The 56,104-nt window shown below is 71.4% G+C and carries 52 protein-coding genes and 2 pseudogenes; 35 read left to right on the top strand and 19 right to left on the bottom strand.

Annotated features, from left to right (window positions below; genetic code table 11):
• Window positions 1–135 precede the first annotated feature (135 nt).
• Window positions 136–876: a sulfotransferase family 2 domain-containing protein gene (locus tag GE300_RS16045; RefSeq protein WP_325063276.1), complete on the top strand. Its 741-nt coding sequence runs from the start codon at window positions 136–138 to the stop codon at window positions 874–876.
• Between the two features lie 67 nt (window positions 877–943).
• Window positions 944–1,108, top strand: coding sequence for a hypothetical protein (locus GE300_RS16040; protein WP_154447883.1), 165 nt, complete (start codon window positions 944–946; stop codon window positions 1,106–1,108).
• On the opposite strand, the gene GE300_RS16035 is transcribed toward GE300_RS16040, so the two are convergent.
• The 3 genes from GE300_RS16035 to GE300_RS16025 are packed head-to-tail and all read right to left on the bottom strand — an operon-like array spanning window position 1,105 to window position 3,387.
• Complete coding sequence (locus tag GE300_RS16035; RefSeq protein WP_154447880.1) at window positions 1,105–2,439, bottom strand: MATE family efflux transporter; 1,335 nt, start codon at window positions 2,437–2,439, stop codon at window positions 1,105–1,107. The genes GE300_RS16040 and GE300_RS16035 overlap by 4 nt on opposite strands.
• Window positions 2,429–2,941 carry a PaaI family thioesterase gene (locus tag GE300_RS16030; RefSeq protein WP_154447878.1) on the bottom strand — a complete coding sequence of 171 codons (513 nt, stop codon included), beginning with the start codon at window positions 2,939–2,941 and terminating at the stop codon, window positions 2,429–2,431. The genes GE300_RS16035 and GE300_RS16030 overlap by 11 nt, the downstream gene beginning before the upstream one ends.
• Window positions 2,941–3,387 (bottom strand): PaaI family thioesterase, encoded by a 447-nt coding sequence (locus tag GE300_RS16025; RefSeq protein ID WP_154447876.1) that lies wholly within the window; start codon window positions 3,385–3,387, stop codon window positions 2,941–2,943. The genes GE300_RS16030 and GE300_RS16025 overlap by 1 nt, the downstream gene beginning before the upstream one ends.
• A gap of 163 nt (window positions 3,388–3,550) precedes the next feature.
• Between GE300_RS16025 and GE300_RS16020 the strand changes: the two genes are divergently transcribed.
• The 7 genes from GE300_RS16020 (at window position 3,551) to GE300_RS15990 (ending at window position 10,784) form a co-directional block, all read left to right on the top strand.
• Window positions 3,551–3,949, top strand: a complete 399-nt coding sequence (locus tag GE300_RS16020; protein ID WP_154447874.1) for a MerR family transcriptional regulator — start codon at window positions 3,551–3,553, stop codon at window positions 3,947–3,949.
• A 95-nt stretch (window positions 3,950–4,044) separates the two neighbouring features.
• On the top strand, window positions 4,045–5,823 hold the full coding sequence (locus tag GE300_RS16015; protein WP_154447872.1) for an acyl-CoA dehydrogenase C-terminal domain-containing protein: 1,779 nt from the start codon (window positions 4,045–4,047) through the stop codon (window positions 5,821–5,823).
• 52 nt (window positions 5,824–5,875) lie between these two features.
• Window positions 5,876–6,508 (top strand): glutathione S-transferase family protein, encoded by a 633-nt coding sequence (locus GE300_RS16010; RefSeq protein WP_154447870.1) that lies wholly within the window; start codon window positions 5,876–5,878, stop codon window positions 6,506–6,508.
• A complete protein-coding gene (locus GE300_RS16005; protein WP_154447868.1) occupies window positions 6,505–6,900 on the top strand; it encodes a hypothetical protein in 396 nt (131 codons plus the stop codon). Before GE300_RS16010 ends, GE300_RS16005 begins: the two co-directional genes overlap by 4 nt.
• Window positions 6,893–8,104 (top strand): acetyl-CoA C-acetyltransferase, encoded by a 1,212-nt coding sequence (locus GE300_RS16000; RefSeq protein ID WP_154447866.1) that lies wholly within the window; start codon window positions 6,893–6,895, stop codon window positions 8,102–8,104. Before GE300_RS16005 ends, GE300_RS16000 begins: the two co-directional genes overlap by 8 nt.
• Window positions 8,104–8,586 (top strand): cupin domain-containing protein, encoded by a 483-nt coding sequence (locus GE300_RS15995; RefSeq protein WP_154447864.1) that lies wholly within the window; start codon window positions 8,104–8,106, stop codon window positions 8,584–8,586. The genes GE300_RS16000 and GE300_RS15995 overlap by 1 nt, the downstream gene beginning before the upstream one ends.
• The gene (locus GE300_RS15990; RefSeq protein WP_154447862.1) at window positions 8,583–10,784 is read left to right on the top strand and encodes a 3-hydroxyacyl-CoA dehydrogenase NAD-binding domain-containing protein; all 2,202 of its coding nucleotides are present in this window, start codon (window positions 8,583–8,585) and stop codon (window positions 10,782–10,784) included. Before GE300_RS15995 ends, GE300_RS15990 begins: the two co-directional genes overlap by 4 nt.
• Before the next feature lie 62 nt (window positions 10,785–10,846).
• Here the strand turns inward: GE300_RS15990 and GE300_RS15985 are convergent, their stop codons facing one another.
• The 4 genes from GE300_RS15985 to GE300_RS15970 form a co-directional block, all read right to left on the bottom strand.
• The gene (locus GE300_RS15985; RefSeq protein WP_233417089.1) at window positions 10,847–11,767 is read right to left on the bottom strand and encodes a LysM peptidoglycan-binding domain-containing protein; all 921 of its coding nucleotides are present in this window, start codon (window positions 11,765–11,767) and stop codon (window positions 10,847–10,849) included.
• Window positions 11,768–11,856: 89 nt separating this feature from the next.
• Window positions 11,857–12,927, bottom strand: a complete 1,071-nt coding sequence (locus GE300_RS15980) for a quinone-dependent dihydroorotate dehydrogenase (protein WP_325063275.1) — start codon at window positions 12,925–12,927, stop codon at window positions 11,857–11,859.
• Window positions 12,924–13,256 (bottom strand): DUF952 domain-containing protein, encoded by a 333-nt coding sequence (locus GE300_RS15975; protein WP_154447855.1) that lies wholly within the window; start codon window positions 13,254–13,256, stop codon window positions 12,924–12,926. Before GE300_RS15975 ends, GE300_RS15980 begins: the two co-directional genes overlap by 4 nt.
• 43 nt (window positions 13,257–13,299) lie before the next feature.
• Complete coding sequence (locus GE300_RS15970; RefSeq protein WP_154447853.1) at window positions 13,300–14,226, bottom strand: DMT family transporter; 927 nt, start codon at window positions 14,224–14,226, stop codon at window positions 13,300–13,302.
• 203 nt (window positions 14,227–14,429) lie between these two features.
• Between GE300_RS15970 and GE300_RS15965 the strand changes: the two genes are divergently transcribed.
• Both GE300_RS15965 and GE300_RS15960 read left to right on the top strand, forming a co-directional pair.
• A complete protein-coding gene (locus GE300_RS15965; protein WP_154447851.1) occupies window positions 14,430–15,170 on the top strand; it encodes a YebC/PmpR family DNA-binding transcriptional regulator in 741 nt (246 codons plus the stop codon).
• A 727-nt stretch (window positions 15,171–15,897) separates the two neighbouring features.
• Window positions 15,898–17,037 (top strand): carboxylate-amine ligase, encoded by a 1,140-nt coding sequence (locus tag GE300_RS15960; RefSeq protein WP_154447849.1) that lies wholly within the window; start codon window positions 15,898–15,900, stop codon window positions 17,035–17,037.
• Window positions 17,038–17,080: 43 nt separating this feature from the next.
• Here GE300_RS15960 and GE300_RS15955 read toward each other — a convergent pair whose 3' ends face one another.
• Together GE300_RS15955 and GE300_RS15950 are read right to left on the bottom strand one after the other, a co-directional pair.
• Window positions 17,081–18,472, bottom strand: a complete 1,392-nt coding sequence (locus GE300_RS15955) for a helix-turn-helix domain-containing protein (protein WP_154447847.1) — start codon at window positions 18,470–18,472, stop codon at window positions 17,081–17,083.
• An 88-nt stretch (window positions 18,473–18,560) separates the two neighbouring features.
• A complete protein-coding gene (locus tag GE300_RS15950; RefSeq protein ID WP_154447845.1) occupies window positions 18,561–19,820 on the bottom strand; it encodes a M10 family metallopeptidase in 1,260 nt (419 codons plus the stop codon).
• A gap of 199 nt (window positions 19,821–20,019) precedes the next feature.
• On the opposite strand from GE300_RS15950, the gene GE300_RS15945 reads away from it, so the two are divergent.
• The 6 genes from GE300_RS15945 (at window position 20,020) to GE300_RS15920 (ending at window position 25,781) form a co-directional block, all read left to right on the top strand.
• The gene (locus GE300_RS15945; RefSeq protein ID WP_325063274.1) at window positions 20,020–21,552 is read left to right on the top strand and encodes an acyl-CoA carboxylase subunit beta; all 1,533 of its coding nucleotides are present in this window, start codon (window positions 20,020–20,022) and stop codon (window positions 21,550–21,552) included.
• Between the two features lie 160 nt (window positions 21,553–21,712).
• Entirely contained in the window at window positions 21,713–21,850 is a 138-nt protein-coding gene (locus tag GE300_RS15940; RefSeq protein WP_154447842.1) for a hypothetical protein, read from the top strand.
• Between the two features lie 129 nt (window positions 21,851–21,979).
• Window positions 21,980–22,324 (top strand): hypothetical protein, encoded by a 345-nt coding sequence (locus GE300_RS15935; protein WP_154447840.1) that lies wholly within the window; start codon window positions 21,980–21,982, stop codon window positions 22,322–22,324.
• A 148-nt stretch (window positions 22,325–22,472) separates the two neighbouring features.
• Window positions 22,473–22,679: a hypothetical protein gene (locus GE300_RS15930; protein ID WP_154447838.1), complete on the top strand. Its 207-nt coding sequence runs from the start codon at window positions 22,473–22,475 to the stop codon at window positions 22,677–22,679.
• 201 nt (window positions 22,680–22,880) lie between these two features.
• Complete coding sequence (locus GE300_RS15925) at window positions 22,881–24,863, top strand: acetyl-CoA carboxylase biotin carboxylase subunit (protein WP_154447836.1); 1,983 nt, start codon at window positions 22,881–22,883, stop codon at window positions 24,861–24,863.
• 3 nt (window positions 24,864–24,866) lie between these two features.
• Window positions 24,867–25,781 (top strand): hypothetical protein, encoded by a 915-nt coding sequence (locus GE300_RS15920; protein ID WP_154447834.1) that lies wholly within the window; start codon window positions 24,867–24,869, stop codon window positions 25,779–25,781.
• 9 nt (window positions 25,782–25,790) lie between these two features.
• Here the strand turns inward: GE300_RS15920 and GE300_RS15915 are convergent, their stop codons facing one another.
• Window positions 25,791–26,219 (bottom strand): DUF4174 domain-containing protein, encoded by a 429-nt coding sequence (locus GE300_RS15915; protein ID WP_154447832.1) that lies wholly within the window; start codon window positions 26,217–26,219, stop codon window positions 25,791–25,793.
• A gap of 108 nt (window positions 26,220–26,327) precedes the next feature.
• Here GE300_RS15915 and GE300_RS15910 point away from each other — a divergent pair, with 108 nt between their 5' ends.
• Genes GE300_RS15910 through GE300_RS15900 form a run of 3 tightly spaced genes read left to right on the top strand, consistent with a single transcriptional unit; the run spans window position 26,328 to window position 31,003 of the window.
• Window positions 26,328–27,926, top strand: coding sequence for a hypothetical protein (locus tag GE300_RS15910; protein ID WP_154447830.1), 1,599 nt, complete (start codon window positions 26,328–26,330; stop codon window positions 27,924–27,926).
• Between the two features lies 1 nt (window position 27,927).
• Window positions 27,928–30,072, top strand: a complete 2,145-nt coding sequence (gene scpA, locus GE300_RS15905; RefSeq protein ID WP_154447828.1) for a methylmalonyl-CoA mutase — start codon at window positions 27,928–27,930, stop codon at window positions 30,070–30,072.
• A gap of 4 nt (window positions 30,073–30,076) precedes the next feature.
• A complete protein-coding gene (locus GE300_RS15900; RefSeq protein WP_154447826.1) occupies window positions 30,077–31,003 on the top strand; it encodes a ketopantoate reductase family protein in 927 nt (308 codons plus the stop codon).
• 20 nt (window positions 31,004–31,023) lie between these two features.
• Here GE300_RS15900 and nhaA read toward each other — a convergent pair whose 3' ends face one another.
• Entirely contained in the window at window positions 31,024–32,259 is a 1,236-nt protein-coding gene (nhaA, locus tag GE300_RS15895) for a Na+/H+ antiporter NhaA (protein ID WP_154447824.1), read from the bottom strand.
• A gap of 134 nt (window positions 32,260–32,393) precedes the next feature.
• On the opposite strand from nhaA, the gene GE300_RS15890 reads away from it, so the two are divergent.
• From GE300_RS15890 to upp, 14 genes are all read left to right on the top strand, one after another.
• On the top strand, window positions 32,394–34,673 hold the full coding sequence (locus tag GE300_RS15890; protein WP_325063273.1) for an NADP-dependent malic enzyme: 2,280 nt from the start codon (window positions 32,394–32,396) through the stop codon (window positions 34,671–34,673).
• Window positions 34,674–34,983: 310 nt separating this feature from the next.
• Window positions 34,984–35,379 (top strand): GFA family protein, encoded by a 396-nt coding sequence (locus tag GE300_RS15885; protein ID WP_233417088.1) that lies wholly within the window; start codon window positions 34,984–34,986, stop codon window positions 35,377–35,379.
• Window positions 35,380–35,404: 25 nt separating this feature from the next.
• The gene (locus GE300_RS15880) at window positions 35,405–37,309 is read left to right on the top strand and encodes a propionyl-CoA synthetase (RefSeq protein ID WP_154447820.1); all 1,905 of its coding nucleotides are present in this window, start codon (window positions 35,405–35,407) and stop codon (window positions 37,307–37,309) included.
• A gap of 209 nt (window positions 37,310–37,518) precedes the next feature.
• Window positions 37,519–38,310 carry a SpoIIAA family protein gene (locus GE300_RS15875; RefSeq protein ID WP_154447818.1) on the top strand — a complete coding sequence of 264 codons (792 nt, stop codon included), beginning with the start codon at window positions 37,519–37,521 and terminating at the stop codon, window positions 38,308–38,310.
• Between the two features lie 152 nt (window positions 38,311–38,462).
• A complete protein-coding gene (locus GE300_RS15870) occupies window positions 38,463–38,927 on the top strand; it encodes a hypothetical protein (RefSeq protein ID WP_154447816.1) in 465 nt (154 codons plus the stop codon).
• 11 nt (window positions 38,928–38,938) lie between these two features.
• Window positions 38,939–39,505 carry a hypothetical protein gene (locus tag GE300_RS15865; protein ID WP_154447814.1) on the top strand — a complete coding sequence of 189 codons (567 nt, stop codon included), beginning with the start codon at window positions 38,939–38,941 and terminating at the stop codon, window positions 39,503–39,505.
• Window positions 39,502–40,113, top strand: a complete 612-nt coding sequence (locus GE300_RS15860; protein WP_325063272.1) for an SCO family protein — start codon at window positions 39,502–39,504, stop codon at window positions 40,111–40,113. The genes GE300_RS15865 and GE300_RS15860 overlap by 4 nt, the downstream gene beginning before the upstream one ends.
• Window positions 40,114–40,209: 96 nt before the next feature.
• Complete coding sequence (locus tag GE300_RS15855; RefSeq protein WP_154447812.1) at window positions 40,210–40,596, top strand: cytidine deaminase; 387 nt, start codon at window positions 40,210–40,212, stop codon at window positions 40,594–40,596.
• Window positions 40,597–40,613: 17 nt separating this feature from the next.
• Complete coding sequence (gene deoC / locus GE300_RS15850; RefSeq protein WP_154447810.1) at window positions 40,614–41,384, top strand: deoxyribose-phosphate aldolase; 771 nt, start codon at window positions 40,614–40,616, stop codon at window positions 41,382–41,384.
• Window positions 41,384–41,791, top strand: coding sequence for a hypothetical protein (locus GE300_RS15845; RefSeq protein ID WP_154447808.1), 408 nt, complete (start codon window positions 41,384–41,386; stop codon window positions 41,789–41,791). The genes deoC and GE300_RS15845 overlap by 1 nt, the downstream gene beginning before the upstream one ends.
• Complete coding sequence (gene deoA / locus GE300_RS15840; RefSeq protein ID WP_154447806.1) at window positions 41,791–43,098, top strand: thymidine phosphorylase; 1,308 nt, start codon at window positions 41,791–41,793, stop codon at window positions 43,096–43,098. Before GE300_RS15845 ends, deoA begins: the two co-directional genes overlap by 1 nt.
• On the top strand, window positions 43,095–44,294 hold the full coding sequence (locus tag GE300_RS15835; RefSeq protein WP_154447804.1) for a phosphopentomutase: 1,200 nt from the start codon (window positions 43,095–43,097) through the stop codon (window positions 44,292–44,294). Before deoA ends, GE300_RS15835 begins: the two co-directional genes overlap by 4 nt.
• Complete coding sequence (locus GE300_RS15830) at window positions 44,291–45,280, top strand: adenosine deaminase (RefSeq protein ID WP_325063271.1); 990 nt, start codon at window positions 44,291–44,293, stop codon at window positions 45,278–45,280. Before GE300_RS15835 ends, GE300_RS15830 begins: the two co-directional genes overlap by 4 nt.
• Window positions 45,281–45,928 carry a uracil phosphoribosyltransferase gene (upp, locus tag GE300_RS15825; RefSeq protein WP_154447802.1) on the top strand — a complete coding sequence of 216 codons (648 nt, stop codon included), beginning with the start codon at window positions 45,281–45,283 and terminating at the stop codon, window positions 45,926–45,928.
• Window positions 45,929–46,475: 547 nt separating this feature from the next.
• On the opposite strand, the gene GE300_RS23170 is transcribed toward upp, so the two are convergent.
• The 7 genes and pseudogenes from GE300_RS23170 to mgtE form a co-directional block, all read right to left on the bottom strand.
• A complete protein-coding gene (locus GE300_RS23170; protein ID WP_325063281.1) occupies window positions 46,476–47,060 on the bottom strand; it encodes a nucleotidyltransferase family protein in 585 nt (194 codons plus the stop codon).
• A 42-nt stretch (window positions 47,061–47,102) separates the two neighbouring features.
• Window positions 47,103–48,092 (bottom strand): annotated as a pseudogene (locus tag GE300_RS23165) (molybdopterin-binding protein); the annotation flags it as partial.
• The gene (locus GE300_RS15815; RefSeq protein ID WP_154447798.1) at window positions 48,089–49,114 is read right to left on the bottom strand and encodes an XdhC family protein; all 1,026 of its coding nucleotides are present in this window, start codon (window positions 49,112–49,114) and stop codon (window positions 48,089–48,091) included. The gene GE300_RS15815 and the pseudogene GE300_RS23165, both read right to left, overlap by 4 nt.
• Window positions 49,115–49,224: 110 nt before the next feature.
• Window positions 49,225–50,484, bottom strand: a complete 1,260-nt coding sequence (locus GE300_RS15810) for a vWA domain-containing protein (protein ID WP_154447796.1) — start codon at window positions 50,482–50,484, stop codon at window positions 49,225–49,227.
• A gap of 120 nt (window positions 50,485–50,604) precedes the next feature.
• A complete protein-coding gene (locus GE300_RS15805) occupies window positions 50,605–51,516 on the bottom strand; it encodes an AAA family ATPase (protein ID WP_325063270.1) in 912 nt (303 codons plus the stop codon).
• Window positions 51,517–51,584: 68 nt separating this feature from the next.
• Window positions 51,585–52,025 (bottom strand): GNAT family N-acetyltransferase, encoded by a 441-nt coding sequence (locus GE300_RS23740; protein WP_325063269.1) that lies wholly within the window; start codon window positions 52,023–52,025, stop codon window positions 51,585–51,587.
• Window positions 52,022–53,422 carry a magnesium transporter gene (gene mgtE / locus GE300_RS15795; RefSeq protein ID WP_154447794.1) on the bottom strand — a complete coding sequence of 467 codons (1,401 nt, stop codon included), beginning with the start codon at window positions 53,420–53,422 and terminating at the stop codon, window positions 52,022–52,024. The genes GE300_RS23740 and mgtE overlap by 4 nt, the downstream gene beginning before the upstream one ends.
• Before the next feature lie 86 nt (window positions 53,423–53,508).
• Between mgtE and guaD the strand changes: the two genes are divergently transcribed.
• The gene (guaD, locus tag GE300_RS15790; protein WP_154447792.1) at window positions 53,509–54,810 is read left to right on the top strand and encodes a guanine deaminase; all 1,302 of its coding nucleotides are present in this window, start codon (window positions 53,509–53,511) and stop codon (window positions 54,808–54,810) included.
• A 192-nt stretch (window positions 54,811–55,002) separates the two neighbouring features.
• Here guaD and GE300_RS23155 read toward each other — a convergent pair.
• Window positions 55,003–56,104: pseudogene (locus GE300_RS23155) on the bottom strand (hypothetical protein); the annotation flags it as partial.

Here is a 56,104-nt window from a genome sequence, read left to right as displayed (position 1 = left end):
CCTCAAGCCTTCGCGGGTGCTTTCCGGCGCCGCTTGCCGGGCCGCCGCGCGCGGCTTCTTGACCGGTCGCGGGGCGGCTGCTATCGGCGGTTCATGCACGATGCCGCACCAGCGAAAGGCCCGATCGGGGCCCTTGTGGACCTTCACGGCGGCCGGCCGGCGCTGAGCCGGCACGTGCACGTCTCGGCCGAGCACGGCTTCGTCTACTTCTCGAACCCCAAGGTCGCCTGTTCCTCGACCAAGGCCAGCCTGAACCTGGCGGTGGCGGCGCGCAGCGGCCAGCCGCTGGAGCTGCGCTCGATGGAGCAGATCCACGACCGCGGGCACAACCCGCTGGCAAGCCCGCGCGAGCTGGGCTGGAAGCGTTTCGGCGCGATGCTGCGCGACCCGCAGGTGCTGCGCTTCAGCTTCGTGCGCGACCCGCTGAAGCGGTTCGTCTCGGCCTATCTGAGCAAGCTGGACGAGGCCAAGCGCGGCTCGGGGCAGAGCCGGCGGCTGTTCGCGCACCTGGGCTGGGAGCAGGGCCACCCGCTGAGCCTGCAGGATTTTGCCGCGCTGGTGCGCGCCGACGAGACGGTGCGCGAGCTGGACCCGCACTGGCGGCTGCAGCGGCGGCAGATCGGTTTCGACGTGGTCGACTTCGGCTTCATCGGCGACCACGCCGCCTTCGCCCGCGACTTCGAGCTGATCGCGCGCCGGATCTTCGGCGCGCCGGTCGAGGTGTTCGACACCCGGACGGCGTTCGGCCGCTTCACCCGGCCCTCGGATGTCGAGGTGACCGAACAGGTGCGCCGCGACGTCGCCGCCGCCTATGCCGAGGACTACGCCATGCTGGACGAGATCCGCGCCCGCGGCCTCGGCCAGATGGCGGCCTGAGGGTATCCACGTCTGCGCCGACGTCATCGGCCACCAGGAATGCCGGGCCGATGATTCCGGCGCGCCGGTGCCGGTGCTCGACACCCGCGCCGCGTTCCACACGTTCAAGAAGTTTCGCACCCATGTCGACGAGATCGGTCCGGCCCTGCACCGCGACAACGAGGCGGCCTGGGCCGAGGATTTCGAGATGCCGGAGCAGATTGGCGCGCGCGGGCCGGACCGGCTGTGCTAGGCCGCGGTTGGCAGCGGCGTCACGTCGCGCTCCAGCGCCGGGTAGCGCAGGAACAGCGTGATCCCGCGGGCCACGTTCAGCACCATCAGCGCCGCCCACAGGCCGTGGTTGCCGAAGGCGGGCAGCAGGATCGCCAGCGCCGCGGCGTAGATCAGCACCGAGACCAGCATCGCGTTGCGCATCTGCCGGGTGCGGGTCGCGCCGATGAAGATGCCGTCGAGCATCCACGCCGCCGCGCCCGCGACAGGGGCCAGCGCCACCCAGGGCAGGTAGATCCGCGCCGCGTGCTGCACCTCGGGCGCCTTGGCCATGGTGTCGATCAGCCACGGCCCGGCCAGCCAGAACCCCAGCCCCAGCGGCAGCGCCAGCCCGCAGCCCCAGACCGAGGCCATCACCGCCGAGCGCCGCAGCAGCGCCCGGTTGCGCGCGCCCAGCGCGCTGCCCACCAGCGCCTCGGCGGCGAAGGCGAAGCCGTCCATGGCGAAGGCGGTGATCTGCAGGAACTGCACCAGCACCTGGTTCGCCGCCAGCGTCACGTCGCCCAGATCCGCACCCAGGAACAGGAAGGCGACGAAGGTGATCTGCAGCAGCACCGAGCGCACCAGGATGTCGGCGTTGACCCGCGCCATGCGCGCGATCCGGGCCCGGTCGAACACCCGCGCCCAGTCGCGCCACTGGTCGCCCGCGAAGGCCGAGCGGCACAGCCACAGACCCAGCCCCAGCGCAGTCCATTCGGCGATGATCGTGGCCACCGCGACGCCGCCGACGCCAAGGCCCAGCCCGAGCACGAACCACAGGTCCAGCACGATGTTCAACCCGTTCATCCAGATCTGCAGGATCAGCACGGCGCGGGTGCGTTCCATCGCGATCAGCCAGCCGTTGATGGCGAAGATGGCGATCGCGGCGGGCGCGCCCCAGACCCGGATCGACAGGTAGGTGCGGGCCAGGCCCTCGACCTCGTCCGAGGCCGGGGCGACGGCGAAGGCGGCGTGGAACAGCGGCCATTGCAGCAGGATGAACATCAGGCCGCCCGCGGCGCCGATCAGCAGCGCGCGCGTCAGCAGGGCGCCGGTCTCGGCCACCTCGCCGGCGCCGCGGGCCTGCGCCACCAGCCCGGTCGTGCCCATGCGCAGGAAGCTGTAGATCCAGTAGAACATCGAGATGATCACCGCGCCCAGCCCGATCGCGCCGATCGGCGCGGCCAGGCCCAGCTGGCCGACGACGCCGGTGTCGACCGCGCCCAGGATCGGCACGGTGGCGTTCGACAGCACGATCGGCACGGCGATCTTCAGGATGCGCCGGTGGGTGATCGCCTGCGGCTCAGCGCTCATCGGGCGGCGGCATCAGGAAATGCCCGGTGGCCTGCGCGAACAGCCGGGCGCGGTTGTCCTGCCAGGCCTCGACGTGCACGCTGGCATAGCGCCGCCCCGAGCGGTTGATCCGCGCCCGCGCATAGGCGTCGCGAGGCAGCCCCGAGCGCAGGTAGTCGATGGTGAAGTCGATGGTTCGCGGCATCGGCGGAAAGCGCCCGGCGTCGATCGCCGCCGCGCCCTCGGGGCCGCTTTCCATCTTGTCCCAGACCATCGACCATTCCAGCTCGACCACCGCGGCGATCTCGAGGAACGCGCCGACCGCGCCGCCGTGCAGCGCCGGCAGCATCGGGTTGCCGATCAGCCGGTCGGCGTAGGCCAGGATCGCCGTCAGCTCGTCGCCGCGGCGCTCGAAGCTGATGCCGAGATGGCGGATGTAGGGCACGCAGTCGACCATGCGGTTCAGCGCCTTCTCGCGCCGCTCCTTGACCACCTGTACCGGCTCGGGACGGGGCCGGGGCATCAGCCGGCCCGCTTCGGCGGCTGGCCCGGCTCGACCGTGAAGGCGCCGTTGGCGGCGGCCACCGGCGTGTCCGGCGCGTCGGTCCAGGCGGTGGCGCGCACGAACGCGACCGAGCGGGTCATGCGGTAGCAGTCGGCCCGCGCCGTCACCGTCCGGCCCGGCGTCGCCGGGCGCATGTAGTCGATGCGCAGGTCCAGCGTCGCGGTGCCGCCCGGCGCGGCCGGATGCGCCATCACCGCGGTGCCGGCGCAGGTGTCCAGCAGCGCGGTGATCACCCCGCCCGCCAGCACGCCGGTGCCCGGATCGCCGACGAAGCGCGCGTCGTAGCCCACGGTCATCACCGCGAAGCCGTCGCCGACCTCGGCGACTTCCATGCCCAGATCGGCCGCGTGCGGCAGGGCGGCGACGAACTGGCGGGCGATGCGGGTCTTTTCCTCGGGTGTCATGCGATCCGCTTAACACGCGGCGCGGTGGCGAAAAACGGGAATCGTCGGAGCCGCGACGGGTCCGCGATCCCGCAACCGGTTGACGTGAACGTAAACTTTTCCATTGCCCTTACGTTCACGTCAACCTACAATCGTTGCAGGGAGAAACTGTGGGAGGCATCCCATGAATGATGAGCACTGGACCATCGGCCGCATGTGCGAGGAATTCGGCGTCACGCCGCGCACGTTGCGGTTCTACGAGGCCAAGGAACTGCTGTCGCCGGTCCGCGAGGGCCAGAAGCGGCTGTTCACCCGGCGCGACCGCGCCCGGCTGAAGCTGATCCTGCAGGGAAAGCGCTTCGGCTATTCGCTGGAGGAGATCCGGCAGCTTCTGAACCTCTACTACATCAACGACCAGCAGGCGACGCAGATCTCGCGCACGTACGAGCTGGGGCAGAAGCACCTGACGGCGATGATCGCCAAGCGCGACGAGCTGAACGAGGCGATCGCCGAGTTCCAGGAAAAGCTGAGTTGGGGCGAGCAGGTGCTGGCCTCGAAAGGGGTGAAGAAGGCCGCAGAATGAAGACCGCGGAATAGGCGGCCGAACCCCGAAAACCCGATGTTCGGCGGCCGGTATCCATCGGCCGCCCCCGTCCAGACGACCCGAAGGGAGACGAAATGCCCAGCTACACCGCCCCGATCAGGGACCTGTCCTTCGTCCTGCACGACCTGCTGGCCGTGCAGGACGGCGACATCCCCGGCTATGCCGACCTCGACCGGGAGTTCACCTCCGCCATCCTGGAGGAGGCGGGCAAGATCGCCCGCGACGTGCTGGCGCCGCTGAACATGGTCGGCGACACAAGGGGCTGCACGCTGGAGAACGGCGTGGTGCGCACCCCCGAGGGCTTCAAGGCGGCGTTCGACACCGTGCGCGCGGGCGGCTGGATGGGCCTGGACTGCGATCCGGACTACGGCGGCCAGGGCATGCCGCAGGTGCTGGCGACGGCGGTGGGCGAGACGCAGGTCGCCGCCAACATGGCGCTGAACATGTACTGGGGCCTGACCCACGGCGCCTATTCGGCGATCCACAAGCACGGCACCGAGGCGCAGAAGCAGACCTATCTGCCGAAGCTGGTCTCGGGCGAGTGGACCGGCACGATGAACCTGACCGAGCCGCACTGCGGCACCGACCTGGGCCTGCTGCGCACCAAGGCCGAACCGCTGGACGACGGCAGCTACCGCATCACCGGGCAGAAGATCTTCATCTCGGCCGGCGAGCACGACATGGCCGACAACATCATCCACCTGGTGCTGGCCCGGATCCCCGGCGGCCCCGAGGGCGTGAAGGGCATCAGCCTGTTCGTGGTGCCGAAGTTCATGGTGCACGAGAACGGCAGCCTGGGCGCGCGCAACGGCGTGAGCTGCGGCAAGATCGAAGAGAAGATGGGCATCCACGGCAACGCCACCTGCGTGATGAACTACGACGGCGCCGTGGGCTATCTGGTCGGGCAGGAGCACAAGGGCCTGCGCGCGATGTTCACGATGATGAACGAGGCGCGGCTGGGCGTCGGCCTGCAGGGGCTGGCGCAGGCCGAGGCGGCGTACCAGAACGCGCTGGCCTACGCCAGGGACCGGCTGCAGGGCCGCGACGTGACCGGCGCGCAGAACCCGGACGGGCCCGCCGATCCGCTGATCGTGCACCCGGACGTGCGGCGGATGCTGATGGACCAGAAAAGCTTCGTCGAGGGCGGCCGCGCCTTCCTGCTGTGGGGCGCGACGCTGATCGACCGCTCGACGCGGCTGGACGACGCCGAGGCCGAGGGGCTGGTCAGCCTGCTGATCCCGGTGATCAAGGGCTTTCTGACCGACAAGGGCTTCGAGGCCACGGTGCAGGCGCAGCAGGTCTACGGCGGCCACGGCTACATCGAGGAATGGGGCATGTCGCAGTTCGCCCGCGACGCCCGCATCGCGATGATCTACGAGGGCACGAACGGCGTGCAGGCGCTGGATCTGGTGGGCCGCAAGCTGGGCGCCGACGGCGGCCGGCACGTGATGGCCTTCTTCGAGCTGGTGAAGGGGTTCATCAAGGAGCACGAGTCCGACGAGACGCTGAAGGCGGGGTTCCTCGAGCCGCTGAAGCAGGCGTCGAAGGACCTGCAGGCGGCGGGCATGTACTTCATGCAGAACGGCATGAAGAACCCGAACGCGGCGCTGGCGGGCTCGACCGATTTCCTGCACCTGTTCGGCCATGTCTGCCTGGGGCTGATGTGGGCGAAGATGGCCCGGGCCGCCACCGCGGCGCTGGCGGCGGGCGCGGGCGACCGCGACTTCCTGCAGGCCAAGATCGCCACCGGACGCTATTATATGGCGCGCCAACTGCCCGCGACGGGGATGCACCTGAAGCGGATCGAGAGCGGCGCCGAGCCGGTCATGGCGCTGGACGCCGCCGCGTTCTGACCGGGCCGCGGCGCGGGCCGCGCCGCCGCCGCATGTTCAGGGGGATGCGCCGATGCTGTCGCAACTGCACTGCTTCGCCCAGTCCGGCAACGCCTACAAGGCGGCGCTGATGCTGGAGCTGTGCGGCGAGCCGTGGGAGCCGGTGCACGTCCGGTTCTTCGAGGGCGCGGCGCGCACATCGGAATACGCCGCCGTCAACGAGATGGCCGAGGTGCCGGTCTACAGCGACGGGCGCGTGCGGCTGAGCCAGTCCGGGGTGATCCTCGACTACCTGTCACACAAGCACCGCTGCTTCGGCGCCGAGACCGAGGCCGAGCGGCTGGAGATCCTGCGCTGGACGCTATGGGACAATCACAAGCTGACCGCGAACATCGCCACCGCCCGGTTCATGCAGCTGTACCTGGCCGAAAGGCACCGCAACCCGGACGTCATCGCCTTCCTGATGGGTCGCGCCCGGGCGGCGCTGGGCGTGCTGGAGCGGCGGCTGGAGGCGCGCGACTGGATCGTCGCCGACCGGCCGACGACCGCGGATCTGTCCTGTGCCGGCTACATCTGGTTCCTCGAGGAGATCGGGCTGGAGCCGGCCCCCGCCACCGCGGCCTGGCGCGACCGCCTGGCGGCGCAGCCGGGCTGGAAACATCCCTACGAGCTGATGCCGGGCCACCCGTTCGAGGCGGCGGAATGAGCGCCGCCGGCAATCCGGGTGCGTTCCTGTTCGCCGTGCTGGTTCTCGGCAGCGCCGCGGCGCTGGCCGCGCTGATCCTGCGCCGCGCCGAGGCGCGGCACCCGGACCCGGACGACACCCAGGTGCGCGGCGGTCTGGCGCACATGGTCGTCGGCATCCTGGCCTGGTTCGGGATCGTGTCGTTCGTGCTGATCTCGGTGGCGTTCGGCGGCGTGCTGGTGCCGCTGGCGCTGTGGGCCTGCGCCTGGCTGGGCGCGTCCCGCGTCGATTTCGGCCGCCGGCTGGTGCCGTTCTACCGTCTGCAGATGTCCTTCGCCGCGGCGGCGACGCTGGCCGCGCTGATCCTTTGGCTCACCACCATCAACACCATGCAAGGAGTGCCCAATGCCTGAGGCCTTTATCTACGACGCCGTCCGCACCCCGCGCGGCAAGGGCCGCAAGGACGGTGCGCTGCACGAGGTCACCTCGCTTCGCCTGTCCGCCGAGGTCCTGAACGCGCTCAAGCACCGCAACGACCTGGACACGCTCGCCGTCGAGGACGTGATCTGGGGCAACGTCACGCAAGTGGGCGAGCAGGGCGGCTGCCTGGCGCGCTCGGTGGTGCTGGCCTCGGAGTTCGACGAGCATGTGCCAGGCCTGTCGATCAACCGGTTCTGCGCCTCCGGGCTGGAGGCGGTGAACCTGGCCGCGAACCAGGTCCGCGCCGGCGCCGGGCAGGCCTATGTCGCCGGCGGGGTCGAGATGATGGGCCGGGTGCCGATGGGCTCGGACGGCGCGGCGATCGCGGTCGATCCGTCGCTGGCGATGAAATCCTATTTCGTGCCGCAGGGCATCGCCGCCGACATCATCGCCACCGAGTACGGCTTTTCCCGCGACGACGTCGACGCCTATGCGGTCGAAAGCCAGAAGCGCGCCGCCTACGCATGGGAGGAGGGGCGTTTCGAAAGGTCGGTCCTGACGGTGCGTGACCGGAACGGCCTGCCGATCCTGGATCGCGACGAGTACATGCGCCCCGGCACCGACATGCAGGCGCTGGGCGGGCTGAAGCCGGCGTTCAAGGAGCAGGGCGAGGTGATGCCCGGCTTCGACGCCATCGCGCTGCTGAAGTACCCGCACCTGGAAAAGGTCGCGCACGTCCACCACGCCGGCAACTCGTCGGGCATCGTCGATGGGGCGGCGGGCCTGCTGATCGGCGACCGGGCCTTCGGCGAGAAATACGGGCTGACGCCGCGCGCGCGGATCAAGGCGACGGCCAAGGTCGGCACCGATCCGACGATCATGCTGACCGGCCCGGTGCCGGCGACGCAGAAGGTCCTGGCCGAAGCGGGGATGAGCGTCTCGGATATCGACCTGTTCGAGGTGAACGAGGCGTTCTCGGCCGTCGTGCTGCGCTTCATGCAGGCCTTCGACGTGGATCACGACAAGGTCAACGTGAACGGCGGCGCGATCGCCATGGGCCATCCGCTGGGCGCGACCGGCGCGATGATCCTCGGCACCGCGCTGGACGAGCTGGAACGCACGGGCAAGGGCACGGCGCTGGCCACCCTGTGCGTCGCGTCCGGCATGGGGGCCGCCACCATCATCGAGCGCCTGTGATGGGCAAGCTGGACCTGAGCAAGATCGAGCCGCGCACCGGTTCGGGCTATCCCGAGCCGCATCGCGCCGCGGTCGCGGGGCGCTCGGGCTTGCGGCTGGGGGCTGCGGGCGGGCTGACCCAGTTCGGCGTGAACCTGATCACGCTGGCACCGGGCGCGTGGTCGTCGCAGCGCCACTGGCACCTGAACGAGGACGAGTTCGTCATGGTGACGGCGGGCGAGCTGACCCTGATCACCGACGCGGGCGAGGAGGTGATGCGCGCGGGCGACTGCGCCGCCTTTCCGGCGGGCATGCCGGACGGGCATCACCTGGTCAATCGCTCGGACGCGCCGGGCAGCTTCCTCGTGGTCGGCACCCGCGCCGCCGAGGACGAGTGCACCTATCCCGACATCGACATGAAGGCCGTATCCAGGGGCGGCGTGCATACCTTCCTGCACAAGGATGGCAGCCGCTTTGACGACGACACCGGAGGAAACGCATGAGCATCTTCACCTACGACGTGGACGCCGACGGCGTCGCGGTCCTGAGCTGGGACCAGCCGGGCACCTCGATGAACGTCATGACCATCGAGGGCTTCGAGGAGTTCGAGAGCCTGTTCGACAAGGCGATGGCAGACGACGCGGTGAAGGGCGTGGTCGTGACCTCGGCCAAGAAGGATTTCGCCGGGGGCATGGACCTGAAGGTGCTGGCGCAGATCCGCGACAAGGCGGGCGAGAACCCGGCGCAGGCGCTGTTCGACTTCACCATGAACGGCCACCGCATCCTGCGGAAGCTCGAGCGCAACAAAATGGACCCGAAGACGAACAAGGGCGGCAAGCCCGTTGCCTGGGCCAGCCCCGGCACCAGCGCCGGTATCGGCACCGAGGTCGCGCTGGCCTGTCACCGGCGGTTCGTGGCGGACAACCCCAAGGCCAGGATCGGCCTGCCCGAGATCATGATCGGCCTGTTCCCCGGCGCCGGCGGCACCACCCGCGTGACCCGGATGATGGGGCTGATGCCCGCCGCGCCGATCCTGCTGGAGGGCAAGATGCTGGCCCCGGCCAAGGCGAAGGCCGCCGGGCTGATCGACGAGGTGGTTCCGGCGGACGAGCTGCTGGCCCGCGCCAGGGCCTGGGTGCTGGAGGCGAAGGACGCCGACATCGTCAAGCCCTGGGACCAGAAGGGCTACAAGATGCCCGGCGGCACGCCCTATCACCCGGCCGGCTTCATGACCTTCGTCGGGGCGAGCGCGATGGTCCACGGCAAGACTCAGGGCGTCTATCCGGCGGCCAAGGCGATGCTGTCGGCGATCTACGAGGGCGCGATGGTGCCCTTCGACACGGCGCTGAAGATCGAGGCGCGCTGGTTCACCTCGGTGCTGATGAACCCGTCGTCCTCGGCGATGATCCGGTCGCTGTTCGTGAACAAGACCGCGCTGGAGAAGGGCGCGGTGCGGCCCGACGTGGGCGACGAGGCGGTGACGAAGGTCGGCGTGCTGGGCGCGGGCATGATGGGCGCGGGCATCGCCCATGTCGCCGCGCTGGCGGGCATCGAGGTGGTGCTGATCGACCAGGAACAGGCCGCCGCCGACAAGGGCAAGGCGCATTCCGAAGAACTGCTCGACAAGGGCATCGGCCGCAAGAAGGTGACGCCCGAGAAGAAGGCGCAGGTGCTGGCCCGGATCACCGCCACCACCGATCATGCCGCGCTTCAGGGCTGCGATCTGGTGGTCGAGGCGGTGTTCGAGGATCCGGGCGTGAAGGCCGACGTGACCGCGAAGGCCGAGGCGCAGATCCCCGACACCGCGATCTTCGCCACCAACACCTCGACCCTGCCGATCACCGAACTGGCCAAGGCCAGCCAGCGGCCCGAACAGTTCATCGGCATCCACTTCTTCAGCCCGGTGGACAGGATGATGCTGGTCGAGATCATCAAGGGCAAGCAGTCCGGCGACCGGGCGGTGGCCAAGGCGCTCGACTTCGTGCGGCAGATCCGCAAGACGCCGATCGTGGTCAACGACGCGCGCTTCTTCTACGCCAACCGCTGCATCATCCCCTACATCAACGAGGGCGTGGCGATGCTGGCCGAAGGTGTCGAGCCCGCGCTGATCGAGAATGCCGCCAAGCAGATGGGGATGCCGCTGGGGCCGCTGCAGCTGAACGACGAGACCTCGATCGACCTGGGCGTGAAGATCGCCAAGGCGACGAAGGCGGCGATGGGCGATGCCTATCCGGAAAGCGCGGCCAAGGCCGACGAGGTGCTGTTCAAGCTGTTCGACCTGGGCCGGTTGGGCCGCAAGGCGAACGCTGGCTATTACGAGTACGACGACAAGGGCAAGCGCACCGGCCTGTGGCTCGGCCTGCGCGAGCACTGGCCGGCGGCCGGGGATCAGCCCGACCTGACCCGGGTGCAGCACCGGCTGATTCTGGCGCAAGTGCTGGAGGCGGTCCGCGCGCTGGAGGACGGCGTGCTCGAGGACATCCGCGAGGGCGACGTGGGCGCGATCCTGGGCTGGGGCTTCATGCCGTGGTCGGGCGGGCCGTTCTCGTGGCTCGACATCATCGGCGCGCAGCGGGCGCTGGAGCTGTGCGAGGAGCTGTCCGAACTTGGGCCCCGTTTCGAGGCCCCCGCGCTGCTGCGCGAGATGGCGGCGAAGGGCGATACCTTCTATGGCCGGTTCGCGGCGGCGCAGGCCGCCTGAGCGGCGACAGGGGCGGCCGTCGCGCGACGGCCGCCCCGGCATTCGGTTCGGGCGAACCCGGCTCAGTTGCGGCGCGGGCGCACCTCCCGCAGCGACGTGACCTGGACCGTGCCGCGGCCCTGCTGGCAGAACGACACGTCGGCGAAGCGGCCCTCGACCTCGACGTATTCGCCGTCGGTGAACGGGATGTCGGTGCTGACGACTGCGTAAAGCTCGCCGTCCGGGGTGCGCAGCGTGAAGCACTCGGCGCCTTCGCGGATCCGGCCCTCCAGCGCGACGCGGCCGTCGCCGGCGCCGGCGCGGTCGATCACCTGGAAGTCGTTGGACCGCAGGGTCACACCGCGGTCGGTGTCGATGACGAAGGTCAGCACGTCGCCGGGATCGGCCCAGGCCGGCACCTCGACCTTGGTGGCGACGCGGCCCGTGTCACTGACCTGCACGTCCTCGAGCGGATACCAGTTGGCGCTCGACGGGCCGACGCCGATGGTGACCCAGTCGCCGGGGCGCAGCTCGTGCGCGCGGATCCGCACGTCGCTGCCCGGTGCGCCCTCGCGCGGGCGGACCCGGAACGCCGGCGTGCGGTCGATGCCGGGCACGTCGAGCACGTCGCCCACCATCAGCCGCAGCGGGTTCATGTCCTCGTTCGCGCGCAGCAGCTCGATCAGCGAAACGCCCAGCGTCTGCGCGATCGAGAACGCGGTGTCGCCCGACTTCACGCGGTAGCGGTCGGGCTGGCGTCCGCCGCCCGCATTGCCGGTCAGGCGGATTTCCTGGCCGATGGCCAGGTTGCGCGCCTCGATGCCGGAGTTGAGCTGGTAGATCCGGGTCAGGCCGACGCGGCAGCGCTGCGACACCTCGTAGAGCGTGTCGCCCGGCCGGATGGTGTAGCTGTCGCCGCAGGCGCTCTGGGCGGCGGCGGTGCCGCTCATGCCCAGCGCCGCAAGGCCCGAAATGGTCAGTATGCGCATCGTCTCGCGTTTCATCTGGCACTCCCTCTGGTCCTGTCGTCGAAAGGACAACAAGCCGCATATGGAGAGTGTTCCGCGCGGGCAAAGCATTGTTTCCGAATACTTCAGATAATTTGCAGTTTGTTTCGGATTATTTCGCGCCGCTGGCCGACCGCCTCGGCGACGGTCCCGTACCCGTCGGCTGTCAGGTACCGGTCCAGGCCGCGCCCGATGCGCCCGACCAGGCCGAGACCCTCGTAGACCAGCGCGCTGTACAGCTGCACCGCCCCCGCACCGGCGAGGATCTTGCTGTAGGCGTCCTTGGGGTCGGCGATCCCGCCCACGCCCATGACCGGCAGGTCGGTGCGCTCGGCCAGCTTCGCCAGCACCAGCGTCGAGAGGTGCATCAGCGGCCGGCCGGAAAGTCCGCCGGACTCGGCCGCGTGCGGGCCGTGCAGGTCCGGCCGGCTGGTGGTGGTGTTGGTGGCGACGATGGCGTCAAGGCCGGTCGCGGCCGCCGCCGCGGCGACCGCGTCCAGCCCGGCGTCGTCCAGGTCGGGGGCGATCTTGACCATCAGCGGCAGCGGCCGCGACAGCGCCTGGTTCGCCGCCTGCACCCGCTCCAGCACCGCGCGCAGCGCACCGGCGCCCTGCAGGTCGCGCAGCCGCTCGGTGTTGGGCGACGAGACGTTGACGGTGGCGAAATCCGCGAACAGCCCGCAGCGGGTCAATACGGCGGCGAAATCGGCGGCCTTGTCGTCGCTGTCCTTGTTGGCGCCCAGGTTGATGCCGACCACGCCCGAGGCCGGGCGCCGCTCCAGCCGCGCGGCGACCGCCTCCATGCCTTCGGAGTTGAAGCCGAAGCGGTTGATGATCGCGCGGTCCTGCGGCAGCCGGAACAGGCGCGGCCGCGGGTTGCCGGGCTGCGGCCGGGGGGTGACGGCGCCGACCTCGACGAAGCCGAAGCCGGCCTTCAGCAGCGGCGCCACCACCTCGGCGTTCTTGTCGAAGCCGGCGGCAAGGCCGACCGGGTTCGGCAGCTCCAGCCCGGCGAAGCGCGTGCGCAGCCGCGGGCTGTCCGGCATCCGGGGCAGGGGGGCGATGCCCAGCCGCAGCGCCCGGATCGCCAGCCCGTGCGCCCGCTCGGGGTCGAGGCGGTGCATCAGGCCGAGGCCCAGCCGTTCCAGCGCGCTCACAGCAGCCCCGTGAAGTCGTGGCCCTCCGGCCCGCGCGGCAGCGGCACCGCGCGCTGCACGTCGGCCAGCCGCAGCGGGCCGTAGAGGTGCGGGAATTCCTGCCCGCCGCGCGAGACCTCCCATCTCAGCGGCGCGAGGCGGCTCGCCTCAAGGGTCAGCAGCATCAGCCCGTCCGCGCCGGCGAAATGCTTCGCGGCGGTGCCGGGGGCCTGCTCGGCGGTCGACAGGTGGACATAGCCGTCGGCCACGTCCACCGGCGCGCCGGCGGTCTCTCCGGCCTGTTGCAGCGCCGCCCATTCGTCGGCGCGAAGGATCTTGTAAACCAGCATGGCGCGGTGATGGCCCGGCGCGGCGCGGCGGTCAAGCGTGCGCTCAGCCCTGCGGCGTCATCGCCTTGCGGGCGCGGCCGCGCTCCAGCCCCAGCTTGCGCTCGCGCCAGATGATGAACAGGCCGGCGCTGACGACCAGTGCCGCGCCCAGCAGCGTGCGGCCGGTGGGGGTCTCGTCGAAGAAGGCGTAGCCGACGACGATCGCCAGGATCATCGAGGTGTACTCGAACGGCGCCACCACCGAGGTCGGCGCGAACCGGTAGGCCGAGGTCAGCAGGATCTGCCCGACCCCGCCCAGCAGCCCAGCCGAGACCAGCAGCCCCAGCGTCAGCGGGTCGGGCATGATCCAGCCGAACGGGATCGTGAACAGCGACAAGACGGTGGTGGTGACCGAGAACCAGAACACGATCGAGGCGGTGGTCTCCTGGTGCACCAGCTTGCGCACGAACACCTGCGCCAGCGCCGCCAGCACCGCGCCCATCAGCGCCACCGTCGCGCCCAGAGTCTCGTACTGGGTGGCGTTCTCGAGCGAGGTGACCGACAGCCGCGGCGACAGCACCACCGTCACCCCGACCAGGCCGATCACCACCGCGGTCAGGCGGAACAGGCGCACGGTCTCGTTCAGGAACATCGCCGCGAAGACCACGATCAGCAGCGGCGCCGCATAGCCGATCGCCGTCACCTCGGGCAGCGGCAGCAGCCCCAGCGCGGTGAAGCCGCTGGCCATTGCCCCGGCGCCGACAAGGCCGCGCCAGACGTGGCCCATCGGGTTCCGCGTCGTCAACCCGTGCGGGAAGTCGTGCTGCATCGCCAGCCAGGTCAGGATCACCGGGATCGCCAGCGCCGAGCGGAAGAACACAGCCTCGCCCGCCGGCACGCCCGCGCCCGCCGCCGCCTTCACGCAGGCGGCCATGGCCGTGAACAGGGCGACCGACATGATCTTCAGCGCGATGCCGTGTAGCGGGTTCATGGAGGCTTTCGTCGTGGCGCGCGGAACCGGCGCGGGCGGATGTTAGCCCGCGCGCCGGGGAAGGGCCAGCCCCCCGCGCCGCGCGGCTGCGCGCGCCCATGCGGAACCTGCGGGCGCGGATGCGCGCCGGCGCTTGATCAATGGGCGCGCTCCGGCCTATACACCTTGCGTTTCCGATCCCGCAGGCAAGTGAAGAGGCGTCGATGGCCGGGCATTCCAAATGGGCGAACATCCAGCACCGCAAGGGCCGGCAGGATGCCGCGCGCTCCAAGCTGTTCTCCAAGCTCAGCAAGGAGATCACCGTGGCGGCGAAGATGGGTGACCCGGACCCGGACAAGAACCCGCGGCTGCGGCTTGCGGTCAAGGAGGCCAAGTCGAACTCGGTTCCCAAGGACGTCATCGACCGGGCGATCAAGAAGTCGCAGGGCGGCGACGCCGAGAACTACGAGGAGATCCGCTACGAGGGCTACGGCCCCGAAGGCGTGGCGGTGATCGTCGAGGCGATGACCGACAACCGCAACCGCACCGCCTCGAACGTGCGCTCGATATTCTCCAGGTCCGGCGGCAATCTGGCCGAGACCGGCGCCGTCAGCTTCATGTTCGAGCGCAAGGGCCTGGTGGTCTACCCGGCCGCCGTCGGCGACGCCGTGGCGGTGCTGGAAGCGGCCATCGAGGCCGGCGCCGAGGACGTGGAAAGCTCGGACGACGGGCACGAGATCTACTGCGACGCGACCGACCTGAACGAGGTTTCGACCGCGCTCGAGGCGACGCTGGGCGAAAGCGAGACCACCAAGCTGATCTGGAAGCCGCAGAACACTACCGCGCTGGACCTGGACGGGGCGCAGAAGGTGATGCGCCTGATCGAGTCGCTGGAAGACGACGACGACGTGCAGAACGTCACCGCGAATTTCGACATCCCCGACGAGGTGATGGAGCAGTTGTAGCACCGGCCGAACGGCCCCGCGGCGCGGGCAGGGGAACCGGCCGCACCGAGGCGCGGCCGGGAGGGATCATTCGGCGTCGTCGACCATTTCGGCCGGGAACGGGTTGCCGTTGCGGCGGGTGTCGGCCAGGCGTTGCCGCGCTTGCGAAAGTTGCCCGCGCCGTCCTTGCCGTTGTCGTGGCCCCTGGCCGACACCGCAAGCGGTGCCGCGAGGGCCATCGCGCCGGCGAGCACGGCGGCGGTCAGGCTCGTGCCGCGGTTCCCGCGGGTCTGTCGGCGCGGCTTTGCGAGGCGGCCGCCGATTACATCGACTAAGACAGCTTCTACGATTTCGTGACCTGTGTCGCCTTCGAGGGGCCGGGGCCGCGGGCCGGGTTGCACCTGGAGCGCGACCTGCCGTGCTCGGGCTTCGCCCAGGCGCCGGGCGATCCGATCGGGGTGACGCTGAACCGGTTCGGCAATCCTCTGGCGGAGCATCCGGTGGCGGTGTTCCGGATCGACCCGGAAACCGCCACGCCGCGCCGGGAGTTGCTGCGGACCGACGCCGCCGGGGTGACGCCGGTCGTCCTGCGCCCGGGGGGTGACGCTGCTGAACGCGGTCGAGCTGCGCCCGGCGAAGGCGAAATACGACGCGGAGTGGCTGAGCACCTGGGCCCCGCTGACTTTCGCGCTTCCCTGAACCCGCTGCGGGCGCTAGGTATTCCGGATATCCGTGTCCGGAGACCTGCATGTCGGACCGCCCGATCCTGACCCTCGGCATCGAGGAAGAATACCTGGTCGTCGACCGCCAGACCCGCGAGCTGGTGCGCGAGCCGGCCGAGGCGTTCCTGGAGGCGTGCCGCAAGGCGGTGGGCGAGCGGGTGACGGCGGAATACCTGCAGTGTCAGGTCGAGGTCGGCACTCGGCCGCACCGCTCGGTCGCCGATGCGGTGGCCGAGCTGGGCGAGCTGCGCAACAGCATCGCCGACGCCGCCGCCGCGCACGGCTATGCCGCGATCGCCGCCTCGACCCACCCGTTCAGCCGCTGGCGCGAGCAGACCCACACCCGCAAGGACCGCTACGACGCGCTGCGCGACGACCTGGGCCAGCCGATCCGCCGGATGATGATCTGCGGCATGCACATCCACATCGGCATCGACGACCGCGACCTGCGCATCGACCTGATGAACCAGGCGGCGTATTTCCTGCCGCACATGCTGGCGCTGACCTGCTCCTCGCCGTACTGGGAGGGCGAGGACACCGGCCTGTCGTCCTACCGGCTGACGGTGTTCGACGCGCTGCCGCGCACCGGGCTGCCGGACGAGCTGGGCTCGTTCAACCAGTACCGGCGGCTGGTCGACCAGCTGGTCGAGGCCGGCTGCATCGAAGACGGCACCAAGATCTGGTGGGACATCCGCCCGTCGGACAAGTTCCCCACCGTAGAGCAGCGGATCACCGACGTCTGCGCGCGGCTGCGCGACGTGGCGGCGCTGGCCGCGCTCTACCAGTCGATGTTCGCCTATCTGTACCGGCTGAAGTCGCGCAACCAGCGCTGGCGGCTGTACCCGCGCACGATGATCATGGAGAACCGCTGGCGCGCGCAGCGCTACGGCGCGGCCGGCAAGCTGGTCGACCACGGCCGCCGGCAGCTGGTGCCCTGCGCCGACCTGGTCGAGGAGATGATCGACCTGTTCGGCGACGACGCCGAGGTGCTGGGCTGCAGGCGCGAGCTGTGCCAGCTGCGCGCGATCCTGCGCGACGGTACCTCGTCCGAGCGCCAGCGCGCCGCCCGCGCCGCGGCCGAGGAGGCCGGCGCCTCGCCGCACGAGGCGATGGTGGCGGTGGTCGACCAGCTGATCGCGGATTTCACCGCGCACCGCGACGACTGAGCGCCGCGCCGCAATCGCCGCTGCGCGCGCGGCGGCCGGGCAATCAGTCCAGCCGGTAGGGCAGCGCGCCGCGGTCGTCGGGGTCGATGCGGATCGGCCGGTCCATCGGCGGCAGCGCCCGCTGGTGGCAGTCGGTGCGCTCGCAGATCCGGCAGGACACGCCGATCGGCTCGAAACCGCGGTTCAGGTCCAGATCGTCGGCATAGGTCAGCGCGCCGGCATGGGCCACCTCGCAGCCCAGGGCGATGGCGTAGCGCCGCACCGGCGCGTGGAAGTCGCGGCCCGGTTTCGACACGTCCCGCGCCAGACACAGGTAGCGCACCCCGTCCGGCGTCTCGGCCAGCTGCCGCAGCCAGCGGCCGGGCGCCTCGAAGGCGCGGTGCACGTTCCACAGCGGGCAGGCGCTGCCGAAGCGGGCGAACTGCAGCCGGGTCGCCGAGTGCCGCTTGGTGATCGTGCCGGCCTGGTCGACGCGGACGAAGAAGAACGGCACCCCCTTGGCGCCGGGGCGCTGCAGCGTCGACAGCCTGTGCGCCACCTGCTCGATCGAGGCGCCGAAGACCAGCGCCAGCCGGTCGAGGTCGTGCCGCGCCTCCTGCGCCGCGGCGAGGAACCGGCCGTAGGGCAGCAGCGCCGCGCCGGCGAAATAGTTCGCCAGCCCGATCTTGCAGATCTCGCGCGCGGTGTCGGTGCGGAACCGCGCCAGGTCCAGCGTCGCCTCCAGCAGGTCGTCGTGCGCCACCAGCGCCAGTTGGTGCGCGGCCTGGAACCATTGCGTCGCCGGTCCGGCCTCGGCGGCCAGCGTCAGGCGGCGGCTGGCGGGATCGTAGTGGCGCAGCGGCGCGTCGAGACGGATCTGCAGCGCGATGCCGTGGTCGGCCTGCAGCCGGTCGGCCATCGCCGCCAGCCGGTCGCCCCCGGCCAGGCTGCCGGCGAAGCGCTCGGCGGCGCGGTCGACCGCGTCGATGTAGTTGTCGCAGTAGTGGAAGAAGTCGCGCACCTCCTCCCAGGGCAGCGGGGCGAGGGCGCTGCCCTCGGTGCCCAGCGCCTCGTTCAGCGACACCAGCTGCTCGCTCTGCTGGCGGTGCGCGCGGTGCAGCGCCAGGAAGGCGCGCGCCAGTCCGGGCGCGTTCGAGGCGACCAGCCGCAGTTCGGCCAGCGGCGGCGCCTCGGCGAACACCGGGTCGGCCAGCGCCTCGCGCATGTCGGCGGTCATGCGTTCGGCCTCGCCCACCGACAGCTCGGTCACGTCGAAGCCGAACTCGCGCGCCAGCGCCAGCAACACCCCGGTCGAGACCGGGCGGTGGTTGTTCTCCATCTGGTTCAGGTAGGACAGGCTGACGCCCAGCCGGCCGGCGAAATCCTTCTGCGTCAGGCCGCGCCCGGTGCGGATCTCGCGCAGCTTGACGCCGGCGTAAAGCTTCTGCGTGGTCATCGGCGGCCTGCGGCGCGGGCCGGGACCGAACGGCGGTTTGCAAACATCGCGCAGATTATCGCCGCGATGTTTGCAAACTCAAGCGGGATCAGACGATGATGTCGTCGAACAGCGCGGCGGCGGTGATGTCGAGCACCTTGAGCACGTCGCCGTTGCCGAAGTCGAAGACGACGTTTCCGTTCCGCTCGCTGGCGTGGCTCAGGGCGTCTGCGGCGTCGGCCAGCCCCAGCCCCTTCAGCAGCAGCAGGTCGATGTCGTCCTCGAAATCCTTCACCCGGTCCCTGTCGTCGCCGCCGGTGAACACGAACCTGTCGGCGCCACCGCCGCCGAACAGGTTGTCGTTGCCGTTCTGCCCGAACAGCTTGTCGTTCGCGTTGCCGCCCTTGAGCGTGTCGTTGCCGTTGCCGCCCCGGATCAGGTCGCGGCCCTTGTTGCCGAGGATCTCGTCGCCGCCGCCGAAGCCCTTGAGGGTGTCGTGGCCCTGGCCGCCGGAAAGCCGGTTGCCGGTGCTGTTGCCCAGGATCTGGTCGGCGCCGGATCCGCCGGCCGCGTTCTCGATCACCGTGCCGAAGGCGATCGAGACGTCCTCGTGCGCGGTGCCGAAGCGCGAGTACGCGCCCTCGCGCAGGTCCAGCGCCACGTCGTGCCGGGCCGCCGAGGCGTTGAAGGTATCGATGCCGCCGCTGTCCCAGACCGCATCGACCGTGCCGTTGCGCGGGCCGGTGTAGGCGGAATTGCCGGCATTGTTGGCGGCCGCGCCCCAGATGTCCTGCAGCGCGAGGATGTCGAACAGCTGCATGGCGGCGCTGTCCAGCCCGTTGTCCGGGTTCGCGCTGTAGGACATCACCGTGAACTTGCCGTTCTCGTAGGCGTTCGGGATCGACGGCGACGTGAAGCTGTGCTTCAGGCCCATGGCATGGCCCAGTTCGTGCAGGATCAGGTTGGTCTGCCCGGCGATGTTCAGGCCGTTGTCGAATACCGCGAAATTGTCGTAGGCGGTGACGTCGAGATTGGCGTTCCAGCCGTAGCCGCTGCCGCCCTCGCCGGCGACGCTGGAAGGCAGGTCGACCTTGCCCAGGTTCATCACCGGATCGGCCCAGCCGCTGACCTCGACGAAGTCGACGTTGAGGAAGGTCTCGATGTGGTCCATCGCGTCGCGGACCGCCTGCCGCTCGGCGCCGCTCATCGCGGTCCAGCCGGTGTAGCCGCGCCATTGGTCCTGCGGTGCGCTGCCATTGGCGAACTGGTAGGTGACGACGAAGCGCGGCGCGCCGGCTTCGTTGATCGGGTTGAGGGCGCCGATGCCCGGGAACTGCATCCCGTCGATGATCTCGGACTGGCTCAACATCTGCGGATCCCTCTTTCTTGCGGACAATGCGGGGCTGACTGCCAGCCGAATGCGGTGGTTTTGTGACTGCCGGCGCGCGGCTTCGCAAGTTTGCAATATGCCGCACGGGGTGTTTGACGACTCTGCAAATACACCGAATGGCCCTTCTTTTCGCGCCGCTCCGGCACTAGGGTCGGCGCAGACTTCCGGGGAGGCCGCCGTGCAGGAGATTCTCGACGAACTGGAGCGCCGCCGCGACCACGCCCGGCTGGGCGGCGGCCAGCGCCGCATCGACGCGCAGCATGCCAAGGGCAAGCTGACCGCGCGCGAGCGGCTGGACGTGCTGCTGGACGAAGGCTCGTTCGAGGAATTCGACATGTTCGTCGCCCACCGGGCGACCGACTTCGGCATGGCCGAGCACAAGTATCCCGGCGACGGCGTCGTCACCGGCTGGGGCACGATCAACGGCCGCATGGTCTATGTCTTCAGCCAGGATTTCACCGTCCTCGGCGGCAGCCTGTCCGAGACCCATGCCCAGAAGATCTGCAAGATCATGGACATGGCGGTGCGCAACGGCGCGCCGGTGATCGGGCTGAACGATTCGGGCGGCGCCCGCATCCAGGAGGGCGTCGCCAGCCTCGCCGGCTATGCCGAGGTGTTCCAGCGCAACATCATGGCCTCGGGCGTGGTGCCGCAGATCAGCGTGATCATGGGGCCCTGCGCCGGCGGCGCGGTGTATTCGCCGGCGATGACCGACTTCATCTTCATGGTGCGCGACAGCTCGTACATGTTCGTCACCGGCCCGGACGTGGTGAAGACCGTCACCAACGAAGTCGTCACCGCCGAGGAACTGGGCGGCGCCAGCACCCACACCCGCAAGTCCTCGGTCGCCGACGGCGCCTTCGACAACGACATCGACGCGCTGCTCGAGGTCCGCCGCCTGGTCGACCTGCTGCCGCTCAGCAACCGCGAGCGCCCGCCCGAGCGACCGGTGTTCGACGCGCCCGACCGGATCGAGATGAGCCTCGACACGCTGGTGCCGGACAACGCGAACCTGCCCTACGACATGCACGAGCTGATCCGGAAGACCGCCGACGAGGGCGAGTTCTACGAGATCCAGAAGGACTTCGCCGGCAACATCCTGACCGGCTTCATCAGGCTGGACGGCGCGACCGTGGGCGTGGTCGCGAACCAGCCGATGGTGCTGGCCGGGTGTCTGGACATCGACGCCAGCCGCAAGGCGGCGCGCTTCGTGCGGTTCTGCGACGCGTTCGAGATCCCGATCCTGACCTTCGTCGACGTGCCCGGCTTCCTGCCCGGCACCGGGCAGGAGCATGGCGGCGTGATCAAGCACGGCGCCAAGCTGCTGTTCGCCTATGGCGAGGCGACGGTGCCCAAGGTCACGGTGATCACCCGCAAGGCCTATGGCGGCGCCTATGACGTGATGGCGTCCAAGCATCTGCGCGGCGATTTCAACTATGCCTGGCCGACCGCCGAGATCGCGGTGATGGGCGCCAAGGGCGCGGTCGAGATCCTGTATCGGTCCGAGCTTGGCGAGCCCGAGAAGATCTCCGGCCGGACGCAGGAATACGAGGCCCGGTTCGCCAACCCGTTCGTCGCCGCCGAGAAGGGATTCATCGACGAGGTGATCATGCCGCACAGCACCCGCCGGCGCGTCACCCGCGCCTTTGCGGCGCTGCGCGGCAAGAGCCTGCAGAATCCCTGGAAGAAGCACGACAACATCCCGCTGTGATGCCCCGATCCAAGATGACATCAGTGCAGAATTGCCGATTGATTCCGGGCCAGCCGATTGTCCCCGTTGCATTTTCCGGCCCGACGCGTAGGCTTCGGTACAGCGGGGGCATCCGCCGGCCGCTGAAACATCGACTGACCTACGGGGAAAGGACATCTCCATGTCGCGTACGACCAAGATTCTTGGACTTCTCATTCTGGCTGGCATCGTCTCGGCCTGCGCTCAGCAGCAAGAGCCCGAGCCGATCCCCGCGCCCCCGCCGGCCATCGAGCCCGAGCCGACCTTCAGCAAGTTCTGATCCGAACTTTCCTGCCGCCCGGTCGACAGGTCGGGCGGCGGGCCTTGCCGCGCGCGGACGCCGCCGGGCACCGCACGCGCCCCATGCCCGCGACGAATCGCTTTTCCTCAACGATCGGAACGGGTTGCCATGCTGAAGCATCGGGGGTTCCCGGCGCGGATGTCGGGCACGGACTTCCAGTTCACGCTGCGCCGTCCGGGAAAGGACGGGCCGACGCCGCTGCGCGCGCGTCAGCGCTATGCCGACCGCCGGCCGCAGGACCGGGCGGCCGACAGCGCGTTCCTGGCCGCGCTGTGGCAGCATTTCGGCGCCGAGCCGTTCCCCCGCGGCAACCTCGACGCCGGCCGGCTGAGCTGGCTGTTCGGGCGCGAGGTGGTGCCCGCCGAGGAGCCGTTCGACCCGGCCAGCTACGACGCGCTGCTGCGCATCGACGCCGAGCGCGCGGCGGAAACGTTCCCGCAGGTGATCGGATGACCGCGCCGCGCGCCTGGCCCGCGGCCCGGAACTGGCGGAAATCCGCCATCTTTCAAAGTCTTTCAGGACGCGCTTCTTTTGTGACGGGAACTTTTCCGCCGGGCGCATTACATATTAGGCGACGCAACAAGAACGAAGGATCGGTATCATGCGTGTTATCGTCAAACCCGCCCTCGCCGCCACGCTGCTGGCTCTGGCCGCCTGCGGCAACTCTTTCGAGGAGCAGGCGCTCATCGGCGCCGGTGCCGGTGCCGCGACCGCGGCGGTGCTGGACGAAAGCGTCGCCGCCGGCGCGCTGGTCGGCGCTGCCGGCAACGTCGCCTACTGCAACGCCTACCCGTCGCAGTGCCGCTGACGCACCGACGGGCGGCGCCGCCGCCCGTCTAGGATCCGCCGGACCGGCCCCGGTCCCGCAGCGCACCGCTGCGGGCGATGTGCGCCGTCTGCCCGAAATTCCGGAATCGCAAGCCCCCTGCCGCCCGACGCGCGACGGGGCGCCTTGCCGTGCGCGAACGGGCGATCGCCGTCCGCGGGGCGAGAAAAGGGACGCCGCCTGATGTTCGACAAGATCCTGATCGCCAACCGGGGCGAGATCGCCTGCCGCGTGATCAAGACCGCCCGCGCGATGGGCATCCGGACCGTCGCGGTCCATTCCGACGCCGACCGCGACGCGCTGCACGTGAAGATGGCGGACGAGGCGGTGCCGATCGGTCCGCCGCCGGCGTCGGAAAGCTACATCGTCATCGACAGGATCCTGGACGCGGTGCGCCGGACCGGCGCGCAGGCGGTGCATCCCGGCTACGGCTTCCTGTCCGAGCGCGCCGGGTTCGCCCGGGCGCTGGAGGCGGCGGGCGTCGCCTTCATCGGCCCGCCGGTCGGCGCGATCGAGGCGATGGGCGACAAGATCACCTCGAAGAAGCTGGCGGCCAAGGCCGGGGTGTCCACCGTGCCGGGCTACATGGGCCTGATCGGCGACGCCGACGAGGCGGTGAAGATCGCCGGGCAGATCGGCTATCCGGTGATGATCAAGGCCAGCGCCGGCGGCGGCGGCAAGGGCATGCGCATCGCCTGGACCGACGACGAGACGCGCGAAGGCTTCCAGTCGTCGAAGAACGAGGCGAAGTCCAGCTTCGGCGACGACCGCATCTTCATCGAGAAGTTCGTCACCTCGCCGCGGCACATCGAAATCCAGGTTCTGGGCGACGCGCACGGCAACTGCATCTACCTGGGCGAGCGGGAATGCTCGATCCAGCGCCGCAACCAGAAGGTCATCGAGGAGGCGCCGAGCCCGTTCCTGGACGAGCGCACCCGCCGCGCGATGGGCGAGCAGGCGGTGGCGCTGGCGCAGGCGGTGGACTATTGCAGCGCGGGGACCGTCGAGTTCATCGTCGACGACAAGAAGAACTTCTATTTTCTTGAAATGAATACGAGATTGCAGGTCGAGCATCCGGTGACCGAGCTGATCACCGGCATCGATCTGGTCGAGCAGATGATCCGCGTCGCCGCCGGCGAGCCGCTGGCGCTGAAGCAGTCCGACGTGCGGCTGGACGGCTGGGCGCTGGAAAGCCGGCTCTATGCCGAGGACCCGTACCGCAACTTCCTGCCGTCGATCGGGCGGCTGACCCGCTACCGGCCGCCGGCCGAGGAGCCGCGCCGGGTGCGCAACGACACCGGCGTCTACGAGGGCGGCGAGATCTCGATGTTCTACGATCCGATGATCGCCAAGCTGTGCACCTGGGGCCAGGACCGCGACGCGGCGCTGGAGGAGATGCGCGTCGCGCTGGACACCTTCGAGGTCGAGGGCATCGCCCACAACCTGCCGTTCCTGTCGGCGGTGATGGACCACCCGCGCTTCGCCAGCGGCGACATCACCACCGGCTTCATCGCCGAGGAATACCCCGACGGCTTCGACGGCGTGACGCTGCCGGGCGCGGCGCAGCACCGGATCGCCGCGCTGGCCGCGCGGATGTGGGAGGTGGTCAGCGCGCGCGCCGGACAGATCAGCGGCCAGCTGTCTACCGCCGATCCGCACGCCGAACGCGCGCTGGTGGTGATCCTCGCCGGCGAGCAGCACCCGGTGCGGCTGAACGGGCAGGGGGCGGTGAGCTTCGGCGACGTCTCGATCGACGTCACCGCGCTGGACTGGCACCCGGGCGCGACGCTGGCGCGGGCCGAGGTCGGCGGCGTGGCGATCGCGGTCAAGGTCGACCGGCGCACCGACGGCTTCCGGATCCGCTATCGCGGCGCCGACCTGGTGGTGAAGGTCTACACGCCGCGGCAGGCCGAACTGGCCGCGCTGATGCCGGAAAAGCTGCCGCCCGACACCTCGAAGATGCTGCTCTGCCCGATGCCGGGGCTGATCGTGACCCTGGCCGTGGCCGAGGGCGACGAGGTGCAGGAAGGCCAGGCGCTGTGCACCGTCGAGGCGATGAAGATGGAGAACGTCCTGCGCGCCGAGCGCAAGGGCGTGGTCAGCAAGGTCCACGTCGCGCCCGGGCAGTCGCTGTCCGTCGACGAGGTGATCATGGAGTTCGACTAGGCGATGGAGATCCGGCTGCATCTGGGCGCGCACCGCACCGGGACCACCCGGCTGCAGCAGGAACTGCGCCGCCGCGCCGATCACCTCGAGACTCGCGGCATCGCCGTCGCCTGGCCGCTGCAGCTGCGCCCCGAAACCGACTGGGGCTTCGCGGCTCTCGCCTGCCTGCCGGTGCTGGGCCGCCACGTCTCCTGCGAAACCGTGCGCCGGCTGGCGGCGACCCGCGCCGCGGCGCTGGCGCGGGGGCGGCGGCGGCTGGTGATCTCCGAGGAGAACTACGCCGGCGGCATCGACCGCATGGTGCGGCGCGGCGTGCTCTACCCCGACATCGCCGCCCGCGCCGCGCTGCTGGCGCCGCCGTTCCGCGACGATCCGCTGACGGTGCTGTTCTCGGTGCGCGGCTATGCGGGGATGTTCGCCTCGCTCTATGCCCAGATGGCGCGCCGCCGCCCGGCGCCCGGCTTCGACCGGCTGAAGCCGCGGATGCTGGCGCTGCCGCGCCGCTGGCCGGCGATCCTGGCGGAGCTGGCCGCCGCCTTCCCGCAGGCGCAGGTGCTGGTCTGGCCGTTCGAGGACATGCCCGGCAACGGTCTGCAGGCGGTCCGCCTGCTGCTGGGCGAGCGCGACGTCGCCGCCGTGGACGAGGATCTGCCGGCGGTGTACTCGTCGCCGACCGCGCCGGCGATCGCGCGGCTGAACCGTATGCGCCGCCCCGAGGAGCGGACCCGCGCGGCGCGGCGGGCGGTGATCGCCGCGTTCCCGCCCGGCGAGCACCCGCCGTTCCGGCCCTGGACCGAAAACGAGCGCGCCGCGCTCGATGCCGCCTACGCCGAGGATCTGGCGGCGCTGCGCCGCGCGCCGCCCGCAAACCTGCGCCTGGTCGGCCTGGCGCAACAGCCCGAGGCGCGGCATGGCTGACGGCGCGTGCTACCCTCCGGTGTTGCCGCCGCCCTGCCGGCTTTCGATCTCCTGCCGGCGCAGCGGCATGCGGTCGATCAGCCGCAGCACCTCGCGCACGGTGATCGGCTGCGGCTTGCGGTATTTCACCTCGCCGTCCTTGCCGAGCACCAGCACGCTGAAGTCGCGCGGCCGGAAGGTCTGGCGCAACTCGGACCGGGCGGCGGGATCGGTGTCGACCAGCACCACCACGTCGCGCTCGTCCAGCGCCGGCTTGTGCGCCTCGAGGTCGGCCAGCTGGGTCCGCACCCGCGGGTCGGCGGGCGAGTCGGCGAAGATGATGATCGGGCGCGCAACCCATTTCAGCTCGTCCAGCGTCGGCTGCGCCAGGTCGGCGGCGGCGGCTACGGCCGCGCTCAGCAGAGAGGCTGCGACCAGGGGCAGCATTCGGACCGGCATGCGTGTATCCTCCCGTACCAGACTTAAGCGCAGCCCCGCGGTTTGCGAAGGGGTCGCGCCGATCGAGCCCGAGGCACGGCCCGAGGCACGGCCCGAGGCATGGACACAATGACACAGACCGCCGCCCCTGCCGACACCGCGCCGCGCGCCGCGCCGCTGGCGCTGACCGCCGCCGGGGTGGCGCTGGGACTGTTCGCCTACATGCAGGCGCTGGCGTGGATGCGTGCGGGGCTGTTCGAATACCCGCTCGACGATGTCTACATCCATCTGGCCATCGCCGAGCAGATCGCCCGTGGCAACTACGGGGTGAACGCGGGCGAGGTCACCTCGGCCGCGTCGTCGGTGCTGTACCCGCTGCTGCTGCCGTTCCCCGAAGCCGGGGTGCAGCGCTATCTGCCGCTGGCCTGGAACACGGCGGCGGTGGCCGCCAGCGGGGCGCTGTGGGGCCTGCTGCTGCGCGAGTCGGGCTACGGCGCGGGCGCGTTCCGCCGCACCGGGATCCTGCTGGCGGTGCTGGGGCCGGTCGGGCTGAACATCGCCGGCGCGGGCTTCACCGGCATGGAGCACGCGCTGCACGGTGCCGCCACGCTGGCGCTGCTGCTGGGCCTGCTGCGGTTCCTGCGCGACGGGCGGATCGGCGCGCTGCTGGTCGCCGGCGTGCTGCTGGGGCCGCTGCTGCGTTACGAGGGGCTGGGCCCGTCGCTGCTGGTGGTGGCTCTGGTGCTGTGGCGTGGCCGGCCGCTGGCGGGCCTAGCCCTGCTGGCACTGGCGGCGCTGCCGCTGGCCGGGTTCACCGCCTTCCTGCTGTCGCAGGGGCTGGCGCCGCTGCCGAACTCGGTGCTGGCCAAGCTCGGCGACGGCGCGCAGGACCTGTCGATGGCGGCGCGCCTCGCCGGGCGGCTGGCCGGCAACCTGGCCGAGCCCGCGGGCGTCGCGCTGGCGCTGCTGACGCTTGCCGCGGCGGCGGTGGCGCTGGCGGCGCGGCGCGATCCGGTGGCCGGCGCGCTGGCGCTGGCCGGGGCCGCCGCGGGGGCCGGACACCTGCTGTTCGGCAAGATCGGCTGGATGGACCGCTACGAGCACTACGCGCTGCTGTTCGTCGGCGGCGCGCTGGCGGCGGCGCTGGTCCGTCTGCCCGAAGACGCCGCGCGCCGGGGGCTGAGCGGGGCGCTGGCGCTGGCGCTGGCCGGCCTGACGCTGCTCTACCAGCAGAATTTCGGCGCGCGCGGCCAGTGGGCGCCGCAGGCGCACCACCTGCAGACCGCGCAGATGGCGCGCTTCGCCAAGCAGGTCCACGCCGCACCGGTGGCGGTGAACGATCTGGGCCGCGTCGCCTGGCGCAATCCGGACTATGTGCTGGACCTGTGGGGCCTCGCCTCGCCGCTGGCGCTGGAGCGGCGGCTGACCGACCCGCGCCCGGGCTGGGCCGACGATCTGGCCGCGGCGCGCGGCGTGACGCTGGCGATGGTCTACGACGACTGGGTGGGCCCGGCGATCGGGGCCGACTGGGTGCGGCTGGGCGCGCTGACGCTGGACGCGCCGGCCGGACAGCTGGGCGGGCGCGAGGTCACGTTCTGGGCCACCGACCCGGCCGCCGCGCCGGCGCTGCGCGCCGGGCTGCGGGATTTCGTCCCGACGCTGCCGCCCGGCGCCGGCTTCACCTTCGCGGCGGAGCCGGCGGGCCCCCGCGCCAGCGATGGAGGATGAGATGACCGACCTGCCGCAGGACTGGGCCGACCTGGCCCGCAGCGAGCTGAAGGGCCGCGCGCCCGAGGATCTGACCTGGCACACGGTCGAGGGCATCGCCGTCAAGCCGCTCTACACCGCGGCGGACCTGGAGACGGTGACACACCTGGGCACGGTGCCCGGCCAGGCGCCGTTCGTGCGCGGCCCGCGCGCGACGATGTACGCCGGCCGGCCGTGGACGATCCGCCAGTACGCCGGATTCTCCACCGCCGAGGCGTCGAACGCATTCTACCGCAAGGCGCTGGCGGCGGGGCAGCAGGGCGTCTCGGTCGCGTTCGATCTGGCGACGCATCGCGGCTACGACAGCGACCATCCGCGCGTGGTGGGCGATGTCGGCAAGGCCGGCGTCGCCATCGATTCGGTCGAGGACATGAAGATCCTGTTCGACGGCATTCCGCTGGGCGAGGTCTCGGTCTCGATGACGATGAACGGCGCGGTGATCCCGGTGCTGGCTAGTTTCATCGTCGCCGGCGAGGAACAGGGCGTGCCGCGCAAAAGCCTCTCGGGGACGATCCAGAACGACATCCTCAAGGAGTTCATGGTCCGCAACACCTACATCTACCCGCCCGAGCCGTCGATGCGGATCGTCGCCGACATCATCGCATACACGGCCGAGCAGATGCCGCGCTTCAACTCGATCTCGATCTCCGGCTACCACATGCAGGAGGCCGGGGCGACGCTGGTGCAGGAACTGGCCTACACGCTGGCCGACGGGCGCGAATACGTCCGCGCCGCGATCGCGCGGGGCATGGACGTGGATGCCTTCGCCGGGCGTCTCAGCTTCTTCTTCGCCATCGGCATGAACTTCTTCATGGAGGCGGCCAAGCTGCGCGCCGCGCGGCTGCTGTGGTCGCGGATCATGGACGAGTTCGAACCGAACAGGCCGCAGTCCCGGATGCTGCGCACACACTGCCAGACCAGCGGCGTGTCGCTGCAGGAACAGGACCCGTACAACAACATCGTCCGCACCGCCTACGAGGCGATGGCGGCGGCGCTGGGCGGCACCCAGTCGCTGCACACCAACAGCTTCGACGAGGCGATCGGCCTGCCGACCGAGTTCTCGGCCCGGATCGCGCGCAACACCCAGCTGATCCTGCAGCACGAGACCGGGGTGACCCGCGTCGTCGACCCGCTCGCCGGCAGCTACTACGTCGAGGCGCTGACCGATCAGCTAGCCGCCGAAGCATGGAAGCTGATCGAGGAAGTCGAAAGTCTCGGCGGCATGACCCGGGCGGTCGCCTCCGGCCTGCCCAAGCTGCGCATCGAGGAGGCGGCGGCCAAGCGTCAGGCCGCCATCGACCGCGGCGAGGAGGTGATCGTCGGCGTCAACCGCTTCCGGCTCGACCGGGAAGAGCCGATCGACCTTCTGGACATCGACAACGACCAGGTTCGCGAGGCGCAGGTCGCCCGGCTGGCCCGCATCCGGCAACGCCGCGATGCAGCGGCGTGCGAGGGCGCCCTTGCGGCGCTCGAGCAGGCCGCTTCCTCCGGCACCGGCAACCTTCTCGAACTGGCCGTCGAGGCCGCCCGCGCGCGGGCCAGCGTAGGAGAGATCTCCATGGCGATGGAAAAGGCGTTCGGCCGCCACCGGGCCGAAGTGAAGACCCTCGCCGGCGTCTACGGCGCCGCCTACGAGGGCGACGAGGGCTTCGCGCTGATCCAGAAGGAGGTCGAGGCGTTCGCCGACGAGACCGGCCGCCGCCCGCGCATGCTGGTGGTCAAGATGGGTCAGGACGGCCACGACCGCGGCGCCAAGGTCATCGCCACGGCCTTTGCCGACATCGGCTTCGACGTCGACGTCGGCCCGCTGTTCCAGACCCCGGAGGAGGCCGCGCAGGACGCGATCGACAACGACGTCCACGTGGTCGGCATCTCCAGCCAGGCGGCCGGGCACCGGACGCTGGCGCCGAAGCTGGTGCAGGCGCTCAGGGATCAGGGCGCCGAGGACATCCTGGTGATCTGCGGCGGGGTGATCCCGCAGCAGGACTACGGTTTTCTCAGGGATGCCGGGGTGCGGGCGATCTTCGGCCCCGGCACCAACATCCCGGCGGCGGCGCGCGAGATCCTCGCCATGATCCGCGCCGCGCGCCCGCAGGCGGCGGAGTAGGGCGATGCGCACCGCGATCATCGGCGCCGGCGGCATCGGCGGCTACCTCGGCGCCAACCTGCTGGGCGCGGACCGCCCGGTGACGCTGATCGCCCGCGGCGCGCATCTGCGGGCGATCCGCGAACAGGGCCTGCGCCTGTCCGAGCCCGAGGGCGACACGCTGGTCCGCCCGGAGGTGACCGACGATCCGTCCGGCGCCGGCCAGGCCGATCTGGTGATCCTCGCCGTCAAGGGCCAGGACCTGCCGCGCGCGATCGAGCTGGCCCGGCCGCTGGTGGGCGGCGGCACGCGGCTGCTGCCGTTCCAGAACGGCGTCGAGGCCAGCGACCTGGTCGCCGAGGCCTACGGCCGCGACGCCGCGCTGACCGGCGTGGCGCGGATCCTCGCCAATATCACCGCGCCGGGCGTGGTGACGCGCTACGGCGACATCCGCAGCTTCACCATCGGCGATGCGCAGGGCCGGCAGGACGATCCGCTGGTGGCCGGGCTGCGCGCGACGCTGAAGGCGGCCGGGGTGCTGGTGCCGGACTGCGCCGACGTGCGCGTCGACCAGTGGACCAAGTTCCTGATGTTCAACGCGATCAGCAGCCTGACCGCGGCCGCGCGCTGCCGCCTGGACGAGATCCAGCAGACCCCCGAGCTGTGGGACATGGCCGCCCGGCTGGTGGCCGAGACCGCCGCCGTGGCCCGCGCCCGCGGCGTCGCCCTGCCGGCGGAGGCCGAGGAAAAGGTGATCGCCGCGATGGCCGCGATGCCGCCCGAGGCGCGCGCCTCGACCGCGCACGACCTCGAGCAGGGCAAGCCGCTGGAGATCGACTGGATCTGCGGTGCGGTCGCCCGGCTGGGTGAAGCCGCCGGCGTCCAGACGCCGCTGAGCCGCGTCTGCCACGCGATCCTGTCGCCGTGGAAGCACGGAAGGCCGGGCGGGTGACCGGCGGCGGGGCGCGGCGCTCAGGCGGGCGGCACCACCGGCTCCTTGCGCTCGGCGGCGGATACGGCCTCGTCCGGCTCGGGGCGGGCCGCTTCGGTCCCGGCGGGGCGGCCGGCGCCGAACAGCACGGCAAAGCCCAGCACCCCGGACAGGATCGATCCGGCCAGCACCCCCAGCCGCACCGCGTCGCGCAGGTCCGGATCGGCGAAGCTGAGCCCGCCGATGAACAGCGACATGGTAAAGCCGATGCCGGCCAGGCACGAGACCCCGTAGATGTGCCGCCAGCCAACGCCGTCGGGCAGGCTGGCCAGGCCCGACCGGACGAGGCCCCAGGTGAAGCCGAACACGCCGATCTGCTTGCCCGCGAACAGCCCCAGCGCGATGCCCAGCGTCACCGGGTTCAGCAGCTCGTCCAGCCCCAGCCCGTCCAGCGACAGGCCGGCGTTGGCGAAGGCGAACAGCGGCATGATCAGGTACAGCACATAGGGCGTCAGCGCGTATTCCAGCTTGTGCACCGGGCTGCCGCCGCGCGCATCCCGCAGCGGGATCGTCAGCGCCAGCACCACGCCGGCCAGCGTCGCGTGCACGCCCGATTTCAGCACCAGCACCCACAGGATCGTGCCCAGCAGGATCGACGGCGCCACCCGGTGCGCGCCGCGCAGGTTCAGCGCGATCAGCAGCGCCAGCGGCACCAGCCCGTAAACCAGGTAGTTCACCTTCAGCTCGGCGGTGTAGAACAGCGCGATGATCAGGATCGCCGCGATGTCGTCCAGGATCGCCAGCGTCAGCAGGAACATCTTCAGCGCCGCCGGCGCCCGCTTGCCCAGCAGCGCCAGCACCCCCAGCGCGAAGGCGATGTCGGTGGCCGCCGGGATCGCCCAGCCGTCCAGCCCGGGCCCGCCCAGGTTCAGCGCGGTGTAGATCAGCGCCGGCACGGCGACGCCGCCCAGCGCCGCGATTCCCGGCAGCATCACGTCGCGCGGGTTGCGCAGCTTGCCCTCGATCATCTCGCGCTTCAGTTCCAGCCCGATCAGGAAGAAGAAGATCGCCATCAGCCCGTCGTTGATCCACAGGATCAGCGGCTTTTCCAGCCCGTCGCCGTCCAGGGTGATCGCCAATACCGAGGACAGCTCGGCGTCGTAGCCGCTGGCCAGCGGCGAGTTGTAGATCGCCAGCGCCGCGACCGTGGCCAGCATCAGCAGGATTCCCGCCGTGGCATCATGGCGGTACAGGCGGTCTACGATCTGGATCAGCATCGGCGGTCCCGGCGTCGTGCGTTTGGTGTCAGATGGGCCCGACCGCCGACGGATCAACCAACCGCTGGCGTCCGGCGACGGAATATCGCAGGTACGGGGGCAATCGATGCCGTCATCCAGACAAGGACCACCCCGTGACCGACCGCAAGACCGACCCCTTCGTGCAGGCCGCGCTGAACTACCACCGCTACCCGCGTCCCGGCAAGCTGGAGGTGCGCGCCACCAAGCCGCTGGCCAACGGCCGCGACCTGGCCCGCGCCTATTCCCCCGGCGTCGCCGAGGCCTGCATCGAGATCCGAGACGACGCGGCGACGGTCTCGGACTACACCGCGCGCGGCAACCTGGTGGCGGTGGTCACCAACGGCTCGGCGGTGCTGGGGCTGGGCAACATCGGCGCGCTGGCCTCGAAGCCGGTGATGGAGGGCAAGGCGGTCCTGTTCAAGAAGTTCGCCAACGTCGACTGCTTCGACATCGAGGTGAACGAAAGCGACCCCGCGAAGCTGGCCGAGATCGTCGCCAGCCTGGAACCCACGTTTGGCGCGATCAACCTCGAGGACATCAAGGCCCCCGACTGTTTCATCGTCGAGGAACTGTGCCGCAAGAAGATGAACATCCCCGTCTTCCACGACGACCAGCACGGCACCGCCATCGTCGTCGGCGCGGCGGCGACCAACGCGCTGCGCGTCGCCGGCAAGAAGATGGAAGACATCAGGATCGTCTCGACCGGCGGCGGCGCGGCGGGGATCGCCTGCCTGAACATGCTGCTGAGCCTGGGCGCCAGGCGCGAGAACATCTGGCTGTGCGACATCCACGGGCTGGTCCACGAGGGCAGGACCGAAGACATGACGCCGCAGAAGGCCGCGTTCGCACAGGCCAGCGACCTGCGCACGCTGGACGAGGTGATCGGCGGCGCCGACCTGTTCCTGGGCCTGTCCGGCCCGAACGTGCTCAAGCCCGGGATGGTCGCGAAAATGGCCCGGCGCCCGATCATCTTCGCGCTGGCCAACCCCAATCCCGAGATCATGCCCGAGGCCGCGCGCGCAGTGGCGCCGGACGCGATCATCGCCACCGGCCGGTCGGACTATCCGAACCAGGTCAACAACGTGCTGTGTTTCCCGTTCATCTTCCGCGGCGCGCTGGACGTCGGCGCGACCGAGATCAACGAGGACATGAAGGTCGCCTGCGTCGAGGGCATCGCCGCGCTGGCCCGCGCGTCCTCGTCGGCCGAGGCGGCGGCCGCCTACCAGGGCGAGAACCTGGTGTTCGGCGCCGACTACCTGATCCCGAAGCCGTTCGATCCGCGCCTGCTGGCGATCGTCGCCTCGTCGGTGGCCAAGGCCGCCATCGCCTCGGGCGTCGCGACCAAGCCGCTGGCGGACATCGACGAGTACAAGCAGCGGCTCGACCAGTCGGTGTTCCGCTCGGCGATGCTGATGCGCCGGGTGTTCGAGGCGGCGCGCAACTCCGAGCGCCGCATCGCCTTCGCCGAGGGCGAGGACGAGCGCGTGCTGCACGCCGCCCACGCGATGATCGAGGAAACCGTCGACAAGCCGATCCTGATCGGCCGCCCCGAGGTGGTCGAGACCCGGCTGGAGCGGCTCGGCCTGCCGATCCGCCCTGGCGCCGACTTCGAGATCGTGAACCCCGAGAACGACCCGCGCTACCGCGACTACTGGGAAACCTACCACGGGCTGATGGCCCGGCGCGGCGTCACCCCGGACCTGGCCAAGGCGATCATCCGCACCAACACCACCGCGATCGGCGCGGTGATGGTCCATCGGGGCGAGGCCGACAGCCTGATCTGCGGCACCTTCGGTCAGTACCTGTGGCACCTGAAATACGTCTCGGAAGTTCTGGGCACGGCGCATCTGCATCCGATCGGCGCGCTGTCGCTGATGATCCTGGAACGCGGCCCGCTGTTCATCGCCGACACCCAGGTCCACCCGGAACCCACCGCCGAGCAGATCGCCGAGACCACCATCGCCGCCGCGCGCCACGTCCGCCGGTTCGGGCTGGAGCCGGTGATCGCGCTGTGCTCGCATTCGCAGTTCGGCAACCTCGACACCGAAAGCGGCCGGCGGATGCGCGCCGCGCTCGAGATCCTCGACGGGACGCCGCGCGATTTCGCCTACGAGGGCGAGATGCACTCGGACGCGGCGCTGGACCCGGACCTGCGCGAGCGAATCTTCCCCGGCAGCCGGATCCAGGGCGCGGCGAACACGCTGATCTTCGCCAACACCGACGCCAGCTCGGGGGTGCGCAACATCCTCAAGTCCGCCGCCGGCGGGCTCGAGGTCGGGCCGATCCTGATGGGCATGGGCAACCGCGCGCACATCGTCACGCCGTCGATCACCGCGCGCGGGCTGCTGAACATCTCGGCGCTGGCGGGAACGCCGGTGGCGCACTACGGCTAGGGGATGCGATGACCGAAGGCGGCGCGGCGCGGGGACGGCATCGGGGCTTGCCCCCGGCTGGTGCGCCGCCGCGCGGGGCGCGCGGCGGCGCGGCGGTCAGGTCATTCGGATTTCGGTTTCGGGCCCGGTTTCCCGGTTTTCTTGCCCGTGGGTTTCTTGTCGCCCATGGCGATCACGTCCTCTGCGAACGGTGTGGCGGGATGCCGCACCTGAGAGAATCCGATAGCCTGATCCGGGTATATTGCAAGCCGATTCGACGGCGCGCCCCGCACCCTGCGGCGGCGTCCCGCCGACAGCGACGGAGGTGCGCATGACCCTGTCCGGCCACTGCCTGTGCGGCGCGGTCACCTGGACCGCGAAAGGCCCCGAGCTGTGGGCCAGCTACTGCCATTGCGAAAGCTGCCGGCGCAACTGCGCCGCGCCGGTGACGGCGTTCTTCGGGGTGCCGCGCGCCGGCTTCCGCTGGACCGGGGCAAAGCCCGAGGCCTATGCCTCGTCGCCCGGCGTGACCCGGCGCTTCTGCGGCACCTGCGGCACGCCGATGGCCTATCTGACCGACGAGGACCCGGCCGGGATCCACCTCTATGCGGCGACGCTGGACGACCCGGCCGCCTACCGGCCGCGCCATCACGTGTTCCACGCCACCCATCTGCCGTGGCTGAAGATCGACGACGACCTGCCGAGACGGGCGGGATTCCAGGAATGAGAACACCGACAGGAGGAATGACGGAATGGGCTACAAGCAGACCTATGCCGCCTGGAAGGCCGACCCCGAGGCGTACTGGATGCAGGCCGCCGAGGCGATCGACTGGGTGAAACGGCCGACGCGGGCGCTCGACGACAGCGCCGCGCCGTTCTATCGCTGGTACGCGGACGGGCAGATGAACACCTGCTGGAACGCCGTCGACCGGCACGTCGCCGCCGGGCGCGGCGCGGATCCGGCGATCATCTGGGACAGCCCGATGACCGGGCAGAAGCGCCGCATCCCGTTCGCCGATCTGCAGGAGCAGACCGCCCGCCTGGGCGGGGCGCTGCAGGCGCGGGGCGTCGGCAGGGGCGACCGGGTGATCATCTACATGCCGATGGTGCCCGAGGCGCTGGTGGCGATGCTGGCCTGCGCCCGGATCGGCGCGGTACACTCGGTCGTGTTCGGCGGTTTCGCGGCGCACGAGCTGGCGGTGCGGATCGACGACGCCACGCCGAAGGCGGTGATCGCCGGCTCCTGCGGGCTGGAGCCGGGGCGCACCATCGCCTACAAGCCGCTGCTGGACGAGGCGATCCGGCTGTCCGCGCACGCGCCGGAGTTCTGCGTGATCCTGCAGCGCCCCGAATGCGCGGCCGAGCTGACGCCGGGCCGGGACCACGACTGGCACGACTTCCAGTCCGGCGCCGCGCCGGCGGATTGCGTGCCGGTGGGCGGCGCGGATCCGCTGTACATCCTCTACACCTCGGGCACGACCGGGCAGCCCAAGGGCGTGGTGCGGCCCAACGCCGGGCACGCGGTGGCGCTGCACTGGACGATGAAGAACGTCTACGACGTGGCGCCGGGCGACGTGTTCTGGGCGGCCTCGGACGTGGGCTGGGTCGTCGGCCACAGCTACATCTGCTATGCGCCGCTGATCTACGGCTGCACCACCGTGGTGTTCGAGGGCAAGCCGGTCGGCACCCCCGATGCCGGCACCTTCTGGCGGGTGATCGCCGAGCACGACGTGCGGGTGCTTTTCACCGCGCCGACCGCGTTCCGGGCGATCAAGCGGGTCGACCCGAAGGGTGCGTTCATCGGGCAGCACGACCTGAGCCGGCTGAAGGCGCTGTACCTGGCCGGCGAGCGGGCCGACCCGGACACGATCGAATGGGCGCAGACCATGCTGAAGGTGCCGGTGATCGACCACTGGTGGCAGACCGAAACCGGCTACACCATCGCCGGCAACCCCTGGGGGCTGGAGCGGCTGCCGGTCAAGATCGGCTCGCCCACCGTGCCGATGCCCGGCTACGAGGTGCATGTGCTGGGCGAGGACGGGCACCAACTGAAGCCCGGCGAGCTGGGCGCGATCGCGGTGAAGCTGCCGCTGCCGCCGGGCACGCTGTCGGGGCTGTGGAACGCCGAGGACCGGTTCCGCAAATCCTACCTGCACCACTTCCCCGGCTATTACGAGACCGGCGATGCGGGGATGGTCGACGAGGACGGCTACCTGTGGATCATGGCGCGCACCGACGATGTGATCAACGTCGCCGGGCACCGGCTGTCCACCGGCGCGATGGAGGAGGTCCTGGCCGGCCTGCCCGAGGTCGCGGAATGCGCGGTGATCGGCGTCGCCGACCCGCTGAAGGGGCAGCTGCCGATGGGCTTCCTGTGCGTCAGCGCCGGCGTCGACCGGCCGTCCGAGGAGATCGTGCAGGACGCCGTCGCCCGCGTGCGCGAGAAGATCGGGCCGGTCGCGGCGTTCAAGCTGGCGGTGGTGGTCGAGCGGTTGCCGAAGACCCGCTCGGGCAAGATCCTGCGCGCGACGATGGCGAAGATCGCCGACGGCGAGCCGTGGAAGATGCCCGCCACGATCGACGATCCGGCGATCCTGGACGAGATCCGCGAGGCGCTGCAGGGCCTGGGCTATGCCAGGGAGCCGGCGGGGGCGTGACCTTGCCGGACCGGGCCGATCCGGCCCCGAGCTGGTCCCGAACCGTGAAATCCGCGGCTTTTCACCGTGTAAACCCCCTTAACCCGTTGATGAAAAAGGTGTTTCCAATCTTACCTGCAGGTTAACGCGGTCTCGGCCGGCGTTCACGCGTGAACTGTTTGTCCCGTTGGCGTATCATTCCCCTGATCAACCGGCATGCGGGGGGAGCTATGCTGCGTTTGGACAGGACCGGCAGCGTGATCCACGCGGTGCTGGAGGGCACGGTGACGCGCGACGAGATCCTGCCGTTCTACGCCGCGCTGGACGAGGCGCTGAAGGGGCGCGGGCGGGTCGGCGTGGTGGTCGATCTGTCCGGCCTGTCCGACATGACCGCTGACGCCATCGTCGAGGACGCCCGCCGCGAACTGGCGCTGCTGCCGCGGCTGCGTCGGGTGCCGCGGGTGGCGCTGGTCAGTGACAAGCAGTTCCTCGCCGCGCTGACGCGCTGGGCCGACGCGCTGCTGCCCGGCACCGACATGCGCGCCTTCGGCGCCGCCGAGTCTGACGCCGCGCGCGCCTGGGTGGCGGATGCGCCGCGCCTGCGCCGCGCCGACGTGCTGCGCGGCGGCCTGCGCGAGATCCCCACCGGCCAGCCCGACGTCTTCGCCTTCGAGCTGGACGGGCCGTTCGACGCCGCCGACCTGGACCCGATCATCGAGCGCATCGACGCGCTGGTCGACCGGCACGACACCATCGACATGCTGGCGCGCGTGCGCCGGTTCGAGGGTTTCGACCCGCGGCTGCTGACCCGCTCGGGGCTGTTCTCGATGAAGCTGAACGCGCTACGGCATCTGGGCCGCTATGCCATCGTCACCGACGCCGCCTGGCTGCGCACGCTGGCGCGGATGATGGAGCCGGTGATGCCGATGGACGTGCGCACCTTTCCGCTGGACGGCGAGGATGCGGCCTGGGCGTGGCTGCGTTGCGCGCGCCCGGCGGACCAGCCGGACGGGCCGGGCTGACCGGACCGGTCGAACGGGCGGGGTGCCGGGCGCGCCGCGCGCGCGGCAGCCATTGATTCGCGGCCATCAAGTCGCGGTCATCAAAGCGTGACAGCCCCGGCGCGGCCATAGCTGCTATCGTCCGCCCCGGACCGTTGCCGAGGGAGGACGAGATGAAACAGAGGACCGGCGCCGTGCTGCTTGCGGGGGTGATGGGCGGGCTTGCCTGGGGCGGCGCCGCGGCGGCCGCCGAGGGCGAGCGCGTGACCGTCACCGGCGAGGCGATCGACACCTGGTGCTACTATTCGGGGGTGATGGGCGGCCCGGAGGCGGTGGTCGGCTCGGCGCATCATACCTGCGCGCTGTGGTGTTCTGCCGGCGGCATCCCGGTCGGGCTGCTGGCGGACGACGGCACCGTCTACATGGTGCTGAAGATCGCCGGCGACGACACCGCGAACGGCGGCGACACGCAGCTGCGCATCGCCAGCCACGAGATCACCGCCGAGGGCATGCTGTACCGCCGCGACGGCATCAACTACCTGGTGGTCGAGCAGGTGGTCGCCGACGCCGACATCGTGCGCCTGACGCACGAGGATTTCGGCGTGGTGCCCGGCTTCGCCATCCCCGATCCGCAATGAGGGGCACCGCGATGAGACAGGTTGCTTTCGCGATGGCGCTGCTGGCCGTACCGGCCGCGGCGCAGGATTTCTCGGACGGCTCCGAGGCCAGGGAATGGGGGCTCTACGGCGAGTCCAAGGCGCGTTTCGCCGCCACCGTGGTCGATCCGCTGTGCGAGCTGGCCGGCGACTGCCCCGACAACTGCGGCGACGGCCGGCGGCAGCTGGCGCTGCTGCGCACCGAGGATGACGTGATGGTGCTGCCGCTGAAGAACGCGCAGCCGGTGTTCTCGGGCGCGGCAAACGAGCTGGCGCCGTTCTGCGGCCAGGCGGTCGAGGTCGACGGGCTGCTGATCACCGACGAGGATCTCGGGGCGCGGAACGTCTATCTGCTGCAGAAGATCCGGGCCGCCGGTTCGGACGAGTGGGTCGCCGCGAACAAGTGGACCAAGGACTGGGCCGAGGCGAACCCGGATGCCGCCGGCGAGGGGCCGTGGTTCCGGCGCGATCCGCGCGTGCTGGCCGAGATCGAGAAGGAGGGCTGGCTGGGGCTGGGCGCCGAGGCCGACGCCGACTTCCTGGAAGAGTGGTTCCGGTGATCCGGGCGGCGGCGCTGGCGCTGGCGCTGGCACTGGCGGGGCCGGCAGCGGCGCACGACCGCGCCGCGTCCGCGGCGGCGCCGGCCGCGGGCGTTGCGGCCGACACCGGGGCGGGATTCCTGGCCGGCATCGGCGGGCCGTTCGCGCTGACCGACCAGACCGGCGCGCGGCGCACCGAGGCCGACCCGCAGGGGCGGATGCAGCTGCTGTTCTTCGGCTATGCCAACTGCCGGTCGATCTGCCCGGTGGCGCTGCCGCTGATGGCCGAGGCGACGCGGGCGCTGGACGCCGGCGGGCTGGCGGTGACGCCGGTGATGGTGACGGTGGATCCGGCGCGCGACACGGTGCGGACCATCGGTCCGCCGCTGGCGGCGCAGCATCCGCGCTTCGTCGGGCTGACCGGCACCGAGGCCGAGCTTGCGCGCGCCCGGGACGCCTTCCAGGTCGAGCACTCGGTGGTGTTCGAGGATCCCGAGTACGGGCCGGTGTTCGCCCACGGCAGCCACATCTACGTGCTGGACGCGCAGGGCGGGGTGCTGACCCTGCTGCCGCCGATCCTGGGCGCGGCGCGGCTGGCGCAGATCGTCCGCGGCTACGCCGGGCGCTGAGGCCCGCGCCCCGACGCCGCGCGCCCCTTGCAACCGCCGGGGGCGGCGGCGATAGTCGGTCCGAGCGGTCAGCAGGGGGCGCGGCGGGCGATGTCGATGGATCTTTTCGAAGCGGCCCGGGCGGCGCGGGACAACGCCCATGCGCCCTATTCGAAGTTCCGGGTCGGCGCGGCGCTGCGCACCGAGGACGGCGCCGTCTTCGCCGGCTGCAACGTCGAGAACGTGGCCTATCCCGAAGGCACCTGCGCCGAGGCCGGCGCGATCGCGGCGATGGTCGCGGCGGGGCATCTTCGCATCGCCGAGGTGCTGGTGATCGCCGACAGCGGCGAGCCGATCCAGCCCTGCGGCGGCTGCCGCCAGAAGCTGGCCGAATTCGCCGGGCCGCAGGTTCCGGTCACGCTGGCCGGGCTTGACGGGCCGCGCGCCCGCACCACCGTCGGGGAACTGCTGCCCGGCGCGTTTCGCCCGACCCACCTGGACTGAAGCCCTGGATTGATCCCATGCCCGACGACGACGAGTTGAAGACGGCGGCCGCCCGCGCGCTGGCCTGCCTCGATCTGACCAACCTTGACGACGACTGCACCGCCGAAGACGTGCGCGCGCTGTGCGACCGGGCGCTGACCCCGCACGGCCCGGTCGCCGCGGTCTGCGTCTGGCCGCGGTTCGTGTCCGTCGCGCGCGCCGCGCTGGGCGGCAGCGGCGTGCGCATCGCCACCGTGGTCGCCTTTCCCGGCGGCGACGACGACACCGGCGCGGTGATGCAGCTGACCCAGCAGGCGGTGACCGAGGGCGCCGACGAGATCGACATGGTGATCCCCTACAAGGCGCTGCTGGAGGGGCACCCGCAGCTGGTGACCTCGGCGGTGGCGCGCACCAGGGACGCCGCCGGCGGCGCGCAGGTCAAGGCGATCCTGGAGACCGGCGTGCTGGGCGATGCCGAGCTGATCCGCCAGGCCGCGGAGCTGGCGGTCGAGGGCGGCGCGGATTTCCTCAAGACCTCGACCGGCAAGGTGCCGATCAACGCCACCCCCGAGGCCGCCCGCGTCATGCTGGAGGTCATCGCCCAGGCCGACCACCCGGTCGGGCTGAAGCCCGCGGGCGGGGTGAAGACGACCCAGGATGCCGCCGCCTATCTGGCGCTGTGCGACGAGGTCATGGGCGCGGACTGGGCCCGCCCGGCGGTGTTCCGGATCGGCGCGTCCTCGGTGCTGACGGCGCTGCTGGCGACGCTGAACGGCGAGGAGCCGGCGGACGTGGGCGAGGGTTATTGATGCTGGCCGAGATCGATCTGTCGCGGCTTCCGGAAAGGCCCAAAATTGATGAAGCGGGCTACGCGTGGACAGGACGCTTCGGTCAATTTCCTTCGCTCATTGTCGGCCATACTGAGTTGGAGTTTGACAAACAGGCGCGAAGGTCGGTGCTTGATACAAGGAAGTGGCTACAGAGAAACTTCTCCGAACCGCAACTTCGACGAAGTCGAAAGTTTCATCAACTCGCGCCATCAGCCGGAGAGCATGTGCTCATATACGTTTATGAGGACATAGGCACTGCTGTTAACAGCCTTGGCAACCATCAGGCGAAGCGCGGAAGGAAACGCTTCACCGGGATCTTTCTTGTGGAGGAACGCGAAGACAACTGGCTGCGCGCCAAGTTGATTAGAAGGGACAACTTGGGCTGATGCTTGCAGCAGAACTGATCGGCAAGAAGCGTGACGGCAAGCGGCTGACGGACGAGGAATTGCGCTTCGTGGTCAGGGGGATCACCGACGACAGTTTCTCGGAAGGTCAGGTCGCGGCGTTCGCCATGGCGGTCTACTTCAACGGCATGGAGGACGCCGAGCGGGTCGCCTTCACCGAAGCGATGCGCGACAGCGGCACGGTGCTGCGGTGGGACCTGCCCGGCCCGGTGGTGGACAAGCACTCCACCGGCGGGGTGGGCGACAACACCTCGCTGATGCTGGCGCCGGCGCTGGCCGCCTGCGGGGCGTATGTGCCGATGATCTCGGGGCGCGGACTGGGGCACACCGGCGGCACGCTGGACAAGTTCGATTCGATCCCCGGCTACAGGACGCAGCCCGACGTGGAGCTGCTGCGCAAGGTCACGCGCGAGGTCGGCTGCGCGATCATCGGCCAGACGCCGGACATCGCGCCCGCCGACCGGCGGCTTTATGCTGTCCGCGACGTCACCGCGACGGTGGAAAGCATCGACCTGATCACCGCCTCGATCCTGTCGAAGAAGCTGGCCGCCGGGCTGGAGGCGCTGGTGCTGGACGTCAAGACCGGCTCGGGCGCGTTCATGGCCAGGCAGAAGGACGCCGAGGCGCTGGCCCGCGCGCTGGTCGACGTGGCGAACGGCGCCGGGTGCAGGACCTCGGCGCTGATCACCGACATGAACGAGCCGCTGGCCAGCGTCGCCGGCAACGCGCTGGAGGTCGCCTGCGCCATCGAATTCCTGAAGGGCGACGAGATCGACAGCCGGCTATGGGACGTGGTCGTGGTGCTGGGCGCGGCGGCGCTGGTCTCGGCCGGGCTGGCGAAGGACGACGCCGAGGGCGAAGCGAAGATGCAGGACGTGCTGCAATCGGGCAAGGCGGCCGAGGTGTTCGGGCGCATGGTTCACGCGCTGGGCGGCCCGCCGGACATCCTCGAGGATTACCACACGCACCTGCCCGACGCGCAGGTGATCGAGGAGGTCTATGCCCAGGCCGAGGGCTTCGTGACCGCCATCGACACCCGCGCCGTCGGCTGGACCGTGGTGGAACTGGGCGGCGGCCGCAGACAGGCCACCGACAGCATCAACCCGCGCGTCGGGCTGGACTGGCTGGCGGGGCGGGGCCGCCGCGTCGATGCCGAGACGCCGATCGCGCGCATCCACGCCGCGTCTGCCGATGACGTCGAGGTGGCGCGCAGGCGGCTGGTCGCGGCCTATACCATCGGCGACGTGCCCGGCGACGAGTCGCCGCTGATCGTGAAGAAGATCAAATGAGCCGGGCAATCCTCTGCGTGCTCGATTCCGTCGGCTGCGGCGGGGCGCCGGATGCCGAGGCGTATGGTGACGCGGGCTCGAACACGCTGGGCCACATCGCCGAGGCCTGCGCGGCGGGCCGCGCGGACGAGGGCCGCTCGGGGCCGCTGCAGATGCCCAACCTCGACGCGCTGGGGCTGGGGCGGGCGATCACGCTGGCCTCGGGGCTGGAGGCGCCGGGGCTTGGCGCCGGGCCGACGGGCCGCTGGGGGGCGGCGACCGAGGTGTCGCAGGGCAAGGACACGCCCTCGGGGCATTGGGAGCTGGCGGGCGTGCCGGTGCCGTTCGCCTGGCACTATTTCCCGCAGGAGGTGCCGACCTTCCCGAAGCAGGTCACCGACGCGCTGATCGAGCGCGGCGAGCTGCCGGGGATCCTCGGCAACAGGCACGCCAGCGGCATGCCGATCATCCGCGAGCTGGGGCAGGAGCATATCCGTTCGGGCAAGCCGATCTGTTACACCTCGGCAGACAGCGTGTTCCAGATCGCAGCGCACGAGCAGCATTTCGGGCTGGAGCGGCTGCTGAAGCTGTGCAAGATCGCCGCCGGGATCGTCCATCCGATGAAGGTCGGGCGGGTGATCGCGCGGCCCTTCGTCGGCGAGACCCCCGAAGATTTCAGGCGCACCGCCAACCGACGCGACTACGCCATCGCCCCGCCCGAGCCGACGATCTGCGACCGGGTCACGGCGGCGGGCGGCACGGTCTGGGGGATCGGCAAGATCCGCGACATCTTCGCCGGGCAGGGCATCGGCGAGGTGCTGAAGGCGCAGGACGACATGGGGCTGGTCGACCGGACGCTGGAGGCGATGGACCGCGCCGCGCCGGGGGACCTGGTGTTCGCGAACTACGTCGAGTTTGACTCGCTGTGTGGCCATCCGCGCGACGTGGCCGGCTATGCGCGGCACCTGGAGGCGTTCGACGCGCGGGTGCCGGAGCTGATCGGCAGGCTGCGCGACGGCGATCTGCTGATCTTCACCGCCGATCACGGCAACGATCCGACCTGGACCGGCACCGACCACACCCGCGAGCGGGTGCCGGTGCTGATGGCCGGCGTGCCGCCGGGCGAGATCGGGCTGTGCGGCTTCGCCGACGTCGGCGAAAGCGTCGCCGCGCACATCGGGCTGGCCCCCGGCAGGCATGGACGGAGCCAGCTGTGAGCGTCGAGGATCTGCCCAAGGTCGAGCTGCACCTGCACCTGGAGGGGGCGGCGCCGCCGGATTTCATCCGCCTGCTGGCGGGCGAGCAGGGGGTGGTGCTGAACGGCGTGTTCGACGCGCAGGGGCATTACGCCTGGGCTGATTTCGCCGGGTTCCTGGACTGCTACCACCGCGCCTGCGAGGTGCTGACCGGCCCTGACGAGTTCCGCCGGCTGGTCGAGGCGGTGCTGGCCAAGTCCGCGCACGACGGGGTGATCTACACCGAGTTGTTCATCGCGCCGCACATCTGCGGCGGCGGCGACCGCGGCGCCTGGTTCGAGTATCTCGACGCGCTCTACGCCGGCGCCGCGGCGGCGCGCAAGGCGCACGGCATCGAGGCGCGGTTCGTCTCGACCTGCATCCGCAACCTCGGCCCCGAGGCGGCGCGGCTTGCCGCCGCGCTGTCGGCCGAGGCGGCCGGGCCGATGCTGACCGGGTTCGGCATGGGCGGCGAGGAGCGGCACCTGGCGGCCGCCGATTTCGCCCCCGCCTTCGACATCGCGCGCGAGGCCGGGCTGGGCCTGACCAGCCACGCCGGCGAGATCTGCGGGCCCGGCAGCGTGCGCGAGACGCTGGATCACCTGCGCCCGGCCCGCATCGGCCACGGCGTGCGCGCGATCGAGGACCCCGCGCTGGTGGCGCGGCTGGCCGTGGAAGGCGTGGTGCTGGAGGTCAACCCCGGCTCGAACGTGGCGCTGGCGGTCTGTCCCGGCTGGGCGGCGCACCCGATCGACCGGCTGCGGCGGGCGGGGGTGAAGGTCACCGTCTCGACCGACGACCCGCCGTATTTCCACACCGACATGGCGCACGAGTACCGGATGCTTGCAAACACCTTCGGATGGGGCGAAGAGGTATTCCGAGACCTGAACCTGACCGCGATCGACGCCGCGTTCTGCGACGAGCCGACCCGCGCCGCGATCCGCGCCCGGCTGCTGAAAGGGGCCTGAATGACCCACGCGCGCACCCCCGACCACCTGACTGTCGTCGATCACCCGCTGGTGCAGCACAAGCTGACGGTGATGCGCGAGGCCGAGACCTCGACCGCGTCGTTCCGGCAACTGCTGCGCGAGATCAGCCTGCTGCTGGCCTACGAGGTCACCCGCGACCTGCCGCTGACCAGCAAGCGGATCACCACGCCGCTGACCGAGATGGACGCGCCGACGCTGGAGGGCAAGAAGCTGGCGCTGATCTCGATCCTGCGCGCCGGCAACGGGCTGCTGGACGGGGTGCTGGAACTGATCCCCTCGGCCCGGGTCGGCTTCGTCGGGCTCTACCGCGACGAGCAGACGCTGCAGCCGGTGCAGTACTACTTCAAGGTGCCCGCGGACCTGCCCGACCGGCCGGTGATCGCGGTCGACCCGATGCTGGCGACGGGCAACTCCTCGGTCGCGGCGGTCGACCTGCTGAAGCAGGCCGGGGCCACCGACATCCGTTTCCTGTGCCTGCTGGCCGCGCCCGAGGGCGTGCGGCGGATGAAGGAGGCGCACCCGGACGTGCGCATCGTCACCGCCGCGGTGGACGAGCGGCTGAACGAGAAGGGCTACATCCTGCCCGGCCTCGGCGACGCCGGCGACCGGATGTTCGGCACCAAGTAGGCACCCGCCGGCGCGCGGCGGTGCCGGGCCCGCCAGCAGCAGCGCCACCGCCAGCGTCAGGCCGATGCCGCCCGCCAGACAGACCGCCGGCGCCAGCGCGAAAAGCGCGGCGGCTGCGCGCTGCCCGCCTGTCCTCCGGGCCGGCGCTGCCGCTGCCGGCGCGCGGCCGGTGCCGAAGATCGCGCCGCTCAGCAGCGGGGCTGCGAGGGAAGGCGCGTGTCGCATGCGAGATCCGGAAGCGTAACCATCGTTGGGTCATCGCCACCCGAAACTCGTATTACGGGATCGCGCGCGAGGGGCAGGGGAACCGGGCTTCGACGATACCGACGCGGCGGCGGGGCGCCAACTCGACCTGCTGGTCGGCGATCTGCGGAGCCGCGGCGCCAGCTGCCGGCCCGACGCTCCGGGCGAGGCCGTCATCCAGGCCCGCGCAACCTCGGCGGCCGCCAACCTTGCGCGTCTTCTGGCCCCCTGACGCGCCCCGGCTTCTCCATTCCGGAAAATGCTCCCGCCCGAGGCCCCGCCAGCCCCGGACGCGCCGCGCCCGTCAGTCCGCGAGCGCCCGCCACGCCGCCCAGTCCTCGGGCGTGTCGAGGTCGGTCAGCGGCGCCCGGCTGTCGAGCGTCACGTCGAACACATACTCCCGCGCGCCGGCGACGATGCCGCGCGCGCCGGTGTCGCCGCGCAGATCCTGCAGGCTTTCGTAGAAGCGCCGCCCGAACAGCACCGGATGGCCGGGCGTGCCGTCGGGCGCGGCCGCGCGGCAGATCTCGCGGTGCCGCCCCGGATCGTAGGCCGCGATCAGCGCGTCGAAGGCGGCGGCGTCCACCTCGGGCATGTCGGCCAGCGCGACGATCACCCCGGCGCTGTCCTCGGGCAGCGCGGCGATCCCGGTGCGCAGGCTTGCGCCCATGCCCTCGGCGGCGGTCTCGGCGATCACAGTCTCGACCGCCAGCCCGGCCAGCGCCTCGGCCCGCGCCCCGGCATCGGGCGGCAGCACGACCAGCACGCGCCGGGCCCGGGACGCCAGCGCCGCCTCGGCCGCCCGGCGCAGCAGGGGGGCACCGGCGACCGTCTCCAGCAGCTTGTCCCGCCCGCGCATCCGGCGCGAGGCCCCGGCGGCCAGCAGCACCACGTCCACCGGCGCACCCGCCTTCGGCGCGGGCGCGATCACCCGCGGCTGCGGGCGCACCGGGATCTCCTTCAGCAGCCCGCCCACGCCCATCGCGGCAATCTCGGCGTCGCCCACGTCGATGCCGCAGACCAGCCGCTCCAGCACCCAGTCGGCGCCGTTCAGCGCCGGCGAGCGCGCGCAGCCCGGCAGGCCGACGACCTGCGCCGCCGCGCGCCGGCCGAGGAACAGCAGGTTGCCCGGGTCCACCGGCATGCCGAACCGGGTCAGCGTGCCGCCCGCCGCGATCAGCCCGGCGGGGCAGACGTCGGCCGGATCCGAGGTCGCCGAGGCGCCGAGGATCAGCACCAGCGGTGCGCGGGTGCGCGCCAGCGCCGCGGCCACGGCGCCGGTCTCGTGCGGGACCACCTCGTCGCGGACCAGCCGCACCCCCAGCGCCGCCAGCCGGTCGGCGACGGCGCGGCGGCCCTTGTCCACCAGCTTGTCGGAAAACCCCGGCGTGCGGGTGACGATCAGTTCGGCGGTGCGCAGCTCGGTCGGCGCGACCGAGATCACCGGCGCGTTGCCCAGCGCCGCCGCCGCCCGTGCCAGCGCGGCGCCGGGCACCGCGTAGGGGATGATCTTGACCGTCGCCAGCATCATCGCGTCCGACACCCTGGTCAGGTCCGGCAGCGTCGCCAGGGTGATCGCCGGATCGACCGCGTTCAGCGCGTGGATCGCGCGCGCGTCCAGCCGCAGCACGCCGGGCCGGTCGGCCAGCAGGTTCACCCGGCCGTTCTGCGGCCGGGTCAGGCGCACGCCGTGCCCGCCGGGCACCAGCGCGCTGGCCACCTGCATCGCCGCCGCGTCCTCGGCCACGTCCCCCGGCTCCAGCCGCGCCACGGTGACCTCGGCGATGCCGGCGGCCTGCAGCGCCGCGATCTCGTCCGCGCCCAGCAGCAGCCCCTTGCGCAGCTTTCGCTTGCCGGCCTGCACCGAATGCGCCAGCAGCGCGCCTTCGGCGCGCGCCACCGGCTCGGGGCCGAACCTCATGCGGCGGCCTGCGCGGCGGGCCGGGTCTCGGGGCGGCGCAGCCGCTCGGTGATCTGCGCGAGGATCGCGACGGCGATCTCGGCCGGGGATTTCGCGCCGATGTCGGCGCCGATCGGGGCGTGGATGCGGGCGATCTCGGCGGCGCTGAAGCCGTCCTCGGTCAGCCGCGCGACGCGCCTGGCATGGGTCCGGGTGGAGCCGAGGCAGCCGAGATAGAACACGTCCGAGCGCAGCGCGACGCGGATCGCCGGATCGTCCAGCTTGGGATCGTGCGTCAGGGTAACCACGGCGGTGCGGGCGTCGAGCCCCGCCGCCTCCAGCGCCGCGTCGGGCCAGTCGCGCAGAATCGTCTCGCCCGGAAAGCGGCTGTCCGAGGCGAAGGCGTCGCGCGGGTCGACCAGCACCGGATCGTAGCCGCTGAGCCGCGCCATTTGCAGCAGCGGTTGGGCGATGTGCACCGCGCCGACGACGACCATGCGCAGCGGCGGGTTGTGGATGCCGACGAACCAGTCGTCCTGCTCGAAGCCGGACCTGTCGGTGTGGAACCGCGCCGCGATCGCCGGCCAGAGCGGATCGCCCGGCGCCTCGGCCAGCCGCCGATCCCAACTGCCGGTGTGCACGACATAGGCCGCGGCGCGGCGGGCGGCGCGGGCGGCGACCAGCGCGGCGAGCATCTGCTCGGGGATGCCGCGCCCGGTGGCGACCGGCTCGACCATCACCCGGATCCGCCCGCCGCAGGCCAGGCCGACGGCGAAGGCCTCGTCGTCGCTGACGCCGAACTCCAGCACCCGCGGCGTGCCGTCCTCGACCGCCTCAAGCGCCTCGGCGACCACCGCGCCCTCGACGCAGCCGCCCGAGACCGAGCCGGCCATCTCGGCCGCGTCGGTGATCGCCAGCTGCGCGCCGACCGGCCGCGGGGCCGAGCCCCAGGTCTCGATCACCGTGGCCAGCGCCACCTTGCGCCCCGCCCGCAACCAGTCGAGCGCCTGTTCCGGGATCTGGTCGTGCCGTTCCGCGTCCATCGCCGCCTCCCTTGTCCTTCCGGGAATATAGGCCCGCGCCGCGGTGCCCGGAAGGGCGCGTTCCGGGCGTCCGCCTTCCGCAAGCATCCCCGCCCGACGCGGGCGCCGCCTCAGCCGTCGAGCATCGCCATCAGCCGCCGCTTGTCGCCGCTGTCGTCGGCCCGGGTCAGCGCGGCCGACAGCGCCTCGAGCGAGCCCACCGAGTGCCCGGCGCGGAAGCTGTCGACCCGCGGCAGCAGCGCCTTGACGCCGCGCGCGCGGGGCGCGAAGCCGTCCCAGCGCAGCAGCGGGTTCAGCCAGATCAGCTTGCGCGCCGACAGCCGCAGCCGGTCGGCCTCGGCCTCCAGCAGCGCGGGATCGTCCCGGTCCAGCCCGTCGGTGATCAGCAGCACCACCGCGCCCTGGCCCAGCACGCGGCGCGACCAGTCGCGGTTGAACTGGTGCAGGCAGTGCCCGATCCGGGTGCCGCCGTCCCAGTCCTGCGCCTCGGCGCCGGCCGATGCCAGCGCTGCGTCCACGTCGCGGGCGCGCAGGTGCCGGGAGATGTTGGTCAGCCTTGTGCCGAAGGTGAAGGCATGGACCTGCGCCCAGCCGGCGCCGCGGGCGTTGGCGGCGGCGTGCAGGAAGTGCAGCAGCATCCGGCTGTAGGACGACATCGAGCCGGAGATGTCGCACAGCGCCACCAGGTTCGGCCAGCGCACCCGGCGGCTGCGGGTCGACAGCGCGCGGATGTCGCCGCCCGAACGCAGCGCGGCGCGCATCGTGCCGCGCCAGTCCGGCACGCGGCCGTGCGGCGCCGCCATGGTGCGGCGCGAGGCGATCGGGCGCACCGGCAGGTCGAGCCGGGCGATGGCGCGCCGGGCCTGCGCCAGCTCGGCCGCGGTCATCTGCTCGAAGTCCATCCGCTTCAGCCGTTCCTCGGCCGAGAAGGTCAGCGTGGCGTCGATCTCGATCTCTGCGTCCGTCTCCTCCGGCTCCGGCAACTCGGGGGCGGGGGCGTCGGGCTGGTCCAGCAGCGCCGCGGCGGCGCGGCGCTCGGCGGCGGCGGGGTCGGGCGCCGGGTTCGCGCCGCGCACCATCGGGCCGAGCATCTCCATCATCTTTTCCAGGAACTGCGGGTCGCGCCAGTACAGCCGGAACACCTGGCCGAACACCGCGCGATGCTCGGGGCGGGAGACGAAGCAGGCCTCGAGCGTGTGGTAGAAATCCGCCTTCGCGGTGAAGCCGGCGGCCTCGACCGCGCGGATCGCGTCGACCACCCGGCCGGGGCCGACCGGCAGCCCGGCGCGGCGCAGGGCGCGGGCGAAATGGGTGATGTTCTCGGCCAGGCGGCCGTGCTCGGGAACGGGCAGGTCGGCGTGCGGAACCATTGTGCCTACCCTAGCCGACGGCCGGCGCGCGGCGACGGCGGGATGCCTCCGGCGGGGATATTTGCGGAAGTTGGAAGCCGGGCGCGGTGCCGCGGGCGGGGCGCTGCGGGGCCGGGGCGGTCATACCGGCTCCAGCGCGGCTTTCGATTCGTCGAGGATGCGCCTGGCCTCGGAGCCCTGCAGCTTCTGGATGTCGTCCTGGTATTTCAGCAGCGCGCCGAGCGTGTCGGCGATCACCGCCGGGCTGAGCTCGACATGGTCCAGCGCGACCAGGCACTTCGCCCAGTCGATGGTTTCCGCCACGCCCGGTTTCTTGAACAGGTCCTCGGCGCGCAGCTGCTGCACGAACGCCACCACCTGGCGGCTGAGTTCTTCGCGCGCCTCGGGGGCGCGGGACTGCAGCACCGCCATCTCGCGCTCGAAGCTGGGATAGTCGACCCAGTGGTAGAGGCAGCGGCGCTTGAGCGCGTCGTGCACCTCGCGGGTGCGGTTCGAGGTCAGGATCACGATCGGCGGCTCGGGCGCGGTGATGGTGCCGAGCTCCGGGATCGTCACCTGGAAGTCGGACAGCGCCTCCAGCAGGAACGCCTCGAACGGCTCGTCGGTGCGGTCGAGCTCGTCGATCAGCAGTACCGGCGCGCCGCCGTCCTGCGGGCTCATCGCCTCGAGCAGCGGGCGGCGGATCAGGAAGCGGTCGGAGAACAGCTCCTCGGTCAGCGCCTGGCGGTCGGCGGCGGCGGTCGCCTCGGCGGTGCGGATCGCCACCATCTGCGCCGGGAAGTTCCATTCGTAGACCGCGGACGCCGCGTCCAGCCCCTCGTAGCATTGCAGGCGGATCAGGCGGCGGTCCAGCCCGGCGGCAAGCGCCTTGGCGATCTCGGTCTTGCCGACGCCGGCCTCGCCCTCGAGGAACAGCGGCCGGCCCAGCTTGAGCGACAGGAACACCACCGTGGCCAGCGCGCGCGAGCTGACGTAGCCGGCGCCGGCGAGCAGCGTTTCGGTGGCCTCGATGCTGTCGGGAAGGTCGGTCACGGCGGGCGATCCTTGTCTGGGCGGGACGGGCCCGGCTGCCTTTCTTAAATGGCAGGGCGGCGGGGAATTCAAGACGCGGCTGCGCCCAGCCGCTTGCGGAGGAACCAGCGGCGATGGTCCTGCGGCGCCGAGCCGGGCGGGTTTTCCAGGCGGCCGAACTGGGTGAAGCCGAGCGCCAGGTAGAAGTCGCGCGCGGCCGGGTTCGAGGTGTCGAGCCACGCCGAGTGGCAGCCGGACGCGCGGCCTTCGCGTTCAGCCCGCGCCATCAGCCGGCGGCCGAGCCCGGTGCGCCGGCAGGCGGGCGCGACCCAGAGCGCCTTGATCAGCAGCCAGCCGTAGGAGGCGGACGCGGCCAGCCCGCCTTCCAGCGCGTCATCGGGGCCTGCGGTCAGCACGAAGCCGGTATTGGTCGCCTGCGGCAGGCTGGCGCGCAGGTCGGCCAGCAGCGACGCCTCGATCCGTGCGCCCAGCGCGGCGGCGTCGGGCCCGTGCCGCCGGATCGGCGTCACAGCAGCAGCGCCGCCGCGAGGCCGAGGAAGGCGAAGAAGCCGACCACGTCGGTCACCGTGGTCACGAAGGTGCCCGAGGCCAGCGCCGGGTCGATGCCCAGCTTCGACAGCGCCATCGGGATCAGGATCCCGGACAGCCCGGCGACGAACAGGTTGATCACCATGGCCACGCCCAGCACCACGCCCAGCATCGGCGTGCCGAACCAGATCACCCCGACCACGCCGACGATCAGCGCGAAGGCGATGCCGTTGCCGGCGCCGACCAGCGCCTCGCGGCGGACGATGCGCATCGCGTTGGCGCGGGTCAGATCGCGGGTGGCCAGCGCGCGCACCGCCACGGTCAGGGTCTGCGTCGCCGCGTTGCCGCCCATCGAGGCGACGATCGGCATCAGCACCGCCAGCGCCACGATCGCGGCGATGGTGGCCTCGAACAGCGAGATCACCAGCGAGGCGACGATCGCCGTCACCAGGTTCACCGCCAGCCACGGGAACCGGGCGCGGGCGGTTTCCCACACCGTGTCCGAGATCTCCTCGTCGCCGACGCCGGCGAGCAGCTTCATGTCCTCCTCGGCCTCGTCCTCGAGCACCTCCATCGCGTCGTCGATGGTGATCACGCCGACCAGCCGGCCGTCGCCGTCGACCACCGGCGCGCTGACCATGTGGTACTGGTTGAAGGCGTAGGCGACGTCCTCGTAGGACTGGTCGACCGGGATCAGCCGCGGGCTGGTGTCGGCCAGCTCGCGCAGCGCCGTGTCGCGGCGGTGCGCCATGATCGTGCCCAGCGCCACGGTGCCGACCACGTGCATCCGCGCATCGGCCAGGATCACCTTGTAGAAGGTCTCGGGCAGATCCTCGTGCGCGCGCATGAAGTCGATGGCGTCGCCCACCGTCCAGTGCGGCGGGCAGATCACCATCTCGCGGCTCATCAGCCGGCCGGCGGTGTCCTCGTCGTACTGCAGCGACGCCTCGACCGCGTGCCGGTCGGCGTCCTCGAGGTGCTGCAGGATCTGATCCTGCTCCTCGGCCTCGAGATCCTCGACCAGGTAGACCAGGTCGTCGGTCTCCATGTCCTGGACGGCCTGCGCCAGGGTCTTGCGGTCGAGGACCTCGAGCACCTCGTCGCGGACGCCTTCCTCCAGTTCGGTCAGCACCTCGCCGTCGAAGCCGTCGCCCCAGAGGCGGATCAGCTTTTCGCGGTCGGCGGGGCCGATCTGTTCCAGAAGGTCGGCGGTGTCGGCGGCGTGCAGCGGCGCCAGCAACTCCAGCAGCCGGTCCTGCGCGCCCGCCTCGACCGCCGCCAGGATCGCATCGACCTGTGCCGCGTCCAGCCCGTAGGCATCGCCGCGATCCTCGGTCTCGGCGCGCTCGGGATCGGGGCCGGGCGTTTCGTCGGACATGCGCGGTTCCTTCGCGGCGAATCGGGACTTTGCGCCGCGCCGGCGCGGCCGGTATAGAGCCCTAGTCCTAACCCGTGGGTTCCGCGATGCAACAGACACTTCACCTTGGCCAGACGCTGGAATTCCCCGGCGATCCGTTCCGCGACGGACCGTCCGCGGCGCGCCACACCACCCGCGGCGGGGTGCTGGTGGACGGCGCGCGGATCGCCGCGGTGGGCGACGGTGCGGCGCTGCGCGCGGCGCATCCGCAGGCGGCGGTGATCGACCACGGCGGCGGGCTGATCCTGCCCGGGTTCGTCGACGCGCACGCGCATTACCCGCAGACCGGGATCATCGCCAGCTGGGGCAAGCGGCTGATCGACTGGCTGAACGCCTACACCTTCCCCGAGGAGGCGCGCTTCGGCGATCCGGCGCATGCCGCGGCGGTGGCGCGGACCTATCTGGACCTGAACCTGGCCAACGGCATCACCACCGCGGCGGCCTACTGCACCATCCACCCCGGCAGCGTCGATGCGCTGCTGGCAGAGGCGCAGGCGCGCGGGCTGGCGATGGCGGCGGGCAAGGTGATGATGGACCGCAACGCGCCCGAGGACCTGCGCGACACGGCGCAGGCGGGCTATGACGACAGCAAGGCGCTGATCGGCCGCTGGCACGGGGCGGGGCGGCTGCGCTACGCGATCACGCCGCGGTTCGCGCCGACCTCGACGCCGGCGCAGCTGGAGGCGGCGGGCGCGCTCTGGTCCGAGCATCCGGACTGCCTGATGCAGACGCATCTGAGCGAGCAGGCCGAGGAGGTCGCCTGGGTCCGCGACCTGTTCCCCCAGGCGCGCGACTATCTGGACGTCTACGAGCGCCACGGGCTGGTCGGGCCGGGCGCGGTGATGGGCCACGCGATCCGGCTGCGGCCGCGGGAATGGGCGGCGCTGGCGGCCACCGGGGCGGCGATCGCGCACTGCCCGACGTCGAACACGTTCATCGGCTCGGGGCTGTTCGACATGGACGGCGCGCAGCGGCTGGGGATCCCGGTGGGGCTGGCGACGGACGTCGGCGGCGGCTCCAGCTTCTCGATGCTGCGCACGATGGCCGCGGCCTACGAGATCGGCCAGCTCAAGGGCCGTGCGCTGCACCCGGCCGAGCTGGTCTTCCTGGCGACCGCGGGCAGCGCCCGTGCGCTGCGGCTGGAGTCGCGGCTGGGCCGGCTGGCCGCGGGCATGGACGCCGACCTGGTGGTGCTGGACCTGGCCTCGACGCCGGTGATCGCGCAACGCGCGGCGCGCGCCGGCGACATCTGGGAGCAGCTGTTCCCGACGATCATGCTGGGCGACGACCGGGCGATCGTGGCGGTTCACGTCGCCGGCCACGCCGGCGACGCGCGCCGGCCCGCCTAAAGCCCGACCGCCCGAGCCCCCACCGCCCGACCGCCGACCGCCCGAACCCCGACCGCCCGAGCCGCGCCGGTTCGACCATCGTCGCCCGACCCCCGCCGCCCGTGCCCGGACCCGCGCAGCGGGCCGGGCCCAACGGGCGGAAGCGCCGCGCCAGCGGCGCGCCCGCCGGGCGGGAGCCCCCCTGTGCCGGGGTTACTCGGGGATTTCCAGCACGGTGTCGCGGCCGCCGCGGCGCATGCGGATCGCGTTGGCGCCGATCGCCGCGACCTGATAGCCCTCCAGCTGGTCGCCGGCGGACACCTTGACGTAGCGCCCGTTGGCCAGCCGGACCAGCGCCTGCCGGCTGCCCGAGCGGCCGAACACGCCGACCAGCGCCAGCTGCCGCATCGGCAGCGCGCTGTCGATGGTCGCGGCCCGCGCCACCGAGGCCGAGGTCGGCAGCTGCGGCGCGCTGCGTTTCGGCTCGGGCGGCGCGGCCTGCGGCGGCGGCGCCACCGCGGTGCCGGGCACCGGCCGGCGCACCGCGGCGACGGCCGGCGCTGCCGGCGCCGCGACCGCCGGCACCACCACCGCGACCGGGCGCCGGCGCGGCGCGTCGGAACGGGTCAGCGCCAGGTCGCTGGGCGCCAGCGCCGCCATCAGCTCCTGCCGCGCGCGCTCGTCCGCGACCATCGCGCCGGGGCGCGCCGGCGGGCGCGCCATGCGGCGGATCGCGTTCGGCGAGGCGGCGAGGCCACCGGCGTTGCCCTCCAGGGCCGCGGCGGCGATCGCACTGGCGATCTCGGCGGCTTCGCGGGCACGGGCCGCGGTCGGGGCGGATGCGGTGTCGGCGATCCCGGCCGTGGCCGTTGTCGTGGTCGTGGTCGTGGTCGCGGCGCCGGAGGCCGGCGGCCCCGAGTCAGGCTCCGGCGACTGAGCCGCCAGGCGGTCGGTGCCGGCGCGGGGCGGCGGCACCACGTCCGGCGCCCGCGCGAACACCGCGACCGCGCGCGGCGCCGTGTCGGGCCGGCCGGGCGGCGTCACCTCCGGGCTTTCGGGGAACACCGCCACCAGCGGCGGCTCGGCGTTGTCGCCGACGGCCGGGGCCGCGGCGGCGGGCGACGGCGTTCGGGCCGCGGCGCTATCGGCGCCGGGCCGCGGCGGCGGCACCACCGCCGGCCGCGCGGCGATCACCCGGACCGAGCCGTCGGGGGCCGCCTCCACCCGCGCCGGGCGCGGCGGCGGCAGCACTTGCGGCGCGGTGTCGAGCCCGGCCGCAGCGACCGCCGCCAGCCGCGGTCCCGCGGGCGCCGTG

The sequence above is a fragment of the Halovulum marinum genome, assembly GCF_009697225.1.
GTDB lineage: Bacteria > Pseudomonadota > Alphaproteobacteria > Rhodobacterales > Rhodobacteraceae > Halovulum > Halovulum marinum.
Note: the sequence above shows the minus strand (reverse complement) of the source record. Positions and strands in the feature narration are given on the sequence as shown.

Excerpts from the sequence above, each read along its gene's own strand:
- GE300_RS16035 (WP_154447880.1), bottom strand. The coding sequence starts at position 2,439 with ATGAGCGCTGAGCCGCAGGCGATCACCCACCGGCGCATCCTGAAGATC.
- GE300_RS16030 (WP_154447878.1), bottom strand. The coding sequence starts at position 2,941 with ATGCCCCGGCCCCGTCCCGAGCCGGTACAGGTGGTCAAGGAGCGGCGC.
- GE300_RS16025 (WP_154447876.1), bottom strand. The coding sequence starts at position 3,387 with ATGACACCCGAGGAAAAGACCCGCATCGCCCGCCAGTTCGTCGCCGCC.
- GE300_RS16020 (WP_154447874.1), top strand. The coding sequence starts at position 3,551 with ATGAATGATGAGCACTGGACCATCGGCCGCATGTGCGAGGAATTCGGC.
- GE300_RS16015 (WP_154447872.1), top strand. The coding sequence starts at position 4,045 with ATGCCCAGCTACACCGCCCCGATCAGGGACCTGTCCTTCGTCCTGCAC.
- GE300_RS16010 (WP_154447870.1), top strand. The coding sequence starts at position 5,876 with ATGCTGTCGCAACTGCACTGCTTCGCCCAGTCCGGCAACGCCTACAAG.
- GE300_RS16005 (WP_154447868.1), top strand. The coding sequence starts at position 6,505 with ATGAGCGCCGCCGGCAATCCGGGTGCGTTCCTGTTCGCCGTGCTGGTT.
- GE300_RS16000 (WP_154447866.1), top strand. The coding sequence starts at position 6,893 with ATGCCTGAGGCCTTTATCTACGACGCCGTCCGCACCCCGCGCGGCAAG.
- GE300_RS15995 (WP_154447864.1), top strand. The coding sequence starts at position 8,104 with ATGGGCAAGCTGGACCTGAGCAAGATCGAGCCGCGCACCGGTTCGGGC.
- GE300_RS15990 (WP_154447862.1), top strand. The coding sequence starts at position 8,583 with ATGAGCATCTTCACCTACGACGTGGACGCCGACGGCGTCGCGGTCCTG.
- GE300_RS15985 (WP_233417089.1), bottom strand. The coding sequence starts at position 11,767 with ATGAAACGCGAGACGATGCGCATACTGACCATTTCGGGCCTTGCGGCG.
- GE300_RS15975 (WP_154447855.1), bottom strand. The coding sequence starts at position 13,256 with ATGCTGGTTTACAAGATCCTTCGCGCCGACGAATGGGCGGCGCTGCAA.
- GE300_RS15970 (WP_154447853.1), bottom strand. The coding sequence starts at position 14,226 with ATGAACCCGCTACACGGCATCGCGCTGAAGATCATGTCGGTCGCCCTG.
- GE300_RS15965 (WP_154447851.1), top strand. The coding sequence starts at position 14,430 with ATGGCCGGGCATTCCAAATGGGCGAACATCCAGCACCGCAAGGGCCGG.
- GE300_RS15960 (WP_154447849.1), top strand. The coding sequence starts at position 15,898 with ATGTCGGACCGCCCGATCCTGACCCTCGGCATCGAGGAAGAATACCTG.
- GE300_RS15955 (WP_154447847.1), bottom strand. The coding sequence starts at position 18,472 with ATGACCACGCAGAAGCTTTACGCCGGCGTCAAGCTGCGCGAGATCCGC.
- GE300_RS15950 (WP_154447845.1), bottom strand. The coding sequence starts at position 19,820 with ATGTTGAGCCAGTCCGAGATCATCGACGGGATGCAGTTCCCGGGCATC.
- GE300_RS15940 (WP_154447842.1), top strand. The coding sequence starts at position 21,713 with ATGTCGCGTACGACCAAGATTCTTGGACTTCTCATTCTGGCTGGCATC.
- GE300_RS15935 (WP_154447840.1), top strand. The coding sequence starts at position 21,980 with ATGCTGAAGCATCGGGGGTTCCCGGCGCGGATGTCGGGCACGGACTTC.
- GE300_RS15930 (WP_154447838.1), top strand. The coding sequence starts at position 22,473 with ATGCGTGTTATCGTCAAACCCGCCCTCGCCGCCACGCTGCTGGCTCTG.
- GE300_RS15925 (WP_154447836.1), top strand. The coding sequence starts at position 22,881 with ATGTTCGACAAGATCCTGATCGCCAACCGGGGCGAGATCGCCTGCCGC.
- GE300_RS15920 (WP_154447834.1), top strand. The coding sequence starts at position 24,867 with ATGGAGATCCGGCTGCATCTGGGCGCGCACCGCACCGGGACCACCCGG.
- GE300_RS15915 (WP_154447832.1), bottom strand. The coding sequence starts at position 26,219 with ATGCCGGTCCGAATGCTGCCCCTGGTCGCAGCCTCTCTGCTGAGCGCG.
- GE300_RS15910 (WP_154447830.1), top strand. The coding sequence starts at position 26,328 with ATGACACAGACCGCCGCCCCTGCCGACACCGCGCCGCGCGCCGCGCCG.
- scpA (WP_154447828.1), top strand. The coding sequence starts at position 27,928 with ATGACCGACCTGCCGCAGGACTGGGCCGACCTGGCCCGCAGCGAGCTG.
- GE300_RS15900 (WP_154447826.1), top strand. The coding sequence starts at position 30,077 with ATGCGCACCGCGATCATCGGCGCCGGCGGCATCGGCGGCTACCTCGGC.
- nhaA (WP_154447824.1), bottom strand. The coding sequence starts at position 32,259 with ATGCTGATCCAGATCGTAGACCGCCTGTACCGCCATGATGCCACGGCG.
- GE300_RS15885 (WP_233417088.1), top strand. The coding sequence starts at position 34,984 with ATGACCCTGTCCGGCCACTGCCTGTGCGGCGCGGTCACCTGGACCGCG.
- GE300_RS15880 (WP_154447820.1), top strand. The coding sequence starts at position 35,405 with ATGGGCTACAAGCAGACCTATGCCGCCTGGAAGGCCGACCCCGAGGCG.
- GE300_RS15875 (WP_154447818.1), top strand. The coding sequence starts at position 37,519 with ATGCTGCGTTTGGACAGGACCGGCAGCGTGATCCACGCGGTGCTGGAG.
- GE300_RS15870 (WP_154447816.1), top strand. The coding sequence starts at position 38,463 with ATGAAACAGAGGACCGGCGCCGTGCTGCTTGCGGGGGTGATGGGCGGG.
- GE300_RS15865 (WP_154447814.1), top strand. The coding sequence starts at position 38,939 with ATGAGACAGGTTGCTTTCGCGATGGCGCTGCTGGCCGTACCGGCCGCG.
- GE300_RS15855 (WP_154447812.1), top strand. The coding sequence starts at position 40,210 with ATGGATCTTTTCGAAGCGGCCCGGGCGGCGCGGGACAACGCCCATGCG.
- deoC (WP_154447810.1), top strand. The coding sequence starts at position 40,614 with ATGCCCGACGACGACGAGTTGAAGACGGCGGCCGCCCGCGCGCTGGCC.
- GE300_RS15845 (WP_154447808.1), top strand. The coding sequence starts at position 41,384 with ATGCTGGCCGAGATCGATCTGTCGCGGCTTCCGGAAAGGCCCAAAATT.
- deoA (WP_154447806.1), top strand. The coding sequence starts at position 41,791 with ATGCTTGCAGCAGAACTGATCGGCAAGAAGCGTGACGGCAAGCGGCTG.
- GE300_RS15835 (WP_154447804.1), top strand. The coding sequence starts at position 43,095 with ATGAGCCGGGCAATCCTCTGCGTGCTCGATTCCGTCGGCTGCGGCGGG.
- upp (WP_154447802.1), top strand. The coding sequence starts at position 45,281 with ATGACCCACGCGCGCACCCCCGACCACCTGACTGTCGTCGATCACCCG.
- GE300_RS15815 (WP_154447798.1), bottom strand. The coding sequence starts at position 49,114 with ATGGACGCGGAACGGCACGACCAGATCCCGGAACAGGCGCTCGACTGG.
- GE300_RS15810 (WP_154447796.1), bottom strand. The coding sequence starts at position 50,484 with ATGGTTCCGCACGCCGACCTGCCCGTTCCCGAGCACGGCCGCCTGGCC.
- mgtE (WP_154447794.1), bottom strand. The coding sequence starts at position 53,422 with ATGTCCGACGAAACGCCCGGCCCCGATCCCGAGCGCGCCGAGACCGAG.
- guaD (WP_154447792.1), top strand. The coding sequence starts at position 53,509 with ATGCAACAGACACTTCACCTTGGCCAGACGCTGGAATTCCCCGGCGAT.